The organism is Fibrella forsythiae, from assembly GCF_017353175.1.
GTDB lineage: Bacteria > Bacteroidota > Bacteroidia > Cytophagales > Spirosomataceae > Fibrella > Fibrella forsythiae.
This window is the reverse complement of sequence record NZ_JAFMYW010000001.1, coordinates 624430-682100: the sequence shown is the minus strand read 5'-3', so window position 1 is coordinate 682100 and position 57671 is coordinate 624430. Positions and strand designations below refer to the sequence as shown.

Sequence of the window (57671 nt, the reverse complement as noted above, 5' to 3'; positions counted from 1 at the left end):
ATAGCCGTAGTTTGGTTTCGGCCAGCTGATGGTCAGGGCGTCTTTATCGGCGTTGTCTTTAGTCAGCACAACCGTGGGTGCCGAAACGCTCACAACCGGTACTGCCGAAAAATCGAGCAGGAGCTTTTCCTGTTCTTTCTCACAGGCCGTCAGCGTCAGCAATGCCGACGCAACAACAAGGAAGCTTTTAAGTAACGATTTCATATCAATAGAGTTGATTGTTAAGTTGGTTAATGTTCTGCGTGTTAGACACTAAAATCGCAACACGCAGAACATGACGCTATCTATTAATAGCCACTGCCGTTTTGGCGTAGCGTTGGATTTGCCACCAGGTCTGTTGCCGGAATCGGATATAGATTGAAGCGGACATCTACAGCACGCCCCTCCTTCACGCCACCTTTCCAGGGCCACAGGTACGTTCCTGTAACAAACCGCTCGTAACGAATCAGGTCAGTCCGACGGTACCCTTCCCAATAGAGTTCACGCGCCCGTTCGGCCAGAATGAAATCCAGATTGATCGAACTGACCGCTGCTGCTTTAGCACGGGTACGCAACAGGTTCACGTAGCTAATCGCCGTTGCCTGATCGCCACCGGTTCCGCCGCGCAAAACGGCTTCGGCGTAGGTCAGATACATATCGGCCAGGCGAATCAGCGGGAAATCAGTATCCACAAACTGTTGGTCAGAACCTGGCTTACCGGTAGAGGTTACGTTTTTGTATTTCGTAATGGCGTAACCGTCGGTGAACGTACCCAGATCATTCAGATCGCGTTGCTGCCCGTCGGTGTAAAACACCCCGCGTTTGTCGGCAGCTGCTGTTGCATCCGGAAATACATCGGCCAGTTTCTGGGTTGAGCGGATGCCGGCCCAACCGCCATTGACCCCGTAGCTGCTCACGTTCATGGAACCACCCACCTGCGCATGCACCAGGAAGGTCATTCCACCATATGTCTGGGTACGCGTGCCATCGAAAGTGATCGGGAAAATGATCTCTTTGGATAAGTTATTATCGGCCGTAAACAGGTTCTGGTACGTTGGTTCCAGCTTGTACACACCCGAATCAATTACTTTCTTCGCATAAGTGATGGCTTCACTGTATTTAGCTGTGCTCGTATACACTTGCGCGTTCAGATACAAACGCGCCAGAATGGCCTGGGCGGCAGCCCGGTCGGCCCGGCCATACTCGGCAGCGCCAGGTGCTGCCAGCTCTGTTTCAATGGCTTTCAGTTCACTTTCTACGTATGTAAACAACTCCTGACGAGTTGCCTGACGTGGCAGGAACGAACCCGGCGCATCGGCTTCTGTTACGAACGGAACCGTACCGAACATATCGATAGCGTGGAAATAGGCCATTGCCCGCAGGAAACGCGCCTCAGCCCGATACGTTTTTGCATCCGTTGCTGCCTGACCGGTGATGCTGCGCTCAGCCAGTTTGGCATCCGTTGTCTCGCGGATGAATTCGTTTGAGAGCGAAATCAGATAAAAAATCCGGTTATACATTGCCGTAATGAAACCATCGCTCGACGTCCAGGTAATCTTGTTGATATCCTGAATGGTGGCATCGTTCCAGGCGATTTTGGCTTCATCGGTCGGCAACTCCTGGAGTTTCCAGTACAGACGCATGTAGTTCGACGTACCTTCATCAATGCCCGAAATGTCAGGTTTACCGGCGGGCCCCTGCTGTCCGCTTACGGCCAGGGTAGCGTATAAACGAGCCAGTACAGCTTTGTAATTGGCCGGATCGGCATAGACCGATGCCGAGGTTACTTCATACTTAGGTACGCGGTCGAGGTCATTGACACACGACGTAGCCACCGCCATTGCGGCAACCAGCATACCAACTCTTAGTGTTACTTTAAACATGGTTCGATTTGTCGTTTAGAAGTCAAGATTCAGACCCAGTGTGCCTACGCGGGGGCGAGGGTAGAAGTTGTTGTCGATACCCCCAGAAATTTCCGGATCGAGGCCCGAATATTTAGTAATGACGAACAGGTTCTGGAAGGTGGCGTTCAGGCGCAGGTTAGCCCGGCTGCCAATTACCCGACCGAAGTTGTAGCCGAAGTTCAGGTTGTCGAGACGCAGGAATGAAGCGTTCTCTACGTAGTAATCAGAGAAGAACTGTTGCGTACGGAAACGGGTATCAAGCACGTTTGTCGATGCATTGGACAGGAAGCCCAGTGAGTTGACCATACTCTGCGTGGTTCCATTACCCGCCCGAACGTTGTTATACACGTAGTTGCCGGCCGTTCCGCGCAATACGAAGCTGGCCGTGAACTGACCAACCGCCAGGCTTGAGGTAAACCCGAAGAGCTGTACCGGGTTAGCCGTTTTATACCGGTACCGGTCGTTAACGGTGATGCTGCCGTCGGCGTTCATATCCTGATATACCCCCTCAATTGGCTGACCATTGGCATTGTATATCTGACGGTTTACGTAGAATGTATTGGTTGGGTAACCAACCGTCTGAATCTGGATGGTGTTACCCGTTCCGCCCGAAATGCCGCCTACCAGAATGCCCGGATCGTTTGGCGTTGGCACTTTAGTCAAATTCGTGATCTTATTCTCATTGTAGGTATAGTTGAAACCTACTTCGAGTTTCAACCCTTCGCGCTGGATGGGCGTCGTGTTGATCAAAAATTCGACGCCACGGTTCTGCAGATTACCAACGTTGGTCAGAATCTGGTTGGTCAGGTTTGAGCCAGCTGCTACCGGAATAACAGCCAGCAGGTCCTTGGTTTTCTTATCGTAGAAATCGATGCTACCCGAAATACGGCCATCAAACAGGGCGTAGTCAACGGCGGCGTTGATCGACTCGGTTTGTTCCCACTTAATGTTGGCATCATATCCACCAGCCCGCAGCGTGTTGTAGAACGTGTTTCCGAACTGGTATTGCGCCGTTGGGTCAGAGATCAGGTACGTTGGCAGATACGGATAGTTGCTCACCCCTGCCGGCAGATCCTGCTGGCCCGTTACCCCGTAACCTAACCGCAATTTAAGCGCTGAAACAGTCTTCGAGTCTTTCAGGAAATTCTCGTCTTTTACACTCCATGAAGCCCCCAGTGATGGGAACCAACCCCAGCGCGCATTCGGACTAAACCGGGAAGTACCGTCGCGACGAATTGTTCCCGTGAGCACGTACTTATCATTGAACGTGTAATTGAGGCGACCAAAGAACGCCAGCAGGGTGTACTGTGTGCGGAATGGGTTACCCGCCGGATTGTACTGGGCACCCGATGCAATGTTATCGGCGTAGCTTGGTTCATCACGGATAAAATCCTGGTACGAATACCCACCCGTCAGATCAACTCGACTTCTAATGCTTTTCAGATCCTTTGCGTAGTTCAGGTAGAATTCCAGCGTCTTGTTGGTCCGGGTCTGCGTGTAAATCCGGTCAATGCCTCCGGTAGTGGCATAGTCACCCGTGATGCCCGGACGACCCTGCCCACGGCCAAAACTCGAGGCTGCGTAGGCTGGCACAAGAACACGGCCATCCGTCGATGAAGCGTCAAGACCGAGGTTCAGGTTAGCCCGCAGTTCACGCAGGAACGGCATGCGGTAGTCGAGTTGTACGTTACCAACCAGGCGGTTGATCTGGTTACGATCCTGTTTTTCCAGCAGTAAACCCAGCGGATTGCGGGTAGCCTGCCCGTTTGGCCGCCCGGTTGTCGGGTCGAGCCATTCGAAGAAACCGCCGTAGTTATCATTGCCACTATAGACGGGCTTAGTTGGATCGAAGCTGATTGCTGAACCAATGGCACCCTGATCGGCAAAGCGGTTGTAGACAATTGACCCTTTAGCGCTGATATCTACCCGGAGGTCGTTATTCAAAAACTTAGGTGACAGGTTCAGGGCCACTGAGTGACGCTGGAAGTTTGACGTTTTCAGAATACCATTCTGTGTCGTGTAGCCGTAGGATACACGGTAGGGGATGTTCCTGTATGCACCCGAGATGGCCAGGTTGTTATCATTACTGATACCTGTTTGATAAATCTGGTCCTGCCAGTCGGTGCTGGTGGTTCCGCTTGTTAGCGAACGCTGCTCTGGTGTTGTGAAGCCTGTGGCAGGTGTTACGTCGTTAATCAATGACCGGAACTGATCTGAATTCAGGACCGATACTTTCTTGGCAATGCGCGAAAGCGATAACTGCGTTGAAAATGTGATTTTAGGAGCGCCTGTGGCTCCTTTCTTTGTCGTAATCAGAATGACACCATTAGCTGCGCGAGCCCCGTAAATGGCCGCCGCCGAGGCATCTTTCAGGACTGTGAACGTTTCGATGTCATTCGGGTTAATCAGGCTCAACGGGTTGGCCGCTCCGGAAATTCCCTGGTTATCGACAGGTACGTTGTCAATCACAACCAACGGATCATTGCTGGCGTTGAGCGATGATCCGCCCCGAATACGAATAGTGCTACCACCGCCAGGCTGACCACTCGGGGGGGTAATAGATACACCGGCCAGCTTACCGGCAATGAGTTGTTCAGGAGCAATAATATTTCCTTTCTGAAACTCATCCGAGGAGATAGAGGCAATTGAACCGGTCAGGTCTTTGCGGCGCTGCGTACCGTAGCCCGTTACAACAACCTCCTGTAATGATTTTGAATCATCGGCAAGGGCTACGTTTACAGTAGTTTTATTGCCGATGGCAACTTCCTGTGAAATTTTACCGACAAAGCTGAAAACCAGTATACCCGAAGCTGGAGCCTGAATGCGGAACGAGCCGGTAGCGTCCGTGTTGGCGCCCTTCGTTGTTCCTTTTAGGGCAACCGTAACACCGGGTAGTGGAGAGCCGTTTACTTCAGTGACGGTTCCGGTAATTGTTTGGTCCTGCGCCAGCACCGGATAAGATCCGAGCAGCATCAACACCATAAACGCCTTTAGCGAACTGTTACAAGTCGCCGCTGCCGTTTGGAAAAACCTTCTGACAGAGAGGTAATTCATAGGTTAACGTATTGAATGTTAGAAGAAAAAACGCGAAGGCCCTGTTGAGTATTTTGAGCCAACTTTATCTTGCAAAAATAATATATTCAGTTTGTCCATGTCGTTCCAGTTTCCTCACGAAGTTATATAGCTGCCAAAATGGTATTTATTAGTATGATTGTTTGATATTCAGTGAGTTATAATATAAAAAGCGTGCCATTTTATGAAAATGGCACGCGTCGATCTGTCTTACTGTCTAAAAAAATGGATTTATTCTATCAATTCCACGGCCGTTGGGTGTACACTTAGATACTGGCTGGGCGTTTGGCTGGTTAATTTTTTAAACGACCGGTTGAACGCCGTTTTTGAGTTGAAACCTACTTCGTATGCCATACTCAGTACCGTATATGAACGAAATTGCGGATCGTTCAACCGTTGTTTCAGTTCTTCTATCCGGTGGTAATTTATAAAATCGAAGAAATTCTTCTGATATTCCTCGTTGATCAGTTTTGAGAGAACATGCGGTTGAATTCGAAGGCGAATGGCAAGTTCCGCAAGGGTTAGATTTGGATTTGTATACGGCTTCTGACGTTTCATGTATGTGTCTAACTGCTGTCGAAGCGCTATAACTGATTCGGTCGATTCTGTAGGTGTAGGAGCCACTACCATTGCTGGGGCAACCTCTTTCGCTGGTTCAAGACGCTCTGTTTGTAGAGCCGTTGCCGATGGCTGAGCATGAAGCGAAGCTATTATCTGAACGTCAGCTGGCGGCGCGGTTTCCAGCAGTGGTAGATGTTCAGTGTCCGGTAATTTAAATAACTCGGGTTGATGAATAGCATAATACCCCAGTAAGTAAATAATAGCAGAAAAGGTCAGCCAGATCAGGTCCACATTTTTCTGCGCAATCGACAGGACGTCTGTGTCTGTGTAGAGGCCAACTGCAACGAGGCCAAAGAAGAAGCACCACAAACCCAGACAAATAGCCTGAATAGTGAGTACAGTATTGAGGTAGTGTACCTGTGGTTCGGTAGACAAACTCATCTCATGGTTATCCTGATAGGTTTTGACAGCTCTTCGGCATAACAGCCAGTATCCGAAGTTATAAACCAGGCCAACCAGACCTGCCACCATAAACAAACCGGAGAGCCAGGGATCTCTGTTGACGATTTTGAGCTGCAATAGTTTATTATCGCTTAGTAGGTAAGGCATGTAAACGACCACCTGTATCAGAGAAGGCATAAAATGCCGCCACCATCCAGATGCCGGGCGCGACGAGTTGAATAACAGCTTCCTAAGATAGATGTAAAAAGTGGGTGCGTACAGGAAGAGAATAAGATCGGGCACCAGAAGTAACTTAGTATACGCCTGGGCTACATCGCGGTACGCTGCCACTGTGCGAACGAATACTAATAGCGAAGTAAGTCCCAACAACAATACCAGCCAACGGTTGGCAGATCGGTTATAGTTCTGAATGCTGGGTATGGCGATTAATAGCAAGACCCCCTGAAATGCCGAAAAGAGCATCAGAAGATCATATATTGAGTAAAAATGGAACGTACCTGAGAGATCCTCCCAACTCCGAATTGCAATGTCTACTTCAACCGGGCTTTTGCTCGCAGAACGGAACAGAATATGATTTGGCCGAGCGTTACCGTTCTCCTGCCCTTCAACAGATTCCCAGGTCCCGCGTGTTACTTTGAATTCCAGACGAGGCAGATCTGTGCGAACAGTAAGTTGATATGAGCCGTCGATCATTCGATTGAACCGAAACGACGGATGAGCAGAGTTCCACTTGTTGAAATTGCCTGACAAAAACAGCTGCGCATCGTGAGGGGTATTCACGGGCAGTTCGGTAATGATAAACTGGTAGGTAGGTACTGGATGCGACCGTACCTGAGCAGACGAACTAAATCCAGCCAGCTGAAATAACAACCATAGTAGTAGCCAATAGGCTTTCATTCCAGGATAGGTTAATGAAAATAAGAAGCAAAAAACATATGACCGTGGCCTAGTTAATCTAGCTAATTAGGATTCTCTGATCGTATTCGACTAACACTTGATGGTCAGTTTACGTTACCAAAGTACGAATCTAACACGCAGCGTAATGAAAATTAATGTAGAAGAAGGGCTGGACAAACCATTCCTGGCTGATGGCCGACACGAGGTTGAAATCACCAATATAGACGAGGGGAAAAGCGAGTATAAGGGTATTCCATTTATTGCCTGTCGTTTTGAGAATGAAGATGGATTTGTGAACCAGCGTTTTTATATCTCGCCAACGGGTATGCCCGTCTTGATGGAGCTATGCCAGGCGGCCGGGGTAGAGGCTGAAGCCAAAAAAGAGCTGGATACGAATCAGTTATTGGGTAAAAAGGTGTCGATCCAGGTTGGTGACTATACATACAATGACCCTGAAACAGGCAGTGAACGCACATTGAAGCAGGCGTCAGCTTTCGAGGCATTGGTATAGTGTATCTTTCTCTTTGCCGCGAAATCAGCCGTATATTTGCGGCGACTACACAACAGTCAGAGGTTGGCCTGCCCGGCCACGGCCTCTGGCTTTATTTATGACTATGAACAAATTACGAATTCTGTTTATCTGTTTTCTGCCGTTAGTATCGGTGGCGCAATCACCCGTTTCAAACCGCTTAAGCGCTGGTGTAGACCTGGGAGCCGGCTTTGCCAAAGAACAGATAAGTCCATCACTTACCTACTATCAGCTGCTTCATGTAACGAAGCAAAAGTTTTTATCTGTTGGCTGGACGGCCACATTTCGCACAAATTATGCCAGCAATGTTGATTACACAACGGCACCAGCAAACCTGACGCGCGGCGGTAAAACAGGTTTTAATGCGTTAGGGGCACCAATAGTACCTGCCAATCTGGATACACTTCGAATGGCTTCTGCATCAGGTACGTCGTTGAATTTTGGGGTTCGGGCGCAGATCCACATCAAATTCCTGGAAATTGGAGCTAGTGCAGATATACTCGGATTAGCACTGGGTAAAAACCGGGTTGGCCAGTACCTTTCTTCAACTGGCAAATTCGTTGCCGGTCAAACGGCGGCTGGCGCAGATTCACTGGCGCGTTTCACCGGAGCGAATGTAAACCAGACGGCGAAGCCTACAATTGCCAACCTTCAGCTACTGGGCGACAATTCGATTGGAACGCTGGCAACAGAAGTGTATGCACGCGTATTACTTGGCCAGCGTCTCGGTGTAAAAGTTGGGTATCAATGGCTAACATCAGAATACACCACATCAGTCAAAAACACGGTTGATGGTAATAACCGGTTCAGAAACCGTGCTGGCCTTACCTACGTTGCGCTGACATTTCCAGTCTATTAGTGAGTATCGGCCAGATGAAAACAGGCATTATTGTACTCGCGGCGGGATCGTCGAAGCGCTTCGGGGGCATTGCCAAGCAGTTGCTCACCATAAACGGGACATCGTTAGTGCGTAACGCTGCCCAACTGGCTCTGGCTGCAGATCTGGGTGGTCCGGTGGTGGTGGTCCTGGGAGATCGCCGTGAACAGGTGGCACCAGAATTAGACGGCCTGGGGGTCACACTGATCGATAATCCTACTTATACTGATGGCATTGCAACGTCGGTACGTATTGGTTTGGCCGGACTTTTTCTGATGCAGCCAACCATCGAGTCGTTTATTGTGATGCCTTGCGATCAGCCATTTGTCACACCTGCATTATTGAAGCAACTGGTGGCAACACAACTGGAATCGGGTAAAGGCATGGTGGCCACACGGTATGCAGATCAGGTGCACATGCCAGCGCTCTTCAAACGGGAGTATGCCGAACCACTATCGAAGCTAACGGAAGATAAAGCGCCCAAATGGGTGATCATCAGGCATAAAGCAGACCTTGCCGAAGTGCGGTTCGAACCGGCTGCAATTGATCTTGATTTCTGGGCGCAGGTTGAAGAGCTGAACAAATAGCGTACAAAAAGTCGTAGGTCTGGAGTATGGTGGTCAAGTATGCATACTCGATCACCATACTCCAGACCTACGACTTTTTGTACGCTATTCGTAAGGCAAGAACCTTACATCATCTTTTTGATCAGTTGTTCAACCGTAATACCTTCCGCTTCTGCTTTGAAGTTGCGCACTACACGGTGGCGCAGAATTGGCATAGCCACTGCCCGAACATCTTCAATATCGGGTGAATATTTACCAGCCAGCAGGGCGTTGCATTTTGCCGCCAGAATCAGGGCCTGTGAGGCGCGCGGACCAGCTCCCCATTCCAGATACTGGTTGGCCTCTGTTGCAGCCATTTCAGTATTTGGGCGGGTTTTGTGTACCAGTTTAACGGCATACTCGACCACATTGTCGGCTACCGGTACCCGACGGACAAGGTGCTGGAATTCAGAGATTTGCTCACCAGTGATCACTTGTTGCACCTGATACCGCTGGTCGTTGGTCGTACTCTTTACGATCGCCACCTCCGATTGATAGGACGGGTAATCCAGGTAGATGTTGAACATGAACCGGTCGAGCTGGGCTTCTGGAAGCGGGTAAGTCCCTTCCTGCTCAATCGGGTTTTGTGTGGCCAGTACAAAAAACGGACGGCCCAGGGCGTAGTTCTGGCCTGCAATCGTCACTTTATACTCCTGCATCGCCTCCAGCAGTGCTGACTGCGTCTTGGGTGGCGTCCGGTTAATTTCATCGGCCAGAATGATATTGGCAAAAATGGGGCCTTTAATGAACTTGAAATTACGATCCTGATCCAGCGTTTCTGAGCCCAAAATATCGGAAGGCATCAAATCCGGTGTGAACTGGATCCGGTTGAAATTCAGATCAAGTGCACCGGCAATAGTCTGGATCAACAGGGTTTTGGCCAATCCCGGTACGCCTACCAGCAGACAATGCCCCTGACAGAATATGGCTGTCAGCAGCAACCTCACGGTTTCGTCCTGACCAATAATGACTTTACCAATTTCGGTACTTAATTTCTTGTAAGCGTCTTTCAGGGCTTCTGCAGCCTCCACGTCGGATGTATAAGGCATTAGGGAATAATGAATTATAAATTGAGAATGATGAATTGAGGATTATGAATCAAGAATGGCTAAGCTAGTTAATTAATCCATCATTCTTAATTCATCATTCCTAATTACTAGCCTGCGCTCCAGTTGTCTGGGTAGTACCAAAAATACGGCAGCTCGTATACTCGGGATCAACCGTAATGTACACGTCGCCCACCGATTTGCGGAACCATTCGTCGATTGCTTTATTCTTCTTGTTCTGCAGCACTATGTTCTGTAGCTTTTCGAAGTCGAGCTTGTAATCTGCCGTGTGGGGGGCGATTTTGGTTTTGTAGTACAAAATCCGTACCCCAGTTTTACCGTCGTCGGAGCGATAGGGCAAAACTGGAGTGATTTTGCCTACGGTCATCGTGTCCAGAATGGAGAACATGGCGTAATCCATGGTGCCGTCCATAGCCATCCGTGAGCTACCCGACTGAGCGTCACGTAATAAACCGCCGGCATCGGCCGTAGCTTTGTCTTCTGAAAAATCTTTAGCGGCTTTTTCGAATTTCAGACTATCCAGCTGAATCAGGTTGCGCAGGCTGTCGAGGAAGCGCGTGGGCTCGGTTACCTCAAGCCGGTTGTATTCTGGGCGCAGCAGAATGTGGCGGGCGTGGTACTCTGCACCACGGGTTTCGATGAGTTGGATCAGGTGAAAGCCGAAATCAGATTCCACGATGTCCGACATTTCGCCGGGTTTCAACTTCAGGGCAGCTCCTTCAAAAGGCGCCACCATCATGCCGCGCTTAGCATAACCAAGGTCGCCTCCTTTCTCGCCCGAACCCACGTCTTCTGAGTTGGCTTTGGCCAGAACGGCAAAATCGGCCCCATGCAATACGCTGTCTCTCAACGCAAGGAGTCGCTGACGTAAGGTTTCTTTCTGTGCTTTCGTGACGACCGCATACCGAACAATCTGCCCAACTTCTACCTCAGCAGGCATGTATGGCAGGCTGTCTTTCGGGATGGTGTTGTAAAATTTGAGCACATCGCGAGGCGTGACTTTGGTCTTCTGCGTGATCGTCTCCTGCATCTTGCGGGTAAGCATCTGATCACGTACCTGAACGCGCACTTCACCTTTCAGCATTTCCAGACTTTTGCCAAACTGCTCAATGATGTTCTTCTCTGACCCATATTGTTGAACCATGTATGACATCCGGCTATCCAACTGGCTATCAATCTGCTTATCTTCAACCACAACGGAGTCAATTTCGGCTTTGGCCAGCATCATTTTGTTGATAACCAGGCTTTCCAGTAACTGACATTTCTGAGGGGCTGGCTGCCCGTTGGCAGCATACGACTGCAAGGCTTCTTCCAGGTCTGACTTCAGCACATAATAATTGTCAACCTTGGCGATAATCTTATTCAGCAAAACGGTTTCAGGCTCGCCAACAGTATCTGGTCTGGCGATAGCCAGTTCGGCAGCTGTCTGAACGGGTTGTGGTAAGGCCGACGTTCGAGTGGCGAATCCTCCCGTGCTAAACGCCTGAGCTAACGTCAGTGTAGCGCCCAGTATGCTCAGCGATGCGGTTTGTAGTTTGTTCATATCTATGGTAAGGAAGTTTACTGAAGCCAGTAAACTCATTTCAATAATCGTTTCAACTCTTCCTCGTTCACCTGAACGGGATATTTCTGACGCAGATCAGCTAAAAACCGCTGTTCCAGGTACGCCTGGTAATCATTTATCACGGCACCACGCGCCTCCGCGAACGTGCGTGGACGGGGCTGGTCAATCCGGCTGATCGTGACCTGCACCACCTTGTTTCCCTTCGCAAATGACTTGGAACCTGTCTGCCAGGGAAGTTCGTCAACATAGGCGTTTTGTCCTTTAGCGAAAATGCCCTCCGTTATCGTTACAGCGTCTGTTACGGTACCGCTCAGAACGCGGGCTACATCCTGCTTCGAGGTTGTCAGGTAGGTAAATGATACCCGTCGGGCTGCATCGCCGTTTGAACGAGCACCTTGTAAGTCTTTCTCGTTAATTCGAGCCAGTTGAACTCCGTTACTGGTCAGGTACGTTACAACCGACCGCAACCGGCCTGCCGACGTGCTGTCTTTCTCGTTCGCATCACGCGAGGCCGTTACATCGAGCACATACGCTGGGTTCTTTACCATGGTTACCAGTACCTCAAACAGTGCATCGCGTCTGGCAGGCGAAAGTGCGGTTTGGTTTGCTTCAAACAGAAGATCCGGCGCAGACCGTTTCAACGCGTACGGACTCGTTGCCAGCCTGACCTTCGTTTCGGCTAGTAGTTTGTCGTCGTTTGCTTCGATAATGGTAGCTACGGCTCTGGCTGGGTACGTATACTTAGATTTATTTTGCTCAAAATATTGCTTCTGCCCGGTCGAATCGCTCAGTGATCGTTCCCAGACTTTCTCTTCCATCATCTGCGACAACAATACCCCGTCGCGAACCTCAGCCAGTAGCGCTCGAAACTCCGGGTATTTTTTTTCCAGATTTGCCTCTTCAGCGGCGAATAGCTGATCGCCTACGAATCGCGAATACATGCGCTGTATAATGCCCTGACCAGTAAGACCCGTTTCTGTGCGCGGCAGTTGCTTTTGCTGGACGTAGGTAAAGAATTTTGACGCTGGTACGTTCAGGCTGAACCCGCCAGCACCGCTCACAGTCAGCAAAGTCGACGGGTCCGGGTTGACCGGCATACGCCAGCGCCCCTGAATCAGGCTTGAATCAGCTTTGGCCAAGACGGCCTGCTTCACAGCTTCGTTTTCTTTTACATTGTAGTCGCGGCTGAAGCGTTGAAGCATGGTTTGGCGGATCGCCTCAGAGCGGCTGTCAGTTGCTACTTTCTGCCGGAGCGCCGGAGCTAACTCGGCAAATGTTTCGATCGGTTTGCGCTCAATGAGCTTGAGCACATGCCAGCCGTAGTTGGTTCGGATGGGCGGGCTGTAACTACCGGGCGTGGTCAGGTCAAACGCGGCTTCTTCCAGGGCCGGAACGTTTTGGCCAGTAGCAAAAGGAGGGAGCTTACCACCCGCGTTTTTGCTTTGCGCATCGTCAGAATAAGTCCGGGCCAGCGTCTCGAACAACTCACCCGCCTTCAACTTGGCATAAACCTCGTCGATACGGGCTTTGGCCGCCGCAACGCCAGCTGGCTCGGCCGATGGCGACAGGCGAACCAGAATATGGGCAACCTGTACTTTCCCACGCGATGGGCGACGGTCATTCACCTGAATGAGGTGATAGCCAAACCGGGTACGTACCGGCGCTGACAAGCTACCGACGGGCAGTTGATACGCCGCGTTTTCGAAGGGGTAAATCGTTTGGAAAACGGAGAAATAGCCCAGGTCGCCCCCATTTCTCGACACGGTCGGATCTTTCGATACCTGTTTCGCTACAGTAGCAAAGGGCTCTCCATCCTGCAGGCGTTTACGGGTGGCCAGTGCCAGTTGATAGGCGGCTAGCGTATCGGCGGGAATGGCCTCTTCGGCAACTGGAATCAGGATATGTGAGGCACGTACTTCCTGTTGCATCCGTTGATACGCTTCGGTGGCCAGTTGTTCAACCAGCGTTTTGTCGGTCAGGTACGTCTGCGCCAGCTGCTTCCGGTACGTTGCCATCTCTTCCCGGAAGGCCTCAGTAGTATCGCGACCTGACTGTTCAGCAGCCAGAACCTTCAGTTTCAGGTTCGTATACAGATCCAGATAGCTGCGGATGTCGGTCCGTTGCGATGAGTCAGCCGAAAGCTGGTTCTTCGTAAATGAATCGAAAAACTCATCGCTGGAAAAGGCTTTATTGCTACCGATAGACAGCACAACCGGTTTTGGAGCAGCCTCAGGAGCTGACGTTACGACGGGAGCCGACGTTTTACAGGCGGTGACGAACCACAGCAGCAGGGCTGAACCAGTGAGCCGGCAGACCGCCGGGGTGCCGAAAGAGGAAGGAGATAACCGCAAAAACAATGAATTTGAAGCCGGTAAACGCATGTACGATTTGCTACGTTCAGAACAGTCAAACACCGATAAATAGTGCCGACTGCGAACTAACAAAGATAGGACTTATTGGCCAGACGGCTCTATTTTAACGTTTTTTAGAGTCAGATCGTACGTCAGATCATAGTCGAACGAATCGCGGAGGTGCTGCCCCGTAAAGTGAGCCGAAATCTGCATCCGTCGCTTGCCAGACTTCTTCACGGAGGCGTCGGTCAGTTCAACGCTGCTCTGGCCCAGTACGTCGTCATCGTCGAGTTGATTGGCGAATTGCAGGCCCATCCCCGCAGCGGCTAGCCCGGCAGCTACGTACTTGAGTGGCGTGAGCGCTTCAGCACCGGCCAAAAGAATACCGGCGGGCACACTGATAACGGTGTTTACCTTTTGAATTTTTCCGAGTAATTCCGATGCCTGGTTGTAATCGTCTACTTCGATTAGCACCACTGAGGCGACGATTCGCCCGTTTTTTGGCATCGGTAACCGAACCGGAGTAGCAGCCTGACTCAAGTTGGCGGAAGCTCCTTTGGTCATAACCTGAACACCCCAACCTCCATTCGCTACACCCACCGCTTTATTGTTGGCATCGTAGCTCACCAGTGAATAAGCCAGCATGACCTCATCGCGACGGCTAAGGGTCTCCTCCAGGTTGTTGGCTTTGAGTAAGTTGGGTTTCAGCTCGGCCGTCAACGGGCGCGGAGCCGCACAGGAAGCAAGCAAAAAAAGCGCAAGGCCGCTAAGCGGAAGTTTCATAGAGTGGGGGAGAAGCTTTTCGTAACAACGGATTTGAGGCTAAAAAAAGTCTTTTCTTTGCACCATGCGCTTAGTTACCTATAACGTGAATGGCATTCGGGCGGCCATTAAAAACGGCCTGATCGACTGGCTGCGTGAGAATCCGGTCGATGTGCTTTGTCTCCAGGAAGTGAAAGCCACCCACGATGTAGTTGATCTGACCCTGCTCGATGAGCTTGGCTACACGTACCACTGGCATGCCGCCGAGAAGAAAGGCTACTCGGGCGTAGCCACCTTCGCTAAAATACCTGCTGATAAGGCCGTACTGGGTTGTGGGCTAGCGCATTACGATTGCGAGGGCCGTGTTCTCCGCACCGATTTCGGCGATCTGACGATCCTGAACTGCTATTTCCCCTCAGGCACGTCGGGCGACCTTCGTCAGGGCTTCAAGATGCAGTTTCTGGACGAGTTCTTCGAGTACGCGCAGAACCTGCGGCAGTCACGACCAAACCTGATCGTGGTGGGCGACTATAACATTGCCCATACCGAAATCGATATTCACGACCCTGTTCGGAACAAAAATTCGACGGGTTTTCTGCCCGAAGAACGTACCTGGATGACAAAGTGGTTTGCCAGTGGCTTTATCGACGCTTTTCGCGAAAAGAACCCCGATTTGGTCGAATACAGCTGGTGGAGCTACCGGGCCGGGGCCAGAGCCAACAACAAAGGTTGGCGTATCGACTATATTTCACTGGCAGAGCCCCTCCGCGATCGCCTGCTGGCTGCCGGTCATCATCCCACCGCCGTCCATTCCGACCATGGCCCGGTATGGGCGGAGATAGAACAGGTTTAAACCCAGAAAACCTATGTTTAAACCTTATTATAGTACAATCTCTTATGCATTATCTAATTTATAAACCCTTCGGCATGTTGTCGCAGTTTTCGCCGGAAGGGGGGAAACAGACGCTGGCTGAGCTGTCGTTTGCGTTTGATCGGGACGTTTACCCGGTAGGGCGATTGGATGCTGATAGCGAGGGGTTGTTACTACTGACGAACGATAAATCGATTAATCACCGGCTGCTCGACCCGCGTTTTGCGCATGAACGTACCTACTTCGTGCAGGTCGACGGGGCCATTACGGATGAGGCATTGCAGCAACTGGCAGAAGGAGTCACGATTACCGTCGACGGAAAGCCGCACCATACGTACCCAGCCGTGGCCCGTCGTATCGATGAACCAAATCTGCCGCCCCGTACTCCGCCGATTCGGTTTCGGGCAGCCATTCCTACCTCATGGATTTCGTTGACACTGACGGAGGGTAAAAACCGTCAGGTGCGTAAAATGACCGCTGCCGTTGGCTTTCCTACGCTCCGGCTGGTGCGTTGGGCCATCGGGCAATTAACCGCTGAAGGCATGCAACCCGCCGATGTGCGGACCATCGCTGAATCAGACATCACTCAACTTCTGAACTCGAATGGCTCAGCCTCTCCTCGTGTGCCTGTACGGCCCCGAAAGCGTCGGTAAAACTACGATGGCCCAGCAACTGGCCCATCATTACCAGACCGTATACGTACCTGAAGTGGCGCGCGATCTGATCACGTCAAACGATCTGACAGCTGACGACTATGCTCGAATTGCCGTAGCGCAGACAGCGGCCGTAGAACAGGCAATACCGAAGGCGAACCGGGTGTTGATCTGCGATACCGACCTGATTACGACGCAATTATACGCCACCATATACGGCGTGACCCACCCGGCAATCTTGACCGAACTAGCGGCCAGTGAGAGATTTGATGCCTATTTTCTGCTTAATCCGGATGTTCCCTGGGTTGCCGATGGTCTTCGTGATCTGGGTCACCGCAGGGCCGAGATGTACGCTCTCTTTGAGCAGGCACTAACTGAGCGAGGCATTAGATATATTGTGATTGCTGGCGTTGATTACGCCGCGCGCGTGGCAACAGTGATTGCGGAGATTGATCGTCTGTTGGCTGACAAACTGTTGTGGGCAGCTTGATACTTTTCAGCGTGAATCAACTGTATTACCGCCATAAAAAAGGTCAATGCATAACCAGCATTGACCTTCCTGTATTGAACTACCTGTCTAATTTGACGGCGTGTTGCAATTATCGGGCTTCATTTCCGGAAGCTTCTTTTTGGCTGTAGACTCAGTTACTTCCGTCAGAACGAGTTTATCACTCATGAATCGAACCTTCACATCGCCCTGAATATAATAGACCTTGTTGGCTTCCATATCCAGGCTTAAGCCGTCTTTGTCTGGAATATTCAAGCCACCAGCATTCGATGTAAACTCGACTTTGCCTGGCTTTAGTTGAGCGGAGAAGTAACGTTTATTACTCAAACGACACAATTCAGTGCCATTGGCACGAATCGTGAAATTGACCGCTGCCCGCGCAAATTGAGCTGGCCGATAGAAGACCACAGTGGCCATATCTTTAGATGGTTCTGGAGTCTGGGCCATACAGACACTAACCGAGGCAATAAGGCAGAAAGCGAAATTTAGTGGTTTATACATGTTCGGGACGGAGATAAAATTAAAGCAACAAGTTATTCTGTTACAGTTAATTTAAAACAACTCTTTCGCGATTTTCTGTACGTTATCGCCCTTACCCATTGTGTAGAAATGGAGTACGGGAGCACCAGCTGCTATCAGTTCACGGCCCTGCTGAACGCTCCACTCAACACCCACCTGCCGGGCCTCGGCGTCGTTCTCGCAGGCACTAATTGCATTAACCAGGTCGTCGGGCATATGGAGGTGGAACAGACGCGGTAGAATGTCGAGCTGCTTCCGGGTGCTGATCGGTTTCAGACCAGGAATAATGGGAATGTTGATGTCATGTTCACGACATCGCTTCACAAAGTCGAAGTAGCGGGCATTATCGAAGAACATTTGGGTAACGATGTAATCAGCCCCTTTGGCAATTTTCTGCTTTAGGAAATCGAAGTCGATATCGTGGTTTTCAGCTTCGAAATGTTTTTCGGGATAGGCCGCTACGCCGATGCAGAAGTTGGTGGGTGTCATAGCCGTATCTTCTTCGTGCAGATACTGACCCTGATTCATGTTAGCTACCTGCTCCACCAGTTCACTGGCGTATGAATAGCCGTTTTCCTTTGCCTTGAAGGTCTTGAACGGTTTGGCCGGATCGCCCCGCAATACCAGCACGTTATCAATACCCAGGTAATTCAGGTCGATAAGGAAGTCTTCTGTTTCGTCGCGCGAAAAACCGCCGCACAGTACGTGCGGCACGGCATCGACGTTATATCGGTGCATGATGGCCGAACAGATGCCCACCGTACCAGGCCGTTTCCGCGTAACGATCTTCCGAATGGTGCCGTCGGGCTGGGGTTGCTCGATGTACTCTTCGCGGTGGTAAGTAACGTCAATAAACGGTGGGTTGAACTCCATCAGGGGTTCAATGTTGTTGAGCAGATTTTTCAGATTATCGCCCTTGATGGGGGGGATCACCTCAATCGAAAAAATGGGTTTGCCGTTAGCCCGGCGAATGTGTTCGGTAATCTTTGTCATCAGGTGGGTATCCTGTAAAAAAGGTAACTTTATTCGGTAACAACGCTGGAACTCGAAATGCTCCAGCGAATAGATAAGCCGCTGGCAAAACCGCTACTCCAGGGGTTAACCGACACGTTGGCGCGACCTGCTGGCTGGCCGTTATGGCGGCGGGTCTCGTGAAGTCTGGGAATTCCCCAGCCAGCCAATGAGCCGATGGCGGCACCTGCCAGCAGATCGGTGGGGAAGTGCTGTCCAGCTTCGTACCGCAGATACGCCGTGCCCGTAGCCAGCCCCAGAGAGCCAACCCATACCCACGGTTTTGCCTTAGAATCAGGGTGATAGTGCCGAAATATCTCGGCGGCGAATACCGCCGTAGCGAATGCATTGGAGGCGTGGCCCGAATAGAACGACCGCTGCGTATCCTTATCCAGCTTGTCGGCGAGGGGCGCTGCCGGGTTGTAGGCAAAGGGCCGGGTACGTTCTACCGCGTTTTTTACGGTACTTTTTACGCCGTTGGTGAGCAACATCGTTTCTACGTACATCACGCCAACAGTAAACAGGTCACTCTTGAAAAAAGAATAGGAAACGGGTTGCTTAGGCTCGCCAGGAACCATCTGGGTACGTCCGGGGGTAGCGTTAGCCGGGGCTTTTGCCGACAGAATAACTAAGCCCGTCAGCCCAATACCGGCGCCCAGGGTCAGATCGCTAAGGTGAGCAGCATCGGGCGAGTAATGATTGGCGGCCGACCGATCATAGGCCGGAATAGTGGCTTTATTTAATTGGGAAACACTAATGACCGTGAGTGGGTCCAGGTTTTTGTTGAAAACGTACGCAGCACCATATGAAACGACGCCAGCCCCCAGTAGGGCAGCTTCACGGCCTATTTTTAACGAGTACGGCGACTGATGAACTGGTTGAGTTGTGCGGGAAACAGTATCAACCTGGCCCTGTGCGGTTAATGAAACAGCGAGTAATAAACCCAGAAACGGTTTTTTCATAAACGATCAACGCTGGGTACGTTCCCGAGCCAGACAATCCGGCCTTCAACGGTCGAGTAACCCATTTCTTTGTATAAGTCGATAAAGGTAGGCAGGTATGATTCGGTTTGCTCGCCAATGCTTTCGTATTGCACCAGAATAACGCCGCCGTTTGGCAGGTGAACGACCCGATGCGGAGCGCCCTTCGCCTGGTTGCGGGTAAGGATACTGCGGTCTGTGTCGATGCGCCGATCGTAGCCAAACACATCGGTAAGAGCTACGTGGTTGACAATGGCCAACAGACCCTCGTGAAGATCTGCCACCTCAACAGAACGAATCACGCCTTCCCGAACGAGCCTGCCCAGCGTTTTGTCGATGCAATCAATTCCTTTGATCAGGCTCAGGGCCGCACACAGTTTACGGTCGCGTTCGCGGTTCTGTTCAAACGTGCGCGTATCGAAAACGCGTTCGGCCATTCTGCGTAATTGCATATTCTGACCACGTGAGCCGCTTCGGATCAGTTGCAGATCGATCGACCCCCGTTCAGTATCGGTCTCGCTTTGCGATTGGACGCTGGTGCTCCGTGGCCCAACACCATTGATGAGCGTGTACTGGCGGCGACCTTCTTCCCAACAGCAACCCGCTTCCTGGGCTATCTCACTGTCGCGCAGAAAACTGTGAAGCCAGTAGGCCGCCGTTGCCTGCCCACGTACGTTGCCAAATTCTTTCCGTTCAGCGATGATATACAGGCGATCGGTTGGCCGGGTAAACGCCACGTAGAGCAGGTTCATGTTTTCGATGAACGTGCGACTTTTCTCGTTGGCATACTGTTCGCGGACCTCATCGGGTGTAGCATCAAGTTGTTGTGTCAGCGTTACCTGTGCGTTCATCAGGCGACTCAGGCTACCGTCGGGCATGGTTACGGCCAGCGGAGCCGTATCGACACTGGCGAGGTCAACCCAGATCGTATCGCGCGGATTGGGGTCAACCGTCCAGTCGGCGAAGGGAATAATAACGACGGGATACTCCAGTCCTTTTGCTTTGTGGATCGTCTGAATCGTCACCGCGTCGGTGGTAAGTCCCTCACTGACGGAGACTTTCAGTCTTGCCGTTTCCCAGTGCGTCAGGAAATCGGCCAGGTGACCACTTTCGCGGCCGGCGAAGGTCAGTATTTCGTCCAGGAAACGGAACAGAAATGGCTGATCGTGCGGCCGGTCGAACAGGTGGAAACAGTGCGCCAGCTTTTCGGCCAGTTCATACACATTCAACTGCGCCAATCCGGCCGGCTTCAGGTCATAGCCGTCTTTGGCAAGGTAGTCGTAAATAGGCGATTCGTCAGGAGCACTGGCCACGTCCCGAAGCCGCTCCGTTTGCTCATCGTCGGGTACACGGTTGTGTACGACGCTGTGGTAGAGATACAGCATTTCATAACGCACCTGCGGCTGGCCGGGGCGGCTGATCATCGTCAGCAGCGCAATCAGCAGGCGAACGGGTTCGGAGAACTGCAGCGAAAGAGAATCTGCCGACGAGAGGGGAATACCCAACCGGTTCAACTCATTGGCAACAAGCTGGGCGCTTTTCCGACTGCGGGTAAGTACGGCCATGTCGCCAAATGAATAACCATCGGCCTGTGCCTGCCGGATGTGCTCAATGGTCAGTTTCACCATTTCGGTGGCCACCTTACTGTCGGAGCCAAGATCGTCGGCATTGATAAAGTCGAGCTGGATATGGGCCTTATCCGGCGCTTTCAGGGATGGTTCCTGACAAAATAATTTCAACTCATCATACACCTCGTCGATGCGCTGATTCATGTGCGCATATTTACGGGCAACGAAATCGAAGAAGTCGTTATTGAATTTGACAATGGGCCGGGCCGACCGCCAGTTGATGCCGAGCGTCTGGGGAATGATCTGGCCGTTAAGGGCGTCGATGCGTTCGGCGGTCCAGGTATGTTGGCCGTGGAGGCGCTGTAAGTTGTGGAGGTTCCCCCGGTGCAGGGCCACAATCTGATCCATATCGCCGCCCCGGAACCGGTAAATTGCCTGCTTACCGTCGCCCACAGCCAGGTTGAAATGCCCGCTGCCCAGTGCGTTTTCAATCAGCGGCATCAGGTTGGCAAACTGAAGCTGCGACGTATCCTGAAATTCATCGATCAGAATATGGTTGTATTTACTGCCCAGCCGCTCGAACAGAAAGGGTACGGGTTCGGTCTCTACGATGGCCTTGATGCGCTTGTTAAATTCCGAAATATGCACGCGGTTGTCTTTCCGGAGCAGGTCGACAAACTCGTCGCGAATCTGTTTCAGTAAGGCCATTTTCTGCAAATGCGGGTCAATGGCTTTGTAAAGGGTTAGCAGTTTTTCGTTGGCTTCGCGCTCTTCCCGGATGGCGTAGAAACAATCGCAGAGGGCATTGGCAATGGAATCGATGGCCGCACGGGTACTGGCCGTGGTTGTTTTCGTACACCACTCACCGTCGGTAACGGCCTTCGTAGCCGTTGCATTGGCAGCTTTCTGCGTGTCTCCTTCGGCTATGGCCCGGAAGAAACCGCCAATGCCTTTTTCTCCCAGTTTGAAATCAGATGCACTTAATCCTGCTCCGGCAATCAGCCCCCAGGCGGTTTTACCATGGTCCTGAATGCGGTCGGCCACATCGGCACTGAACGTAAGCAGTTGCTTTCTGATCGTCCTGATCTGGCCGGGTGTGAGGTCGGCAATGCGGCCAACGGCTTCGTAATGCTGATCGGACGTGAGTACGTTACCAAACTCGCGCAGGGCTTCGGCAATCTGGTTCCAGCTTTTTCCTTCGCGGGCCGTTTCTTCAAAAATCTGGTGGAGGATCGTCGTGATATCGGCCATTTCGTCGGTGCCAACCCGTTCGATCAGGTTATCGACGGCCACTTCCAGCACGCGGTCAGTATCCATTTCCACCTCAAACGAATAGGGGAGGCCCAGTTCATCGGTAAACGCCATCACGAGCCGTTGCGTGAAGGAGTCGATGGTGGTAACGGAGAAATCGGAATAGCGGTGCAGAATTGACTGGAAAAGCCGCCGACAACGTCCGCGAATGACCTCAGTCAACGCGGAAAAATCGGGATGATCTGCCGTTTTACCGGTCAATTCAACCGTCAGTTCGGTCAGGAAGCGGTTTGAATCCGGGTTATTCTGCGCAATGCCCGAAACTTCGCGTAGAATCCGTTCCTTCATCTCATTGGCCGCCGCATTGGTAAACGTGATGGCCAGAATATTCCGGAAGTAAGTGCCTTTGAACGTGTCAGTTTCCTTCACCATTCGGCCTTCCCCAAGGGCTAATGTGAGGTAGGCTTTGGTCAGGGTGTACGTTTTTCCTGACCCGGCAGAGGCACTATATACGTTGAACATGGATTTCTTTAGTGTCAAGTCTCAGAGTTCATGTGTCAAAAGCTGTGGTGCGTTTGACACATGAACTCTGAGACTTGACACGCATTTCCTGACATTTTTTCAAAGATTAAACCGTACTCCAACTCCCGAACTGACACTCAAAAACAGGGGAGCTGGCACCACTTCGGCGTAAAGCCCTAATTCGGCGAAAATGGAGTACTGCTTGTTGGGTACGAAATATTCGAGGCCCGCAACCGCTGACCCACCCAGGGCAATAGCGCTTTCGTAGTCATTGGTTGCCGCAAACCGATCCGGGTAATACCGGCGGCTATTGATCTGACCACCAAAGCCGTAATACCCCCGAAAGTTATCGTTGCCCAGCACACGGTCGTGCCAGAGGTAATGTCCCTGAATACTCAGACCAACTGTTTTATAATAGCCACTCCGGTAGGCACGGGTGTTGCCATAGAGGCCACCATACGTACCTACGTTGAGGTCAAAAGCGTGATTTTCGCCAAAATATTTTCTGATGTTGACGCCTGCAGGCTCGCCAATGCGGAAACCAAAGGCCCAGTTATTGTACTGTGCAAGTGCCTGTCTGGGTGTAGCCAGACAGGCTGTGAGCAGAGCGATAAGTAAAAGGATACGGCGCATAAAGAAGATACGGAAGACGTTTGGTATAGAAAAGCACCCCTATAAGCCGAACTGCCAGCTTATAGGGATTGAACTAAATGGGTACGGCAATAGCGTGCAGAACCGCCAGTAACCGGGCGTTTTCGGCCTCGGTGCCAACGGTAATCCGCAGACAGTCTTCACAACGCGTCACGCTCGATCGGTCGCGAACAATGACTTTACTGTCAATGAGTTGCTCGAAAACGGCATGGGCTTCGTCGAAGCGGACGAGCAGGAAGTTGGCGTCAGACGGGAAAATATGCTGCACGTTTGGCAACGTACCCAGCTGATGGGCCAGCCGGTTACGTTCTGTTACGGTTTGCATCACCATCCGCTCTTTTTCGGCCACGTTGTCGAGGGCGTCAAGTGCCAGCGCCTGCGAAGGGGCCGATATATTGTAGGGCGGTTTGATCACGTTCATGATGCGGATCAGTTCCGCAGAGGCAAAGCACATGCCCAGCCGCAAGGCCGCCAGCCCCCATGCTTTCGAGAAGGTTTGCAGAATTACCAGATTCGGGTACGTTTCCAGGTACGTTGTCCACGAGGCGTAGTCTGGCCCGGCAAAGTCGATATAGGCTTCATCAACCACCACCAGTGCTGTTTTTGCCGCGTCAAGTACGGCGCTGATGGCCGCCGGATCAATCAGATTGCCCGACGGATTATTGGGCGAGCAAATCCAGATGATCTTCGTTTCAGCATCGATAGCAGCCAGAACAGCGGGTAAATCCAGTTGATACTCGGTGGTGAGCGGCACCTTTTTCACCAGCACGTCATTCAGCCGCGCCGACACTTCGTACATGCCGTAGGTAGGCGGAAGCAGCAGCACGTTATCGATCCCCGGCCGGCAAGTGGCCCGTACCAGCAGATCGATCGGCTCGTCGGAACCGTTGCCCAGAAACAATTGAGTTGGTTGTACGCCTTTCAATGGGGCCAGACGGGCCTTAATAGCCGTCTGATGCGGGTCGGGGTAGCGATTATAATGCCCGGTATGGGTAGTTGACCCAAGGGCATTTTCGTTGGCATCCAGGAATACGCCTTCCGTTCCCGTGTATTCGTCGCGGGCCGACGAGTAAGGCGTTAATGAGGCAATATGTGGCCGAAGAACGGCGGCTAAATCAAACATGATAATAAGAGACGAGTCACCTGACAAAGGTAACGCCATAGCCCCAAAGTTTAGTAGACGAAAAGCTCTCCCCAGGCTCGGGAAAGACAGTAAAACGGGATGCATCGCCCCGCACTCATCCGTACCAGGTAAGATCAACCGTCATGCCCGCCTGCAGCAGGCTCCAGTCTGCATTGACTGATCGCAACTGGATGGTATCGGTGTCGATCACCCACTGCTGTTGCGCCTGATCAAACCAGATTTGCCGGATCACTTGCGAGGGCGTGGTTAATGTGGCCTGATTCAGCTGGCTCTGATCGGTCAGAATGCGGCCCTGCGATAGTTGAATGACCCGATCGGCCAGTGCCTGCACATCGGCTTTATGATGGCTTACAAGTATCGTTGTTGTGCCCCAGGTGCGGTGTAACGAGCGCAGTAATTGCCGCAGCTGATCGGTAGCGTCATCATCCAGCGCCGAGAACGGCTCATCAAGTAACAACAACTTTGGCCGACGCACCAGTGCACGTGCTAATGCTACGCGTTGGCGCTGTCCGCCCGAAAGTTGGGCTGGCCTGATTGAGGCGAAGGAGGCCAGTCCGGCAGACTCCAGCAGTTCGTCAACTTGGGTACGTTGCCCGCGTGTGGTTGCATAGGCGATGTTCTCGCGAACGGTCAGATTCGGAAACAGTGCTGTATCCTGAAAAACGTAGCCAATCGAACGCTGTTGAGGGGGCAGGTTGATCCGTTGTTCGTGATCGAGCCATACCTGGTCGTCTACCACGATACGGCCCTGCGAGGGTGTTTCCAGCCCGGCCAATACGCGCAGAATAGTTGTCTTTCCGGAACCAGACGGACCCACAACGGCCGTTAAGCTGCCGCTGGTGAGCGATACGGCCAGTTGCAAATTGCCTGGTCCTTCCGTGAACAGGCGCGGAAACGTAACGGTTAGGTCAATCATACCGTCGTTACCCGTTTATTGAAACTATACACGAGCAACAGAATCGCCAGTGACAGTCCAAGTAGAAGGGCGGCATAGGCGTGTGCGGTCTCGAAATGGAGCAATTCCACTTCGTTGTAAATGGCAATGGAGGCCACCCGCGTCTGTCCGGGCAGGTTGCCTCCAATCATCAGAACCAGCCCAAATTCGCCGATAGTGTGCGCGAAAGTCAGTATGATACCAGTGAGCAGGGCAGGTTTGCAATTGGGCAGCAGCACGCGCCAGAGTGTCTGAGTGGGCGATTTTCCCAGTGTGTAGGAGGCCTCGCGCCACGAGACGGGCAGGTTTTCAAGCCCTGCCTGAATGGGATGAACCATGAACGGCAGGCTGTATAGCAACGATGCCACGACCAATCCGCTAAATGAAAAAACCAGTTGCAGATCGAGTGTTCGCAGTAACCAGCCACCGAACGCACTCGTCGGGCTGAATGCAAGAAGCAGGTAAAACCCCACCACCGAGGGAGGCAAGACAAGCGGCAGGCTGATCAACGATTCGACCAGTGGCTTGAGCCGAAAGTTGCTCAGCGCCAGCCAGCCAGCCAGCGGCACGCCAATGATCAGTAACAGCAAGGTAGTGACACTGGCCAGGCGAAGCGTAAGCCAGATGGGTTCCCAATCGATGGGCATAGAAAAAATGAATCAGGAAGCGGAAGTTCGGTAACCAAATTGTTGCAAGATACGACGTGCCGCCGCTGACTGTAAAAACTGTACGAATTGTGCAGCCGCTTTGGGTTGAGAGGTGCGCTTCAACACCACCACACCCTGCGCAATGGGCGAATAGCCTGGCGGCGGCAGGTCAACCCAGTGGCCGCGGTGCTGTAAAGCGGGGTCAAGCACAACCGATTTCGCCGTAATACCTACTTCGGCTGCCCCAGACAAAACATACTGGTTTACCTGCGAAATGCTTTCTCCGTACACAATTCGAGACTGAACGGGCACCAGCAGTTTGTGGTATTTCAGGAGAGAAACTGCCGCTTCGCCATACGGAGCTGTTTCCGGATTGGCAAGGGCAATGTGCCGCACCGCCGGATTACGGAGTATTTTCAAATCGGCCGATAGGGGTAACGTACCCAGCGTCCAGAGCACCAGCGAACCATAGGCGTAAATGACTGGCGCAGCCGTGGTCAACTGCTGGTTGTGCAGCGTGCGGGGGTAATCCAGGTCGGCCGACAGAAAGACATCGTAGGGCGCGCCCTGCTGAATCTGCGTGGTTAGCTTACCCGACGAGTTGACAATCGATTCGATCTTGATGCCGGTTTGTTTCCGGAACGCCACCCCCAGCGACTCCATCACAAACTGTGCATTGGCGGAAACGGCCACACGCAGCGATTGCGCCTGTATCGCTGACGACCAGGCCAGGAGCAGAACAAGTAATTTCTTCATCAATACGGGAATCTAATTGGCCGTACGTACCTCGATTGACTTCACCTGCCGAACCCACCGCGCCTGTTTTTTCTCATCAGGCACCACAATCCGGTACGGTCCGGTCGCAGGGGGCAGGGCGATACCATCTGCGGCATCGGCTAGAATGATGGAGCGGGTTGCAAATTCAGGGTCAAGTTCGGGAAGGGCAAAAACCGCTTCGTAGCCGTCAGTGGCTTTGACAACCACGTATTTTGCCAAGTTTTTGCCCCGCAGTTCACTACCCGTTGTGGTGCCAGCCTGCTTCAGCAGGTCAATTAGTGCAACGCCCGAATAGCGATGCTCTTTCCCATCATGCTCTTTACCAGATACCTCAGTGTGTGGCATTCCCTTCAGCGCATCGGCATTCAGGGTTAATGGGTTGGTCACCAGACCAGAAACTGACAAGGTTTGGGCCTGGCTCGTGTTGAGTAATAAAAGTAGGCCCAGCAGTAATCCAGGTAGTCTTTTCATTGTGTAAAGTGGAGGGATAGCCAGGAAGGATCCATCAAGATTATACTAGCGTTATTTTCAGTCAAATATAACGAAGTGCTCGTTTTTAGTCCTACTCAATGTGAGGTTGGCTGCCTGGTTCCAGCGTACGGCCTCTGATCAGTTTGAATAGTAGGGCCGGACAGCGCAAAAGTTTAGCCGTTAATTTCCAGAGGGCAGGGTAAGATTGCGGTTGTTTCTTTCTTTCCTGTTTCGGTTAATACTACTTCAACATTTGACATGCAACGACCTTCTAAAATCAGTACATCAGCGTTTTCAAGCCTATTTCTGGCCTTACTTTTTATTTCAAATCTGGCCGTTGGCTTTGCGCCAAAGCGGGAATATTACCAGTTGAAAGTGTACCACCTGGCCGATAACAGTCAGAAAGAGCGGCTGGAAACGTACCTGAAACAGGCGTACCTGCCAGCGCTGCACCGCGCCGGTATCGAAAAAGTGGGCGTGTTCAAGCCGGGTGCCGAGGCCGATTCGCTGGTATACGTGCTCATCCCCTTCAAGTCGATCGACCAGTTTACGGGGCTGTCTGACAAGCTGGCGAAAGACAAAGAGTACGCATTGGCCGGGCAGGATTATGTGAACGCGGAATTCAATAAACCGACGTTCAAGAAGTTTGAATCAGTACTGATGGAGGCCTTTGCCGGTATGCCCAAACTGGTTCAGCCAAAGCTGACGGGCGTTGCCGCCCAGCGCATTTACGAACTTCGGCTCTACGAAGCGGCTACTGAGAAACTGCACGAGAACAAGATCAGCCAGTTCAATAATGGCGAACTGGATATTTTCAGCCGGCTTGGGTTCAACACCGTGTTTTGTGGACAGGTGAAAGCGGGAGCCAAACTGCCCAGCATGATGTACATGACCTCGTTCGAGAATAAAACCGAGCGCGATGCCCACTGGAAAGCATTCAGCGCCGATCCCGCTTGGAAAACCCTGAACGCGCTACCCGAATACGCGCATAACTTCCTCCGCGCCGATATCTATCTGCTGCACCCAACCAATTATTCAGATATTTGAACCGAGGGTTTCCACACAAAAAAGGGCTCAGGTACGTACCTGAGCCCTTTTTTGTGTGGAAACGTACCTACGCCAATCAGTTGACCAAACTAAATAAATGACTCCAGCGGATTTTTTGCCACCCGTTGGCAGGAACGGGGTCGACCGACATCCAGACAAAGGTGGCCTTGCCTACCACATGATCTTCGGGGACAAACCCCCAAAATCGGGAATCTTCCGAATTGTGCCGATTGTCGCCCATCATGAAATAGTAGTTCTGTTTGAATGTGTAGGTAGCCATTGCCTTTCCATTGATAGAAACCGCTGTTGGTGTGATCACAACCTGAGCGTTGTCTTCGTAGCGCTGAATGACAGGACCATAAACGGCAATGGTCTGTTTATTTATGGGAACGGTCATCCCGGTTTTAGGAACCTTGAGTGGGCCAAAATTGTCCAGATTCCAATTGTATGCTGATCCGCCATAAATGCCTTCCTGCTTCTTGCCAGGTTGTTCCAGCATGGGCTCAATACCCTTTACCCAGGTTAATTGCCTGATTTTTTCGATCGTCGATTCTGTGGTTAATACCCGATAACCAACCAGCACTGGCGCTTTTGTTGGGTCAGGCGTGGCTTCAAGTGGTTGCCAGTTTATGAAAGGACCTTCAGACGACACAAAATCATTGACAATGCCGTATTGCCTGAAAAATCGATCATCGAGCGCCTCCGTAGTCTGGATAAAATAGCTGGATTGCGCGTTTGGCGGTACGGGAACGGGTTTGTTGTTGACAAACACGTTTCCGTACCGAATCGCCACGACATCGCCCGGAATACCAATGCACCGTTTGATAAAGTTGGTTTTAAGATCCGACGGATAATCGGGTTCGCCCGCTTTTCGTGGTGGATAATTGAAGACCACCACATCGTTGTTTTTCACCGGCGAAAATCCGGGAAGCCGGAACGTGGGGAGTTGAATGGCCGTGCTGTATGACGGAATAGTAGTGCCCCAGATTTTCTGATGCGTGAGTGGTACCTGAAGTGGTGTTTTGGGCGTTTGTGCCCCGTAATGAAGCTTGCTGACAAACAGATAGTCACCAACCATCAGGGTGCCTTCCATGGATGGTGTTGGAATGGCAAAGGCTTGAAACGTCAGAAAACGGATGATCGTTGCGGCTATTACGGCAAAGAGTAGCGAGTCGCCCCATTCTCTGAGAATTGACTTTTTGGGTTTACGGCTGGTTGACTTTCTGGAAAACATGCTGGTAGCTGTTTAAAAGGAATGATAATCAGTCGCCAATGGCTCAAAAATAGCTGGCTTGGCAAAAGGTAATCAGGAGGCTAACTGGCCGTGGGCACTTTTACACCAACGGTCTGAATTCGGTAAGGAGTTGGCTGGATAAGGCAGCCATATGCCAGTCTGAGGGGCAGGAGCGCATTTCCGGATGAATTACCTTCGTGGATGGATTACTTTAAAAAGCTACAGGAGTTACTTAAGCTGGAACGGGAAGAAGACCGCTACCAATACCAGCAACTGACCCAATCGACGAGTGTGGCCGAACGCAGGGCCAACGGCCTGACCTGGTACCCAATCGCAATTCGTGGCACAGAACTGGGGCATGCAGACTACCTGAGTGTTGAGGTTGAGCGAACTACGCATCAAGACCTGACCCATCAGCTTCGGGCGGGGGTTCCGGCCATTCTATTCAGCAATCACGATCCTAAGGTTGACCGGGTAGAGGGAACCATTTCATACCAGAATGGCAACCGGTTGAAGATAACGCTACTGACGGATGAATTGCCCGAGTGGTCGCGCAACGGGAAGCTGGGTATCGAAATGCTGTTCGATGATTCCAGCTACGATGAGATGCAAAACGCTCTCAAACAGGCCAATACCCTCGCTGAAGCCGGTACGAATCGCCTGATAAACATCCTGATTGGCGAGGCAGACGCTACGTTCCACCCGCATAGTTTGACCGTATCCATTCCGCGTTTGAATGAGAGTCAACAGCGTGCTGTTTGTTCTGGTTTGTCTGCTAATGAGCTAGCTATCGTACACGGCCCGCCGGGTACGGGCAAGACAACTACGCTGGTGCAGTTGATCAAATCGATGATCGGTCTTGAGCACAAGCAGATTCTGGTAGTGGCACCCAGCAATGCGGCTGTTGATTTGCTTAGCGAAAAGCTTCACGACGAGGGCCTGAACGTACTTCGGATTGGCAACCCAAGCCGGGTTTCTGATCGACTAACTGCCCTGACGCTGGATAGTAAGATGGCTGAACATAGCCAGATGAAGGAAGCTAAAAAGCTGAAGAAGCAGGCGGGGGAATTCAAGAATATGGCGCATAAATACAAGCGAAGCTTTGGTAAAGCGGAACGTGAGCAACGGAAGGCGCTCTTCGATGAAGCGCACCGGATCATGAAAGACGTGGCTACCACTGAGCAGTATATCATTGACGATGTGGTGGGCAAGTCGCAGGTAATTACGGCCACGCTGGTGGGAGCCAATCAGTACACCATTCGTAACCTGAGCTTCCATACGGTCGTTATCGACGAAGCCGGACAAGCCCTTGAACCAGCCTGCTGGATACCCATCCTAAAGGCTCAGAGAGTGATCCTGGCGGGCGACCATAATCAGCTGTCGCCGACTATCAAATCGGCTGAAGCCGCCCGCAATGGATTAAGCAATACCCTGCTCGAAAAATGCGTTGTGCTGCATCCTGAAGCCGTTACGTTGCTGGATGAGCAGTACCGAATGCACGAACAGATTATGGGCTACTCGAGTCGGGTGTTCTATGGTAATCAGTTACGGGCGCACGCATCGGTGGCAAGTCATGACCTGTTTCAGGGCGACAGTGCCTTACAGTTTGTTGATACGGCGGGGTGTGGATTTGACGAAAAGCTGGAAGGTACCAGTTCAACAAACCCGGAAGAGGCGGCCTTGCTGATCAAGCACTTAACACAAGTAGTTGCCCAGTTAAGCCAATTCTATCAGCCAGCCACTTTTCCGAGCATCGCCATTATCTCACCCTACAAGCAACAGCTGGTGGTACTGAATGAGTTACTTAGTCATGCGCCCGATCTGCAACCATACCGGCACGCTATCTCGGTCAATACCATCGACAGCTTTCAGGGACAGGAACGTGATATTGTCTACATCTCCATGACCCGCAGTAACGACCGGGCCGAGATTGGGTTTCTGGCAGATATCCGTCGGATGAACGTTGCCATGACCCGAGCCCGGAAGAAGCTCGTCGTCATCGGCGACAGTGGTACGCTGGCGAGTAATCCGTTCTACGCCGATTTCGTTACCTATGCAGAGCAACTGAATGCGTACCAGAGTGCCTGGGAATGGTTGTGAAGTGATGTTGTGGTAGGTACGTTCCTGAATAAAAAAACGCCCCCGATAGTCAATGACCACCGGGGGCGTTTTTTATTTATACTGAATCAGCACTCAGGCCTTACGCCTGAACCTGCATTTTGATCAGGTTAAGTGCTGAACCCGCTTTGAACCACTCGATCTGGCCCTGATTGTAGGTATGATTCACCGGGAACTCATCCGTAGACCCGTCGGCGTGATGAAGCACAACCGTCAATTGCTGACCGGGGGCAAACGTGGTCAGGCCTTTGATGTCGATAGTGTCGTCTTCCTGAACTTTGTCGTAGTCGGCGGGGTTGGCGAACGTTAAGGCCAGCATACCCTGCTTTTTCAGGTTAGTTTCGTGAATACGGGCGAACGACCGGACCAGAATGGCCCGAACACCCAGGAAGCGAGGCTCCATGGCCGCGTGCTCCCGTGATGAACCCTCTCCGTAGTTCTCGTCGCCAACCACTACCGAACCGATACCGGCTGCTTTGTAGGCACGTTGTACGGCCGGTACTTCGCCATATTCGCCCGTTAGCTGGTTTTTAACGGCGTTGGTTTTCTCCGTGTAGAAGTTCACCGCGCCGATCAGCATGTTGTTCGAGATATTGTCGAGGTGACCACGGAATTTCAGCCATGGACCAGCCATCGAAATGTGGTCGGTCGTACACTTACCTTTCGCTTTGATCAGCAGTTTCAGGCCGCTCAGGTCGGTGCCTTCCCAAACCGGGAACGACTCCAGCAGTTGTAGCCGATCAGAGGTTGGCGATACGGCGATCTGAACCGTTGAACCATCTTCGGCCGGGGCCTGATAGCCCGCGTCATCAACGGCATAGCCATTCACTGGCTGCTCAATGCCTTGTGGCTCGTCGAGCATAACCTGCTCACCAGCTTCGTTGGTCAGCGTGTCGGTCATTGGGTTGAACGTGATATCACCGGCAATGGCCATTGCCGTCACGATTTCGGGCGAGGCCACGAATGCGTGTGTGCTGGCGTTGCCGTCGTTCCGCTTGGCGAAGTTCCGGTTAAACGACGTGATGATCGAGTTCTTACGGGTAGGATCGTCCATATGACGGGCCCACTGCCCGATGCAGGGACCACAGGCATTGGCCAACACTACACCGCCGATACTTTCAAACGTAGTCAGCAGGCCGTCGCGCTGAGCCGTGAACCGAACCAGTTCAGAGCCGGGCGTAACGGTATATTCCGATTTCGCTTTCAGGTTTTTTGTTGCCGCCTGAGCCGCAATGGATGCGGCGCGGGTCATGTCTTCGTAGCTTGAGTTGGTGCATGAGCCAATCAGGCCCACATCCAGCTTCTCGGGCCAGTTGTTTTCTTTTACCGCTTTGGCGAAATTCGACAGGGGCCAGGCGAGGTCTGGCGTGAACGGGCCGTTGATGTGTGGCTCCAGCGTGTTCAGGTCGATTTCGATCAGTTGATCGTAGTATGAAGCCGGATCAGCGTAAACTTCATCATCGGCCCGCAGGTGTTGCTTCACGGCGTCGGCAGCGTCGGCAATGTCGGCGCGGCTGGTAGCACGGAGGTAATCGGCCATTTTCTCATCATACGTGAAAATTGACGTTGTTGCGCCAATTTCAGCACCCATGTTGCAGATCGTGCCTTTACCGGTTGCCGACAGGCTCTCGGCGCCATCGCCAAAATATTCAACGATGCAACCCGTTCCGCCCTTTACGGTCAGGATACCTGCCACACGAAGGATAACGTCTTTGGCCGATGCCCAGCCCGACAGTTTACCCGTCAGTTTAACACCGATCAGTTTCGGCATTTTCAACTCCCAGGCAAGACCCGCCATCACGTCGCAGGCGTCAGCGCCACCCACACCAATGGCGATCATGCCCAGACCACCTGCATTTGGTGTGTGCGAATCGGTACCGATCATCATGCCACCGGGAAACGCGTAGTTCTCGATCACCACCTGATGAATGATACCCGCCCCCGGCTTCCAGAAACCGATGCCGTATTTGTTGGAAATCGACGACAGGAAATCGTATACCTCTTTGTTTTTACTGTTGGCAGTGGCTAAGTCAGCGGTAGCACCTACTTCGGCCTGAATCAGGTGATCGCAGTGTACCGTTGATGGAACGGCAACCTGTGGCCGGCCAGCCTGCATGAACTGCAACAGGGCCATCTGTGCGGTGGCATCCTGCATGGCAACGCGGTCAGGGGCGAAGTCAACGTAGGCTTTCCCCCGCTCAAAAGCTTCGGTTGCCGGACCTGACGACAGGTGCGTGTATAAAATCTTCTCCGACAACGTCAGTGGTTTGCCGACAGCCTGCCGGGCTGCTTCGACACGTTCGCCCAGTTGAGCGTACACGTGCTGAATCATATCTAAGTCAAAAGCCATAATAAAAAGGGATAACGATTACTGAATAAGGGGATATAACAGAATAACCAACGAGTTGCCGGCATTCATTCCAATTGATGCGCCAAAATTAGGGGATTCTGGTTCGTCTTGGAAATATTCTCGCCGCTAGTCTGTACAAGTGGCTTTCTTGGCCGATCTACGGGGCCCGTTGGCTCAAATTCAACTTTTTTTTAACACCATATCTTGGGTAAAGGCCGTTGAACAAGTGATTGGTTACCGCAGTTAATCTGTGGAACAGATAATTTATTGTCCAACTAACTCATATTGACGTATGAAAAACAAGACAGCTCTCCTGTCCATGTCGGCCTTGCTTGCATTAGGACTCACCTTCACATCGTGCAAAAAAGACGATCCTGTAGTGACAACACCAACTACAACCCGTTTTACAGCGACGCTGAATGGGATAAATGAAAAACCAACCTCAACCACTTCGCCAGCCACAGGTACGTTCGTTGGTAACCTGGATGAGGCCAGTCGGGTCCTGAGCTATACCGTTACGTATTCCGGGTTTCCAACGTCGTCGACAGTAACGATGGGACACTTGCATCGGGTAGCAACCGGTGACGCTGCTGGTGTGAATGGAGTTGGTTCGCCCGAGATTTTCTTTCCCAGTCTGACTTCACCCATCATCGGTACGTCATCGACGTTGACACAGGCGAAGGTCGATAGTATGAAAAATGGCTTCTATTACGCCAATATTCATACAAATAATTATCCAAATGGTGCAATTCGTGGCAATGTAACCAGGCAGTAATCGGGCAGAACGCTGATACTGTATATTATGGCGACCTCAGAGATGAGGTCGCCATTTTTTATGAACTAACCTCATTAACAACTGAGTAAAAATAATTAGTAGGAAAGTAGCCTGACGAAGCATCCTTTATTCGGATTACTACGTACACACTTATGTTCTTGTTCTGATAAACATACTCTCACGTACATTATGATCCTGAATTCTCCGTTTGCCAAGCTCGTTGCTTTCTCTGCGCTAGCCATTCTATCCATTGCCTGTAAGAATACAGACAACAATACCGTGGTTGTTACGCCAGATCCGCCAATTCAATTAGTATCTACCTTATCGGGCGCTGGCGAAAAACCAACCTCGGCCACATCAGCGGCTACAGGTACGTTTGTCGGAAAACTCGACCGGGCCTCACGGGTGCTGAGTTATACTCTGACTTATTCGGGTCTCACGCCAACGGCCGGTCACCTGCACCGGGTTACGGCGGCCAATGGTACGGGTGGCGTTGATGTTCCGTTTGCCAGCTTAGCCTCGCCGATCATCGGAACAACCACCATCAGTACGGTCGGGAAAGTCGATAGTCTGATCAACGGCTTTTATTATGCCAACCTGCACACCACGGCCTATCCGGGTGGCGAAATTCGGGGAAATCTTCGGGTGAGCGGACCGGTCAGGTTGAACGCAACGATTAACGGGACCAGCGAAAAGCCAACGTCGAACACGTCGGCCGCCGCAGGTACGTTCGCTGGAGTTATTGACCCGGCCACGCGGGTGCTGAGCTATACCGTTACCTACTCAGGCCTGACACCAACGGCCGGTCACCTGCACCGCGTAACCGCAGCTAATGGTACGGGTGGGGTTGAGATTCCGTTCGCCAGTCTGGTATCGCCGATCATCGGCACGGCCACGCTAGCTACAGACCGCCGGGTCGACAGCCTGTTTAATGGGTTTTACTACGCTAACCTGCACACAACAGCGTTCCCGGCTGGTGAGATCCGCGGCGATATTAAATAGCCTATTGATGAAATTCAGTTCAATTAACAAGAAGGGGCTCTCGGATTCGAGAGCCCCTTCTTGTTAATTGAACTGAATTCGGCTAGTCAGCGCCTGACCTGAATTGAAGGCTGGTGAAGACCGATAATGAGAACGAATCGGGTGGATTGTAACATTTTCGGCAGAATTCTGCTTATTTAGCCGTGATTAACCAAATCAATACGACCATGTTTACGACGCGACAACGCTTTACATTAACGGCTGCACTGCTAATTGGCTCTGTGCTGGGCCTGAGTGGCTGTTATGAAAACACAATTGCCACTAATACTGCGCCGATTCCTCAGGCGCCAATCGCGTTGACGGCAACGCTGAATGGAACCAGCGAAAAGCCGACTTCGACTACTTCAGCGGCTACGGGTACGTTCACCGGGAGTATCGATCGCACGTCGCGGGTGTTGAGCTATACCGTCACGTTTGCTGGTATTACACCTAACGCCGGGCACTTGCACCGCATCACCAACGCCGACGGTACGGGTGGGGTAGCTATTCCATTCGCCTCGCTGACGTCACCCATTATCGGTTCGACCAGTACGCTGCGTCAGACACAGATCGATAGTATGACCAATGGCTTCTTCTACGCAAACCTGCATACGGCTGCCTACCCAGCCGGCGAAATCCGGGGGGATATTAAGGTGAAATAGGTATCGGATATGGGATTTATTGCTGACGCGTCAGCCTGCTTTTGCGTAAGATGACGCGTCAGCAATAAATCCCATATTCCCAATCCGAAATCAAAGTACTCCCTTCGTGCTTGGGAGGCTATCCAATGCTTTACTATCGCGCTTAACGGCCATTTTGATGGCTTTGGCAAACGCCTTGAAGATCGCCTCGATCTTGTGGTGTTCATTATCCCCTTCCACTTTGATGTTTACGTTTGCCTGAGCGGTATCGGCAAATGATTTGAAGAAGTGGAAGAACATTTCTGTAGGCATCTCGCCAATTTTTTCCCGCTTGAATTCAGCGTCCCACACGAGCCAGGGGCGGCCCGAAAAATCGATGGCCACCTGCGCCAGGGCTTCGTCCATGGGCAGCAGGAACCCGTAGCGGCTTATACCGCGCTTGTTACCCAGTGCCTGCCGGTAAGCTTCACCGAGGGCAAGTGCGGTGTCTTCTATGGTATGGTGCTCGTCGATGTGCAGATCGCCGTTGACGTGAATGGCCAGATCGGCTCCCGAGTGTTTGGCCAGCTGATCGAGCATATGATCGAAAAAGCCAAGGCCGGTGTGCATGTCGGCTTTGCCCGTACCATCGAGGTTTAGTTCGATCTTGATCTTCGTTTCGTTGGTGTTCCGCTCAACTGAAGCCGTGCGGGCCGGTAGCCGAAGGAACGTATAAATCTCGTTCCAGTCGTTCGTCGTCAAGGCGATGGCCTGTTTCATCTCGTCGGTCATGCCTTCGGTATCAGCCGCCTGCGTTTCCGGGTTGATGTTGGGCGGGATGAACAGAATGGCTTTCGCGCCCAGATTTAAGGCCAGTTTCACGTCGGTCAGCCGGTCGCCGATGACGTAACTGTTGGGCAGGTCGTAGGCATCTGTGAAGTAGCCCGTCAGCATGCCGGTGCCGGGCTTGCGCGTAGGTACGTTGTCGGCCGGGAACGTACGGTCGATGTGCTGTGCGGCAAACTGGATGGCCTCGTTTTCGAGCGTCCGCAACATTTTGTTGTGAGCGGGCCAGAAGGTGTCTTCGGGAAAAGCAGCCGTGCCAAGTCCGTCCTGATTGGTGACCATCACCAATTCGTAGGATGTTTCTTCAGCGATTTTCCGGAGTGCTGTGAGCACGTTGGGAATAAATTCGAGCTTTTCGAGCGAATCGATTTGAAAGTCAGACTGCGGTTCGATAATCAGCGTTCCGTCGCGGTCAATGAATAATACTGGTTGCATGGGTGCAAGTTAGTGCCTCAACAAGAAACAATTGGCTAAAACAGCGCTGAAGCCGCTTTTTGCTCTATATTTGGGCCGTAGAAACTAGTAAATGAGCCGTTAGATCGGCCTATAATTACCTCCGTATCTGTTTAGTGTAAAAAAGTAGCGTAAAGGCATTAGAGTAGGTATTTGATAGCGATACAATTAATTAGGGTGACTGCTTTCTGACTAGATATTAGTTCATATGCTTCCCCGTTTTGGTAGTAATAAAGCTCAATAGCCATACTTTCTCAGAGTGTACTTGTTCCCTGATTTTCATATATAATTAATCGTTTTTCGTACAAAAAATGCAACAGTCAAGACGTACTAAACTTACCCGTATTGGGGTGTTCTATGACGGAAATTATTTTCTCCATGTAAGTAACTACTACAATTATTCACACGAGCGCCGTAGCCGGATCAGCATTTCGGGGCTGCACGCGTTTATACGTAGCCAGGTAGCCGATGCTGAAAATACCGATAAACATCTTTGCCAAATTGTTGATGCCCACTACTTCCGCGGCCGCCTGAACGCCCACGAAGCCAGCCAGCGGGGTAATCAGCTTTTTTATGATCGCCTGTTCGATGATATCCTGATGTCGGAAGGCGTAGTGACCCATTACCTGCCCGTTAAAACATACCAGGGGTATCGTCAGGAAAAAGGTATAGATGTATGGTTAGCATTAGAAACATACGAATTAGCAACGTATAAAGAGTTTGATGTTGTAGTTCTGATCACTGCCGATGGCGACTACGTGCCGCTAATCCGGAAACTCAATACACTGGGAACGCGGGTAATGGTATTGAGCTGGGACTTTGAATACCTGAATGATGAGGGCGAAAAAATGGTAACCCGTACTTCGCAGGACTTACTCGAAGAGGTTTCATATCCGGTGCCAATGCATGAGATTATTGATAATCGCCTGAAAAAGAACGATTCGCTGATCCGTGATTTATTCGTGAAACAGCAGCCTCGTACCGATGCACCGGCCCGGCAATTCTACCAGAATGGATCAGCCACGGCAAATGGGAATGGCAACGGGACCTATCAGAACCAGAATTTTACGGATGAGAACGTGGAGCTGATGCCCGGTGAAAGCGAAGGTGATGACGATATGCAGCCCGATTTTGAGAACTCAGACGAGCGGCTCATCAGCACGGTGCGTAGTCTGAAAACTGGCTATGGCTTCATCAACTGGCCACCCAACAACCTGTTCTTCCACTACACCAGTGTGACAGCCGGCGACTTCAACGACTTCCAGATCGATGATGAGGTATCATTCCGGCTGGGTAAAAATAACGAAGGCAAAGATATTGCCATTGATGTGCAAGTGGTTGAATACCAGCCATGAACCAATTTCGCTTCAGGGTAACTAAGCTGATTCAAGCCGGACATATAAACTGGCGCTTGGCGTTGCTGGCTGCTGCTGAAGCGACATTTAACGAGGTTGTTTTCCTGAACAATAACAACTTGACATACCCTAACGACCCGTTTCCTAACCGGCTTTATGCCGGTGCGAAACGGGTCGTTCCGTTTATCGGCGAACATGACCTGCAGACGCTCTCCGATTATCACCGGGAGCATCGCTGCCATCTGGTCGGGTACGTTGGTTATGACCTGAAAAACCAACTCGAAAACCTGCAGAGCAATCACGCCGATCACCTTGATTTCCCGGATAACTGGTTCATCGAACCAGCGTACATCGTTGATTTCGAAGCCGAGGCGGTAACTGTACAAACCGAATTGCCCGATGCAGGACCTTGGTCTGACTGGATTACTTCGCCAGGTACGTTGCCTGTATCTGATCAGGTTGCTAACGTACCTGGAAAAGTGCAGGCGCGGGTCAGCAAAGCGGAGTATGTCCAGATTGTTCAGCAGATAAGAACGTTGATCGAGGCAGGCGATATTTACGAGTTGAACTACTGTATCGAATTCTTCGCCCATCACCTGAAATTGGACCCGGTTGAAGTGTACAGGGAGCTCTGCGGGCGTTCGGCAATGCCCTTTTCTGCCTTTCTGAAACAGGCTGACCGGTACGTAATCGGCGCTTCGCCCGAGCGTTTTCTGAAGCGAACCGGAAGTCGGCTCGTATCGCAACCAATCAAAGGAACAATTCGAAGGGGGCAGACGCCCGATGAAGACGAACAATTGAAACGGCAGCTTCGCAACAGCGAAAAAGAGCAGGCCGAAAATCTGATGATTGTTGATCTGGTCCGTAATGATCTGGCGCGTTCGGCCAAAACGGGGTCGGTACGGGTTGACGAATTGTTTGGTATCTACACGTTTCAGCAGGTGCATCAGATGATCTCCACCGTTTCGGCAACGGTGCGCGATAATGTGTCGTTGGCGGAGGTACTGGGCAACGCGTTTCCAATGGGGAGTATGACAGGAGCCCCCAAGATTCGCGCCATGCAACGCATTGACGAGCTGGAGGCCAGTCGACGGGGGGTGTATTCGGGCGCTATCGGCTACGTCATGCCCAACGGCGATTTCGATTTCAACGTGGTCATTCGCAGCATTCTGTACAACGCAGAAACCCAGTATGCCAGCTTTTCAGTGGGCAGCGCCATAACGTATGATGCTGATCCTGAGCAGGAATATGCTGAATGTCTACTAAAAGCTAGTGCCATGCGGATAGTGCTGGAGGGCGCATAAGCGGAGTTCAGTAACTTGCCGGTACGATTCGTTTAAACTCTAATTCGTATGGCGGTTTATTTCATGGCGGCAATCTACATGCTGGCCGGTATCTGGCACTTTGTGCGCCCCAAATTTTACCTGCAGATCATGCCGCCGTACCTACCCGCTCATGATGCGCTGGTTTTCTGGAGCGGTGTTGCTGAGGTATTGGTGGGGGTTGGCCTGCTCTTTCCGGCAACACGGGTATGGGCCGCCTGGGGCCTGATTGCCCTGCTGATTGCTGTATTTCCAGCCAATTATTACATGGCTGTCGGCGAAAAATTCCGGCAATTATCGCCCTGGATTCGTTGGGGGAGATTACCCCTACAGGGTGTTCTTATCTGGTGGGCCTATCAATACACGAAGTAGGGGCACAGCTCATTAACTTGCTGAGGGGCTATCAGTTCTGATGTTGTTTCCTGTAAAACAATACGGGGCTGAAGCTGCTTTCTATTGGTGATAGCACACCGTGCAGAGTCACAACACGTATGAGCCGTATCTCTTCCATACTCTACACGCTCAGCGCCACGCTGATCGGTCAGTTATGCCAGTCGCAAGCCTTGCCTGTGTCTCCGGCTGAGAGGCTGCAATTCAGTCAGGAGCGCTACAATCATACCCGTACGCTTGGGCTTTCGCTGGGTGGGTATGCACTGGCCAATCTGGCCGTCAGTGGCATTGCGATTGGGCAATCAACCGGCGAGACGAAATACATCCACCAGATGAATCTCTACTGGAACGCCGTTAATCTGGGTATTGCCGGTCTTGGTTTGTTAGGTTTGCGGAAACAGCATCCCGAGACAGAAACATTGGGTGAGGCCGTTCAGAAGCACAATTCCATGAAACAGACGCTTCTTTTCAACGCGGGCCTGGATGTTGCCTATATAGCGGGTGGCCTGTACCTGACCGAACGGGCGAATTCACATCCCGATCAGGCTGACAAGCTGCGCGGTTACGGGAAAGCCGTGATGGCGCAGGGAGCGTTTTTACTCGCGTTCGACGTCGTTAACTACCTTGTTTTCAGAAGGAGAGGGGATCCGCAGCAGGTTCAGCTCATTGGCCAGGCGCCAATGGGTGTGGGCGTATCGATCCCGATTCGTTAGTAATCGCGCTTAGTCTGCTAATTTCGCGGCCTGGAGAAGCAGTTCTCCGTGTACATTCCATCAACCAGTAGACGTTGACCGTCAACCCCATTAATGCCGCAACCCAAACGCGCTAGTGAATCGCATACCATCATGACCGAGATGGTCTTGCCCAATGATACCAACACACTGAATAACCTGATGGGAGGGCGTCTGCTCCACTTCATGGATATTGCCGCCGCCATCGCCGCCCAAAAGCACTCGAACAGGGTTGTCGTGACCGCCTCCGTTGATAATGTGTCGTTTGCCGAACCGATCAAACTGGGCAATATCGTTACCATGAAAGCGCAGGTAACACGGGCGTTCAGCTCGTCGATGGAGGTGTTTATCGAAGTGTGGGCCGAGGATATTCCGGCGGGAGTACGGGTTAGCACGAACAGTGCCTACTACACCTTTGTTGCGGTTGATCAGAGTGGCCGCCCTATCGAAGTGCCGCCCGTTATCGCTGAGACTGACGACGAAAAAGCGCGATTCGAATCAGCCCTCCGTCGACGTCAACTTCGCCTGGTACTGGCTGGCCGCATGAAACCACAGGAAGCCACTGAACTTCGGGCTTTGTTTGAGATGTAGAGCGGATGTGGGGTGGCGGCAACAAATCCGCCACCCCACATCCGCTCTACACGCTATGCCATTCTGAATCCGTCGCCAAGGGCGAAAATCGTTTTCAGGCATTGTGCCGTCAGGATGGCATCTTCGAGTGCATTATGAAACGAGTCTTCGCGCTCAAAACCGAAGTGAGCAGCAATAGCGGTCAGGCTTAAACTCTTCGGAGTAGGCTTTCCATTCTTCTGCAAGATTCGGAACACAAAATAACTCAGCGTATGCAGGTCAACGAGCGTGCGCGAGAATGGCCATTTCAATTTCTCATCGATATAGGCCTGTTTCAAAAAATTAATATCGTGCATAACGCTTTGGCCGCAAATAACCACATTGCGCAGAAACGGCGTTTTGTCGATCTGATTGGGCGGTACCCGGATGTTCAGTTTCTCGCAGATCCAGCTCTCAAACTCGGGAATGACGTCGTAAATCATAGGCGCATCATCCAGGTCGGCCAGAGACAGGTTATGCACTTTTTCGGCCGAGGCCGTGAAGGCTTCCGCGTTTTCGGGATACACATTCGTGAGGTACTGACCTTTTTCGATCCAGTTGTCATCGAACAGCACAGCACCCAGCTGAATAATTTCGTTGTATCCGGGCTCAGGGCCAGACATTTCTAAATCGAGAACTAAAAAAGGCATCGTTGATAAGTGAGTGAAAAGGCTGAACGTAAGTAGGGTCTACAAACAAAAGTAAAGAAGCAAGTTGGATTCGATGAACTATTTGAGATCAAATGAGTTTCATTTGTATGTACAAATATCAAGTTTAACTAAACTACTTTAGCATCATGCATTACGTCATTACCGGTTCGCTTGGGCACACAGGAAAGCCCATTACTGAAGGACTACTTAAGGCTGGGCACACGGTTACCGTGCTAACCAGCAAGGCTGAAAATGCCGCCAAAATTGAGGCATTGGGCGCTATAGCTGCTGTTGGCGATTTGAGCGACGGCGATTTTGTGACTAAGGCATTTGCGGATGCCGACGCCGTATACCTGCTGATTCCACCCAACATGCACGTGACTGACTGGCGCGGTTATCAAAACCACATCAGCGACAACTTCGTGGCTGCAATCAAGGCAAATGATATACGTTTTGCCGTGATGCTCAGCAGTATTGGTGCTCATAAAGGGCAAGGCACAGGCCCCATAGATGGGCTATATGATCTGGAGCAAAAACTGACATTGGTGGAGGGACTGAACGTGAAAGCGTTGCGCCCCTCATATTTCATGCAGAATCTATTCGCAATGGTTGGTATGGTGAAAGGGATGGGGATTATGGGCAGCAACTTCGGCGACGATAAGGTTATACTGGTTCACACCAACGATATTGCGGAAGCAGCACTCGACGAACTCCTTCGTCTCGACTTCACCCGTTTCCAGGTACGTTACGTTGCTGGCGACGAAAAAACGGGGGCTGAAATCGCTCAGATTTTAGGTGGCGCCATCGGCAGGCCCGAAACACCGTGGATTGTTTTTTCAGACGAACAAAATACACAGGGTATGTTACAGGCTGGCCTGAACAACGAAATTGCAACAAAGTATACGGAGATGGGTGTAGCTCTGCGCGACGGGTCAATGCAGGCTGATTATATGGCCAATCGCCCAACGTTGAGTAAAACCAAGCTTGCTGATTTCGCGAAAAACGAGTTCGCCCCGGCGTTTAACGCATAGGAATGCAGAGAGCGGGGCGGTATCCCTGTGAGTAGGCTGGCAACTATCTTTTGCCACTGCCAACCGCCACTATTTCCTTACCTTTGCCGGGCGTTACAGCGACCCGGGTCGTCTTATCGCCTCGCTTTCTGGCGGGGAGGAAAGTCCGGACAGCATAGAGCACCCTACTTCCTAACGGGAAGGCGGACGGCGGGTAACCACCGTTCGACAGCCAGTGTCACAGAAAATATACCGCTTTCCAGCGTGGGGCATTGGGTTGGGGGCTTGGGGTGCGCTGCTATATCGCATAACGGTGATAAGGCAGAAATCCCTCAGCCCAGAGCTCTATGCCCCACGCCCGGAAAGTAAGGGTGAAAAGGGGGTGTAAGAGACCACCGCGCGCTGGGCGACCAGCGGGGCATGATAAACCTTAGGGGCTGAAAGATCAAATATGTGTTGGACGAGGGGCTGCTCGTCTCCACGTCACTTTCGGGTGGCTGCCAACACGGGTAGATCGATAGAGGGAGCCGGTGACGGCTCTCCCAGATAAATGATAAGACGGTTCGGTGCGCCTACGGGTACGGTCGGGCCGACAGAATCCGGCTTATAGATCCGGGTCGATGTAGCGTTTTTTTTGCCGTCTGCAGTTTGCTGTTCACTGTTTTCAGTTGCTCCGTTTATTCAGAACGTACCTGAGCGGAGCAACTGAAAACAGTGAACAGCAAACTGTAAACTTTTTAGTACCTTTGCGGCCATGTTTCACCCGGGGGACGAGCTCCCCCCATGGAAAGACGAGTTCTTTCCGGGTTTTAAAACTCCAGACAATGGCAGTTAAAATTCGCTTAGCGCGTCGTGGACGCAAACGTATGGCTATCTATGATATCGTAGTAGCCGAGTCTAAATCACCACGTGACGGTAAGTACATCGAGAAAATCGGTTCGTACAACCCAAACATTGACCCTGCCCGCATCGTATTGCAAGCCGACCGTGCTGTGCACTGGTTGATGGTAGGTGCCCAACCATCAGACACTACCCGTTCGATCTTCTCACACGAAGGAATTATGCTGAAAAAGCACCTTCAGGTGGGTGTTGTAAAAGGCGCGATCACGCAGGAAGCGGCTGATGCTAAATTTGCTGACTGGAAAGAAGGCAAAGCAAGTCGCGTTGCTGGTACCGCTGATACGAAAGATCAGGCGAAAGACAAAGCTCGTCAGGAGCGTCTGGCTGCCGAACAGAAAGTATCTGCTGCCCGTGCTGAAGCCATTGCGGCCAAGTACAAAGTAGAAGAGCCTGTTGCTGAAGCGCCTGCTGAAGAAGCACCAGCTGCAGAAACAGCCGCTGAAGAAACTCCGGTTGCTGAAGCACCAGCTGCTGCCGACGTACCATCAACTGATGAAACGGCTGCTTAATCAGCATTCACGTCAATGCGAAAAGCCTGTTCAACCGAGCAGGCTTTTTTTGTAGAAAAATCTGTTTACACACAAACAGTTTACCGTTTACTGTCTTCTGTTTTCAATGGCGCTGCTACATAGACCTTGTCTTGCAGCAGCCCATTGAAAACAGAAGACAGTAAACGGTAAACTTCTTATAGCATGACTAAAGACGATTGCTTTCAACTGGGCCACATTACCAAAACCCACGGGCTCAACGGAGAGGTAGTTTTGTTTCTGGATGTAGATGATCCATCTGAGTATGAAGAACTTGACTCAGTGCTAATCGAAGTGCGGGGCGAGCTAACCCCCTATTTTATTGAATCTTCGTCGATCAATCGGGACCGGGCTATTCTGGCACTGGAAGACGTAGAAACCCTGGAAGAAGCAAAAAAACTGATCAATTGTCCGGTTTGGCTTCCCCTCGATAATCTGGAACAGATCACCGATCCAGACCGGTTTTATTACCATGAAATCATCGGTTACCGCATCATCGACAAAACCGAGGGGCCACTAGGTACAGTAACATCGGTGATGGCTATGCCCACGCAGGATCTGATTGCGATGGACTACCGGGGGCAGGAGATGCTTATTCCGATTAATAGCGCTATCGTAAAAACGGTCGACCGGGCTGCTAAAACCCTGAACGTAGAACTTCCAGACGGATTACTGGAAGTTTACCTGACGGATGCTGGCCTGCCCGACGATGCCGTAGATGGCGATGCCGATTACGACAACGACGACAAAGCCTGATTCTCTTATGCGTATTGATATAATCACCTGCCTGCCCCGGTTGCTCGACAGCTTTTTTGGTCATTCGATTTTACAACGGGCGCAACAGGGGGGGCAGGCCGAGGTGCACGTGCACGACCTGCGCGACTATACGGCTGATAAACACCGCCGGATCGACGATTATCCGTTTGGGGGTGGGGCAGGGATGGTTATGCAGATCGAGCCCATTGCCAAGTGTATCCGCAGCCTGCAGGCCGAACGTACCTACGACGATGTGATCTACATGACCCCCGACGGTGAGCGCCTGGCGCAACCGCTGGTGAATCGACTGTCGCTGGCCCAGAATCTGATCATCCTCTGCGGGCACTACAAGGGCGTTGATGAGCGGGTTCGCGAGCACTTTATCACCCGCGAAATCAGCATTGGGGATTATGTCTTGTCGGGTGGCGAGCTGGCGGCGGCGGTATTGTCTGACGCGCTTATTCGACTGATTCCCGGTGTGTTGGGCGATGAAACGTCGGCCCTTACCGACTCCTTTCAGGATGACCTCCTGGCACCACCGATCTATACCCGACCAGCCAGCTTTGAGGGCTGGAACGTACCTGATATTCTACTGTCGGGCCACGAAGCCATGATCGATAACTGGCGCTATGAACAGGCACTGGCACGTACCCAGGCCCGTAGACCCGATTTATTAAACGAGTAATTCGTTTACTGTTTACCGTCTACAGTCTTCTGTTGTTTCGCCAACGCACGTTATTCAAGCCCAGCATAGCAACAGAAAGCTGTAGACGGTAAACAGTAAATTTAACGATATGAACGTACAACAACGAATTGATGCCTTCGTAACGCTTGGAGATGTGCTTCGTGATCCCGCCCGTCGGGCCGATCGCGAAGAGGCCGCCTACCGGGCCAACTCGAAAAATAACTGGTTCAACCCGGAGAACGTACAACGTGCGCTCGATGCTATTGCCGACCGGATGCTGACCAGGGAGGCCCTGACGGAGTGGACAAGCCACTACCCAACCGAGCCCGCAAACCCGCGTTGGATCGGGGTAGTCATGGCAGGAAATATTCCGGCTGTGGGTTTTCACGACATGCTGTGTGTGCTGATCAGCGGTCATTATTTGCTGGCCAAGCTGAGTAGCCTTGACGAACTGCTGATGCGCTACCTGATTCATACGTTGAAGGAAGTGGAACCTGCTTTTGCAGAACGAGTCAAGATCGTTGACCGCCTGAACGACGCTGATGCCTACATTGCTACCGGCAGCGACAACACAGCACGGTACTTCACCTATTATTTCGCGAAAAAGCCGAACATAATCCGGCACAACCGGTCGTCGGTAGGGGTGCTGACGGGCGATGAAACGACCGATCAACTGGCGTTATTGGGCGATGATATCCTGACCTATTTCGGACTGGGTTGCCGCAACGTATCCACCCTGTTCGTGCCCGATGACTATGATGGTTTGCCTTATAGTTTTACGCCCTTACTTAAGACGCTGGAGCCCCGGTCAACCGAGTTCCTGAGCCAGCACAAGTACTCCAATAACTACGATTATAACCGGTCTATCTACCTGGTTAACCGGGTTGATCACCTTGATAACGGCTTTCTGATGATCACCGAGCAGCCTGGTCTGGTATCACCTATATCGGTGGTGTTTTACCAGAAATATCATGATCTGGCGCATCTGAAAGCACTACTGGCAGCTTATGCCGATAAAATTCAGGTAGTTGCATCGGCCAATGGCTGGTATAGTGGATCTGTCCCGTTTGGCCAAACCCAGTTTCCCGGCCTGATGGATTACGCTGATGGCGTGGATACGATGGCGTTTCTGACTTCTCTGGATTAATTAGCTAGTACTTAACTGGTTGATTATCCGAGTAACAAACAAAACGTGTAGATTTATGGCTGCGCTAGCCTAACCTGTCTGCACAATGCCCGCCTGGTCTGTCTCCTATCTGACATTACGTCTTTTTCTGGATGGAATGCTGGTTATGATGGCGCTCTACGGGCTGTTGTCATACGCTCAGCACAGGAAAGAGATATACTGGCAATATGCCTTGTATATTGTTTGCATGGTGATCACTTTCCGCATCGACGATCAGTCGTATACGAAAGCAGATTACCTTCCAGGCGTGAACTATACAGTTACGCTGCTGGAATCGCTTGCGTTTTTCCTCTATATCCGTTTTGCTATTTTATTGATGGACATGCCCGTCAACGACCCGTGGAGTCACCGGTTATTGACGGGCATGATCTGGTTACTGGCTGCCCACTTACTGCTCGACACCGAACTTTGGCTGGTTGGAACCCCGGCTGGTATACGGTCTGGTTTGTATGTGGCCGATCGAACCCTGCTGGCGGTTGGTGCTCTACTGGTAGTACCGCGCATTATCCGGTTACGGCAGGCCGTTATGGTTTATTTCATTATTGGTTCGTTCTGTTTTGTGATGGGTTGTCTGGTGGCACTTGGCGTCAACTACGTACCTCAACTCTTCACAAAGCAGCTGACAAATGCCCTGACATTTCCGGTAACCTATATGGAGGTAGGGGTTGTGCTCGAGGTTCTGTGTTTCACCATGGGTATGTCATTGGTTAATCGGCAGATAGAATCAGAGCGACTGGCCGTTCAGGCTGAGCTGATCAGACAGTTGCAGGAAAATCAGCGGCGACAGCAGCAGCTCGATCGCATCCGGGCAGATATTGCCCGGGATTTACATGACGATATCGGTGCCGATCTAAGTAGCATCAGTATGCTGAGCCAGGCAGCAGAACGCCAGGTGCATAAGCAACCGGATCAGGCGTCGGCAACGATGAAATTGATCGGGGGCTCGGCTCGGCAGGTATTGAAAAAGATGCGGCAGATTGTCTGGAGCCTCACCGAAACGCCAGCCACGAGCGACGTATTTGCCCACCGGTTCAGCGAAGTGGCCCATACGCTCTTCGAGCATCAGGACGTAGAACTGACGCTCGACCTACTGCCATTGTCTGTTAGCGACATCATATCGGCCGATGTTAAGCGGGAGGTTTTTCTTGTCTACAAAGAATTGTTACACAATGCTTTACGGCATGCAAAGGCTCGCACTATCGACGTTAAGCTGGCTGTAACAGACGGTACCCTGACCCTTACTATCAGTGATGATGGCGTTGGATTTGTAACGGACAACCAACGACTGGCAGGGAACGGCCTGACGAGCCTTCATCAACGTGCTCGGGACCTGAACGGCACATTGGTCATCCGTTCGGCGCCAGGCAGCGGAACCAGCGTGACACTTTCCTGCCCGGTACTGACTCCCGTTCAGGAGGGGACACGCGTTACATCGCCAGCGTAGAAAAGTGGGTGCCAGTGTGTGTGGGTTGCCGTAGTAAGATGCATGAATAACGTACCCAGCGTCTACGGGCGATACTTGGCCAGTGCTTCGGTGACGGAATGAACGTGCAGCTTTTCGTATATGCGCTTTATATGCGTGCGTACCGTTTCAATACTGATAGCTAGCTCTGCCGCTACAAGCTTGTAGCTCATGCCCTGGGCTAGGTAATGTATCACCTGGCTTTCGCGGCCAGTCAGAAGATCCAGGTCGGCCGACTGCGTTGATTTTGAGGGAAACGTCTGAATGACGCGCCGAGCAATACTCGGGGTCATTGGCGCTCCGCCTGCATACACAGATTTTATGGCATCGGTGATATTATCCGGAGTGGTTTGTTTGAGCAGATACCCCGATGCGCCAGCGCACAACGACCGAAACACGCGATCGTCGTCGTCGAATACGGTGAGCATGAGCACCTCCACCGTTGGAAAGTTGCGGTGAAGACCCGTGACGGCCTGAATACCATCGCGACCCGGCAGGTCGATGTCCATAAGTACCACATCGGGCTGATGCCGGTAGGTGTTGTCATTGGCATGCAGACAGTCGCCGTAAGCACCTACCAGAGTTAGCTCGTCTGTCTCGGTAACGAGCGTACTAAGTGCTTCGCGCAGGGAGCGATTGTCTTCGTAGATAGCAACGCGGATGGCCATAATAAAAACGATAAATGCTAGGTCAAAACTAGGCAAAGTAGGAGGAGCAGGCTATACCATGAATAGGTGATGCTGTTGCGGGAATAGTTACTTAATGGAATTAGACTAAACGAGTAACCGCACTGTGGTGCCCTCGCCAATACGTGATATGACTGTGAGTTCGCCGCCGAGCGTAGTAGCTCGTTTCTGCATATTGATAAGCCCATTGCCGCCACCTGGATTCTGATAAGCAGGCTGCTGAGGATCAAAGCCCCGCCCGTCATCCTGAATCTGGAGGAGCAAACCCGTCTGGGTACGTTGTAGCGAAGCCCTGACCCGGCTGGCCTGGGCATAACGCGCCGCATTCGTAATGGCTTCTTTAAAAATCAGAAACAGGTCGCGCCGAGCCTCGGCTGAAATCGGGAACGTACCCAGATCATCGCCAACCTGAATGTTGAAATCGACAGGCGTATCATTGAAAAGGCTGTTGCCTGCGTCGGTCATTCGGGTCACTACTTGCGTCATTGAATCGTTGGAGGGATTAATGCTCCATACCATATCGTTCATTGATTCCATCACCCGCCTCGCCGTTTGACCTATACGATCGAGGGCTAGCTGGGTTTTCTCCGGATCGCGAATGGTATTTCTATGGGCGGTCTGACTCAAAATGCTTATGCTGCTCAGGTAACTGCCCATATCATCGTGTAGGTCGCGGGCTATTCGATCACGAGCCTGTAATACGCGAAGCTTTTGACGGAATCTGTACTGCATAAATAGATAAACGACCAAGCCAATCACACCAATCAGGTAGGCAAAAATGGTGGGAACAAACCACCATTTCCGCCAGATGGGAGCTTTTACCTGGATGGTGACCGATTCAGTATGGTCGGAAAATTGGCTCTTCAACTGGAACTTATACGAGCCTCCCGGCAGGTTTGAATAATGGATATGGTCGGTGCTCAATCCGTCGATCCATTCGTTATCGAGCCCATCCAGCCGATACTGAATGCGCGTTGGTACTGCCGCTTTTAGTCTGAACGATATATAGTTCTGACGTCCTTCCAGGTTCAGCGCAAAAGGAGGATACTTTACAATTGCCTGCCCATATTCGTCAGGAATAGTAACACTAGCTACCCGGGTCTCCGGCGCACTCTGCTGACCCAACGTCGTTACAGCCAGTAATAAACAGGACACTGTACTTCCTGCCAAGTAGCAAACCCGTTTAGCGCGACATATTTTTTGTTTTATAGAAGCCCACGCCATATAGCAAATTACAAAAAATGGTGATGCCTAGCTGAAAGCAAAGCCAGACCATATATAGCTCCAGTGAGGAGGCCAGCATCATTGGTCGGAATGCATCATATATCGTACCCAGTACCGAACTGATAAGGTGTGCAATGCTTATCCAGAAAAAAGGAATTTGCAGAAGGTTTATTTTTGTTTGGCGGAGTATGTAATGCAGATAGAGCAGCACTGTAGCGGTGGTCAGTACCGTTTCCAAGGGTACTGACCACAGACTAGTTTCCCGATAATGAGCCTGAACGATGGCTTCAAAAAACAATCCTGCTAAACCCGCTACGCCTAATCCCGCAATTAGCTGTTTACGCCAACCTGTGGGCACAGCGAACCAGTAAGCTGCGGCGAAAAAGCTGCCAAATGCCCCCGATATTAGATACTGAAACAGTAGCGTATTTGATCTCTCGGCTAAAAGACCGATAGAAAACGAGGTCACGAAGAGCAGCAGGTAAGATAGGATTGCCCACCAGCTTAACCGAAGTGCCACAGATAGCGAGTTCCAAAACCATATGCCAATGACAACGGGTATCAAAAGTGTAGCGCTGTTTAGATAGCTTAAGGCGATAACAAGTTGCTTCAGCATGGCTGGTGGAGTCGCTCGTTACTCAACGGTAGTTACCTCGGAAGAAAGTGGGGGCGAGCCAACATCGGGTGGGTTGGTTGCGCCATCGACAGGTTTCGACGAGTAGTACGTGGCCGCTGTGCGGGCCGTATTCAGTGACGCAGCGCCTGCCAGTTCGATAGGTAAGCCAACCAATTCGTAGGTTGAAGGAGACCCACCGCTTGCCTTGGATATCCCATATTTGATTAAGATGCCATCGAAAGACTCTTTTTTCAGTTCCTTTACCAGGTCATCCAGAAAATCAACACCTAAAAACAGGCCTAGTTTTGCTCGTCGGTCTTTTGCTTTGTAGAACTGGTTCGTGAGCTTTTTAGCGTCATCCACGGGTACGTTTTTGTGAAGTCCGTACTTCTTATAATTAGAATCAGACATAAATTGAGAGGTTAAAAATTACGTAAAAGACCAAAAAAGAATAAGCTTGCAATTGCATTCCTACCTGACCACCTTGTTAAACTATGACTAGCCTGGTATTTAAATTTAGAGACGATTTGTTGCTGGATAGTAATACATTCCAGCCAATTTTACCGAAGTTAACAGCCAGTTTTTACACTAAAGCAGCCCACTATTTCGTAAAAACACAGGCTCAGGAGCCACTTACTTATCAGCAGTTACTAAAAAGTAAGCTATCGGCGCAATTAACTGATTTTAAGCAGATAATTAATGAATTGATTGATCACCAACCCGTATTTCTATTTGAAGGAGTTGACCTAAACTCATTTCATCAGTTATGCGAGAAACAGGTGGCCTATCTAGAGACCAAAGTAGGCAATGTGAAGTCTGGTTTCCCTGATGTGGTTGCAGGTATGCCAAATTTCTTTAACTATTTTCAAATCGAATTTTCGGATTATATTAATGACTTCATACTTCAGGATTTGCTCAGTAAACTGGAGCCCCTTCTTCCTCACAAGCAGAAGACAAATTACCATCTGTTGCAGTATGCTTATCTGAAAGATGATCCGGTACCACTTTCCAGCTACCCAACAGCACGAGAGGCAAGGTTGATAACAGGCACAACGCAGACTTATTTCGGCGATATGGGTATACCTTCCGTAGCACTGGCTGCTCATGTACCCAACGTAGCGCTAACGGTAGTGGAAGCAGGTGGTTGGGATCTCACTCATCCACAATTTTCGACTATCACCACAGAAGCCGTACTCATGAGCAGTACTGCCCTGAATGTACTGACTGACGTATTGCCAGCGCCAATTAACCAGGCTCATGGTACACAGATCCTTGGAATAATAGGTGCAAGTCGGGGCGATCGGGACGATGATGCTGGTAATGACCTTTGTCGGGGAATTGTATCCAATGTAACCGTGCGGTTGGCGTCGTGCATAAAACAGGTAACTGCCCGATCTGTACTTTATGCCGAAGAAATCGCCGTTTTAGTAGCTGTATTGGCAACGCAGTCTGGCGAAACGATACTGATCGAAGTAGGTACGGCCGGTGGTTTGTTTCCATTAGATATACAACCCGCTGTTTATGAGTTAATTAATGTTGCTTTTAGTCGTGGTATAACCGTTGTTCAGGCAGCTGGAAACGGTCAGAACGGAATAGGGGCTGTGCTGAATACTTTACCAGCTGATGTAGTTGATCCCTTGATGCCGCGCGATCTCCGGGCCAGTAAATTACGGTACACGCTAGCCGGACATAGCCAGTCTCATTGGAATGCGTATACGGCAACTTTCCCTCGTATCGCCGATATAGCCGCTCGGAATGGGGTATCTATTGGTCCCCTTTTCAAGGGAATCGATGATTTTCTGGGGCGTTATCAGGAAACGCCCAGCAAGTCTATTTTAGTGGGCTCCACGTTCCGTTCAAATTCACCAACAAATAGATTCACTGTTATGCCTGCTTCGAGTCGCGGTAACCGTGTTCGGGTATTTGCTCAAGGAAATAACATACTAACAACTACGGAATTGTGCAGGTTTACTGACGATATGGGCAGTACTTCGGGCGCAGCAGCCATAGTAGCCGGTATTGTGTTGTTGGCGCAACAGACGGCAATTGCCAAGGGGCGGCGACCCATTTCACCCGGTACTATGGGTAGTTGGTTAGCTACAGGGCCGGGAGTGGCTATGGTTTCTTCCGGTGTTGTTCCATCATGTGCTGATTTACTGAGACGAATTTGACTACCATGGGGCGTCGTATTAAACAGGCTCCTGTTCACGTGTCGCTTAATGGTAAAACAAAGGTCAGTTAACTGTCGCCGCTGCACTATCCCATAAATGGGGGATATAGTAAAACAAATGTTCCTGGCCAGATTCACGGTTGAGCCTGGCTAGGAACAGATACTGAAAAACTAAGTTTAGGAATTAGCCAGGAATGTTGTAGTACGCTTTAACAGCCTGGTAGTTAGTGCGATCTAGGCCATCATTAGCGATACGGCCCGAGGCTACTCCGCCCGGAATGATCACGTACCTGAACTGTTGTGTGCCAAGGGCGTAACTGGCCCTGAGCTCAATCCGACCCACGTAAAAGCGCTAGTGAACAGTGTAGGTGGTGGTACCAACCACTTCGGCGTAAGGCAGAGAGAGTACCCGGCCCCCTTCATTCCAATACACACGAATATCTGCTTTGTCGAGCACGTCCTGCGTAATTTTAGGGGCAGTAACATTGCCGGTGTAGGATGAGCCACTGCCTGTAAAGGGTGTACTGATCCAGGCCGAATAGATAACGTTGGCCGAGCCGGGATCTCCCTTGGGGCCCTGCGGGCCAGTAGCGCCCGTTGCTCCGGTAGCTCCCTGTGGACCTACCTCGCCATCTTTGGCTTTTTGGCAAGCCGTAACCGAGAGGGCAAACGTGGTGATCAGAATGAGTGTGTGGCGGATAAGAAGATGGTTTGTCATGGCGTGTGGCAACATTGATTGGTTATGTTTTGGGGTGTCGGTTGCCAGCTCAAATCTGCCTTCTTCCCGCCGTTATTTGTCTGCCATTCCAATAAGTCAGGTAGCAATACCTATTGGTGCGTAGTTAGCCTGCATCAGACAAGTTTATGCCATAAAAAATGCCTTACAGCATATTGCAAGGCATTTTTTATGGCATGACCGTACGCAGTACGATGGTGATAATGAAGCCGAATCACCGTGTAGCCCAGCGATAAACCCAGTAGTTCTACGTTTAGTCGGCATTACGGTTTTCTGCCGGAAACGTACCTGAACTACGTGCCGACAATCCAGTGATAACATACCTGGAAAACAGTCTGTTACTGGTATACCCGAACGTAGTCGACCTCCATGCGGCGCGGCCAGATTGTTTCATCGACGCCTTTCTGCCCGCCCCAGCCTCCGCCAACGGCCACGTTGAGCAGCAGATGGAATGGCTGCGTAAATGGCCACTGCTGCTGAGTAGTACCCAGCTCCGCACTGTTCACACTGTAGTATTTCTGGTTGTCTACGAAGAAATCGATCCGGGTGGCCGTCCAATCAATTGCGTAAACGTGGAACGCTGTCGTGGCGGTTGGAATCGTGATGGGGGCGCCTTTCTGGGTGCCAATTTTGTGGTTATACGCCTCAGAATGGATCGTGCCGTGAATAACGTTCTCATCCCATCCCACGTGCTCCATGATGTCAATTTCGCCGCCGAGGGGCCAGCCTACTTTGGCCACTTGCTGGCCAAGCATCCAGATGGCTGGCCAGGTTCCTCGCCCAGCCGGGATGTGGGCCCGGACTTCAATACGGCCATATGTCCAGCTTTGGGTATCTTTTGTCAGCAGCCTGGCCGAGGTGTAGTTGCGGCCCTGGAAGGGCTCTTTGCGGGCCTCTATGATCAGATGACCGTTTTCGACACGGGCATTGTCAGAGCGGCTTTTCGTGTAAAACTGTAACTCGTTATTGCCCCATCCGTTTCCGCCAACATCGTATCGCCACTTTGTCGAATCGGGTAGGCCGGCCCGGCTGAATTCGTCTGACCAGACCAGTTTACGGTTCGTAGGCGCGTCAACGGTTGTCACCGCCATCGGCTTTGAGGTGGTAGACGGCTGCGCAACGGATTGGCTATAAGTGAACAAAGCGCTAGCGAAAAAGGTCAGGAAGAGTTTCATGCGTGTTGTCTGTGACTGCGTTAACCAGTAAGGCGGGGTCGGTATAATCCTACCTGCCAAACGCCCAGGTCAGGAAATCGGGCATGATTTCGCTCCAGGTACGTTGGTTGTGCTCGCCACCAACCACTTCAACGTACCTGATCTCGTGCCGAGAGCCATTTTCGTCGCGGCGGAATCCTTTCTTTTCCAGCTCCTTAATGATGTCGAGCGTGTCGTCGATCGAGTCGATCACACCATTATTGTTCCGGTCGCTGGTTTCATCGTTGGTGCCCGTCTGTAACCAGAAACGGACGGCTGGTTTGTGGGTACTTTCGCGAATGAGGCTGTGCATGATCCGGTCAGTATCATCGTCGTAGGCGCTGCTGAATGCTTTCTTCCGCCACCAGAACGAACCCGAGAACACACCAACCCGGCTGAACCGATCGGGGTGATGAAAGCCAATGTCGAACGCTGAGAGGCCACCCAGTGAGAATCCCGCAATAGCGCATTGCGACGGCTCTGACGACACGTGGTAGTGTTTCTGTATGTAAGGAAGTAACTCGGTCAGCACAAAATCGGAGTAAGCGCCGGCCTTGCTGCCTCGTTTCATGTAGTCGGCCTGCGACGCCGTGCCGTATTCCTGAATACGGTCTACATTAGCGTGCATGGCAACCAATACAAACGGCCTGATTGACTGTGCGTTGTACAATGTGTTAAGTACATCGCTCATATTCAGGCGCGGTAGGTCCTGGCCGTCGTTCAGATACAGTACGGGTAAACGTTGACCCGTTTCTGAATAGCCGGGGGGAAGTATAATGGTGAGATGCACAGCCCGGTTCAGCGGAACAGATACGACCGAATCGTCGGGTAATACCGTCACAGAAGCCGACGGCTGGGCTGCTGCAGAGGTAAGCATAAGCACAAGCAGAGAGATAAATAGATGTTTCACAGGCGGTAAAGTTCCCACATTTTAGCCAATAGTCCGTTCTGGCTGGCATGCTTTCGTACTTTTGCCCTATGAAAGAGTCGTACATCAAGTATTATTCACACCATCTGGGTCGCGACATCGAGATGCTCGTATACGGCGACTGGGGTTACCCGGTACTCCTGTTCCCAACAACCATGGGGCGTTTCTACGAAGCCCGTGACTTTCAACTGACCGAAGCGGTTCGTGGCCATGTAGAAGCAGGCCGGATCAAATTGTACTGCATCGATAGCATCGATAAAGACAGCTGGTACGCTAAACACCTCCATCCCGGAACCCGCATCTGGAACCATGTGCTATATGATAGATTCCTGTGCGAAGAACTGGTACCTTATATTCAGCGCGAGTGCAACGTTGGTAAAATTGGCGTAGCCGGTTGCAGTTTTGGCGGTTTCCAGGCGTTAAACTTCGCTTTCCGGCACCCCGATCAGGTCGCTCACCTGATGTCGATGGGCGCTAAGTTCGATATACGGTCATTCATGGGTGGCTATTACGACGAGAACGTATACTTCAATAATCCGCCCGATTACGTACCTGGCTTGCAGAACGAGCACCTGTATCAGATGCGGATTGTGCTGGGTACGTCGGAGTATGACTTCTGCAAGGAATCAAACATTCAGATGTCTCAACTGTTAGGGGCAAAGGGTGTCTCGCACTGGCTCGACATCAAACCCTGGGGCGATCACGACTGGCCTGTCTGGCGTGATCAGTTTCCACATTACCTAAACGGAATCTAATTGTAACCGAATTGGTACCCCGATCAGACAGGTCAGTCAGTTTTTCTGACAGCATAGGTGGATTCAGGTTGTATCCTCTTTACTTCGTGTCGTCTGCGTACCATTATTAAACCAACAAACAACTCATATGAAAAAAATAGGTATCCTTTTCGGCATAAGGCATACGTTGTGATAGTCAGT

The 57671-nt window shown here is 51.4% G+C and carries 53 protein-coding genes and 1 other RNA gene (1 of these 54 running past the window's edge); 25 read left to right on the top strand and 29 right to left on the bottom strand.

The genetic code is table 11. The features are described from left to right. From J2I46_RS03430 to J2I46_RS03415, 4 genes are all read right to left on the bottom strand, one after another. Positions 1-204: the 5' portion of a SusE domain-containing protein gene (locus tag J2I46_RS03430; protein WP_207327524.1), read on the bottom strand. The gene continues 1104 nt to the left of window position 1, outside the view; the window shows 204 of its 1308 coding nt (coding positions 1-204); the start codon lies at positions 202-204; its stop codon lies beyond the left edge, outside the window. Between the two features lie 83 nt (positions 205-287). Next, positions 288-1862: a RagB/SusD family nutrient uptake outer membrane protein gene (locus J2I46_RS03425; RefSeq protein ID WP_207327523.1), complete on the bottom strand. Its 1575-nt coding sequence runs from the start codon at positions 1860-1862 to the stop codon at positions 288-290. A 15-nt stretch (positions 1863-1877) separates the two neighbouring features. After that, positions 1878-4937, bottom strand: a complete 3060-nt coding sequence (locus tag J2I46_RS03420; protein WP_207327522.1) for a SusC/RagA family TonB-linked outer membrane protein — start codon at positions 4935-4937, stop codon at positions 1878-1880. A 249-nt stretch (positions 4938-5186) separates the two neighbouring features. Continuing rightward, a complete protein-coding gene (locus J2I46_RS03415) occupies positions 5187-6875 on the bottom strand; it encodes a helix-turn-helix domain-containing protein (protein WP_207327521.1) in 1689 nt (562 codons plus the stop codon). Between the two features lie 145 nt (positions 6876-7020). Between J2I46_RS03415 and J2I46_RS03410 the strand changes: the two genes are divergently transcribed. From J2I46_RS03410 to J2I46_RS03400, 3 genes are all read left to right on the top strand, one after another. Beyond that, complete coding sequence (locus J2I46_RS03410; RefSeq protein WP_207327520.1) at positions 7021-7386, top strand: hypothetical protein; 366 nt, start codon at positions 7021-7023, stop codon at positions 7384-7386. A 103-nt stretch (positions 7387-7489) separates the two neighbouring features. After that, positions 7490-8263: a hypothetical protein gene (locus J2I46_RS03405; RefSeq protein ID WP_229379467.1), complete on the top strand. Its 774-nt coding sequence runs from the start codon at positions 7490-7492 to the stop codon at positions 8261-8263. Positions 8264-8277: 14 nt separating this feature from the next. Then, positions 8278-8868 (top strand): nucleotidyltransferase family protein, encoded by a 591-nt coding sequence (locus J2I46_RS03400; protein WP_207327518.1) that lies wholly within the window; start codon positions 8278-8280, stop codon positions 8866-8868. Positions 8869-8972: 104 nt separating this feature from the next. On the opposite strand, the gene J2I46_RS03395 is transcribed toward J2I46_RS03400, so the two are convergent. The 4 genes from J2I46_RS03395 to J2I46_RS03380 form a co-directional block, all read right to left on the bottom strand. Beyond that, entirely contained in the window at positions 8973-9935 is a 963-nt protein-coding gene (locus J2I46_RS03395) for an AAA family ATPase (RefSeq protein ID WP_207327517.1), read from the bottom strand. A gap of 100 nt (positions 9936-10035) precedes the next feature. After that, the gene (locus tag J2I46_RS03390; protein ID WP_207327516.1) at positions 10036-11496 is read right to left on the bottom strand and encodes a peptidylprolyl isomerase; all 1461 of its coding nucleotides are present in this window, start codon (positions 11494-11496) and stop codon (positions 10036-10038) included. A 35-nt stretch (positions 11497-11531) separates the two neighbouring features. Next, positions 11532-13868 (bottom strand): peptidylprolyl isomerase, encoded by a 2337-nt coding sequence (locus J2I46_RS03385; protein ID WP_229379465.1) that lies wholly within the window; start codon positions 13866-13868, stop codon positions 11532-11534. Between the two features lie 102 nt (positions 13869-13970). Beyond that, the gene (locus J2I46_RS03380) at positions 13971-14651 is read right to left on the bottom strand and encodes a hypothetical protein (protein WP_207327514.1); all 681 of its coding nucleotides are present in this window, start codon (positions 14649-14651) and stop codon (positions 13971-13973) included. Between the two features lie 64 nt (positions 14652-14715). Between J2I46_RS03380 and J2I46_RS03375 the strand changes: the two genes are divergently transcribed. The 3 genes from J2I46_RS03375 to J2I46_RS03365 are packed head-to-tail and all read left to right on the top strand — an operon-like array spanning position 14716 to position 16644. Continuing rightward, positions 14716-15483, top strand: a complete 768-nt coding sequence (locus J2I46_RS03375; protein ID WP_207327513.1) for an exodeoxyribonuclease III — start codon at positions 14716-14718, stop codon at positions 15481-15483. Between the two features lie 44 nt (positions 15484-15527). After that, positions 15528-16154, top strand: a complete 627-nt coding sequence (locus J2I46_RS03370) for a pseudouridine synthase (protein WP_207327512.1) — start codon at positions 15528-15530, stop codon at positions 16152-16154. After that, positions 16105-16644 (top strand): AAA family ATPase, encoded by a 540-nt coding sequence (locus tag J2I46_RS03365; protein WP_207327511.1) that lies wholly within the window; start codon positions 16105-16107, stop codon positions 16642-16644. Before J2I46_RS03370 ends, J2I46_RS03365 begins: the two co-directional genes overlap by 50 nt. Before the next feature lie 87 nt (positions 16645-16731). Here the strand turns inward: J2I46_RS03365 and J2I46_RS03360 are convergent, their stop codons facing one another. From J2I46_RS03360 to J2I46_RS03315, 10 genes are all read right to left on the bottom strand, one after another. Further along, positions 16732-17109, bottom strand: a complete 378-nt coding sequence (locus J2I46_RS03360; RefSeq protein ID WP_207327510.1) for a DUF2846 domain-containing protein — start codon at positions 17107-17109, stop codon at positions 16732-16734. Between the two features lie 105 nt (positions 17110-17214). Then, positions 17215-18174, bottom strand: coding sequence for a methylenetetrahydrofolate reductase [NAD(P)H] (gene metF, locus J2I46_RS03355; protein ID WP_207327509.1), 960 nt, complete (start codon positions 18172-18174; stop codon positions 17215-17217). Positions 18175-18203: 29 nt separating this feature from the next. Next, a complete protein-coding gene (locus J2I46_RS03350) occupies positions 18204-19154 on the bottom strand; it encodes a phosphatase PAP2 family protein (RefSeq protein ID WP_207327508.1) in 951 nt (316 codons plus the stop codon). Next, a complete protein-coding gene (locus J2I46_RS03345) occupies positions 19151-22513 on the bottom strand; it encodes a UvrD-helicase domain-containing protein (RefSeq protein ID WP_207327507.1) in 3363 nt (1120 codons plus the stop codon). The genes J2I46_RS03350 and J2I46_RS03345 overlap by 4 nt, the downstream gene beginning before the upstream one ends. A 99-nt stretch (positions 22514-22612) precedes the next feature. Continuing rightward, positions 22613-23146 (bottom strand): hypothetical protein, encoded by a 534-nt coding sequence (locus J2I46_RS03340; protein ID WP_207327506.1) that lies wholly within the window; start codon positions 23144-23146, stop codon positions 22613-22615. Between the two features lie 73 nt (positions 23147-23219). Continuing rightward, complete coding sequence (hisC, locus tag J2I46_RS03335; protein WP_207327505.1) at positions 23220-24287, bottom strand: histidinol-phosphate transaminase; 1068 nt, start codon at positions 24285-24287, stop codon at positions 23220-23222. A gap of 115 nt (positions 24288-24402) precedes the next feature. Next, on the bottom strand, positions 24403-25224 hold the full coding sequence (locus J2I46_RS03330; RefSeq protein ID WP_207327504.1) for a sulfate/molybdate ABC transporter ATP-binding protein: 822 nt from the start codon (positions 25222-25224) through the stop codon (positions 24403-24405). Next, a complete protein-coding gene (modB, locus tag J2I46_RS03325; RefSeq protein WP_207327503.1) occupies positions 25221-25889 on the bottom strand; it encodes a molybdate ABC transporter permease subunit in 669 nt (222 codons plus the stop codon). The genes J2I46_RS03330 and modB overlap by 4 nt, the downstream gene beginning before the upstream one ends. A gap of 12 nt (positions 25890-25901) precedes the next feature. Beyond that, positions 25902-26645 (bottom strand): molybdate ABC transporter substrate-binding protein, encoded by a 744-nt coding sequence (gene modA, locus J2I46_RS03320; protein ID WP_207327502.1) that lies wholly within the window; start codon positions 26643-26645, stop codon positions 25902-25904. 12 nt (positions 26646-26657) lie between these two features. Next, a complete protein-coding gene (locus J2I46_RS03315) occupies positions 26658-27137 on the bottom strand; it encodes a molybdopterin-dependent oxidoreductase (protein WP_207327501.1) in 480 nt (159 codons plus the stop codon). Positions 27138-27395: 258 nt separating this feature from the next. Here J2I46_RS03315 and J2I46_RS03310 point away from each other — a divergent pair, with 258 nt between their 5' ends. Next, positions 27396-28184 (top strand): NIPSNAP family protein, encoded by a 789-nt coding sequence (locus tag J2I46_RS03310; RefSeq protein ID WP_207327500.1) that lies wholly within the window; start codon positions 27396-27398, stop codon positions 28182-28184. Positions 28185-28260: 76 nt separating this feature from the next. On the opposite strand, the gene lepB is transcribed toward J2I46_RS03310, so the two are convergent. Next, positions 28261-29418 (bottom strand): signal peptidase I, encoded by a 1158-nt coding sequence (gene lepB, locus J2I46_RS03305; protein ID WP_207327499.1) that lies wholly within the window; start codon positions 29416-29418, stop codon positions 28261-28263. A gap of 201 nt (positions 29419-29619) precedes the next feature. Here lepB and J2I46_RS03300 point away from each other — a divergent pair, with 201 nt between their 5' ends. Then, positions 29620-31518, top strand: a complete 1899-nt coding sequence (locus J2I46_RS03300) for an AAA domain-containing protein (protein ID WP_207327498.1) — start codon at positions 29620-29622, stop codon at positions 31516-31518. 100 nt (positions 31519-31618) lie between these two features. Here the strand turns inward: J2I46_RS03300 and J2I46_RS03295 are convergent, their stop codons facing one another. Then, entirely contained in the window at positions 31619-33886 is a 2268-nt protein-coding gene (locus J2I46_RS03295) for an aconitate hydratase (protein WP_207327497.1), read from the bottom strand. Between the two features lie 292 nt (positions 33887-34178). Here J2I46_RS03295 and J2I46_RS03290 point away from each other — a divergent pair, with 292 nt between their 5' ends. The 3 genes from J2I46_RS03290 to J2I46_RS03280 all read left to right on the top strand — a co-directional run bounded on the left by J2I46_RS03290 (position 34179) and on the right by J2I46_RS03280 (position 36343). Beyond that, entirely contained in the window at positions 34179-34661 is a 483-nt protein-coding gene (locus J2I46_RS03290; RefSeq protein WP_207327496.1) for a CHRD domain-containing protein, read from the top strand. A gap of 189 nt (positions 34662-34850) precedes the next feature. Then, the gene (locus J2I46_RS33310) at positions 34851-35663 is read left to right on the top strand and encodes a CHRD domain-containing protein (RefSeq protein WP_207327495.1); all 813 of its coding nucleotides are present in this window, start codon (positions 34851-34853) and stop codon (positions 35661-35663) included. Positions 35664-35869: 206 nt separating this feature from the next. After that, on the top strand, positions 35870-36343 hold the full coding sequence (locus J2I46_RS03280; protein ID WP_207327494.1) for a CHRD domain-containing protein: 474 nt from the start codon (positions 35870-35872) through the stop codon (positions 36341-36343). 90 nt (positions 36344-36433) lie between these two features. On the opposite strand, the gene hisB is transcribed toward J2I46_RS03280, so the two are convergent. Further along, positions 36434-37582, bottom strand: a complete 1149-nt coding sequence (gene hisB, locus J2I46_RS03275) for a bifunctional histidinol-phosphatase/imidazoleglycerol-phosphate dehydratase HisB (protein ID WP_207327493.1) — start codon at positions 37580-37582, stop codon at positions 36434-36436. 329 nt (positions 37583-37911) lie between these two features. Here hisB and J2I46_RS03270 point away from each other — a divergent pair, with 329 nt between their 5' ends. The 5 genes from J2I46_RS03270 to J2I46_RS03250 all read left to right on the top strand — a co-directional run bounded on the left by J2I46_RS03270 (position 37912) and on the right by J2I46_RS03250 (position 41989). Next, entirely contained in the window at positions 37912-38955 is a 1044-nt protein-coding gene (locus tag J2I46_RS03270; RefSeq protein WP_207327492.1) for an NYN domain-containing protein, read from the top strand. After that, the gene (gene pabB / locus J2I46_RS03265) at positions 38952-40259 is read left to right on the top strand and encodes an aminodeoxychorismate synthase component I (RefSeq protein ID WP_207327491.1); all 1308 of its coding nucleotides are present in this window, start codon (positions 38952-38954) and stop codon (positions 40257-40259) included. The genes J2I46_RS03270 and pabB overlap by 4 nt, the downstream gene beginning before the upstream one ends. A 48-nt stretch (positions 40260-40307) precedes the next feature. Beyond that, complete coding sequence (locus tag J2I46_RS03260) at positions 40308-40649, top strand: DoxX family protein (RefSeq protein ID WP_207327490.1); 342 nt, start codon at positions 40308-40310, stop codon at positions 40647-40649. A 119-nt stretch (positions 40650-40768) separates the two neighbouring features. Further along, positions 40769-41380, top strand: a complete 612-nt coding sequence (locus J2I46_RS03255; RefSeq protein WP_207327489.1) for a DUF6992 family protein — start codon at positions 40769-40771, stop codon at positions 41378-41380. A 93-nt stretch (positions 41381-41473) separates the two neighbouring features. Further along, positions 41474-41989, top strand: coding sequence for an acyl-CoA thioesterase (locus tag J2I46_RS03250; protein WP_207327488.1), 516 nt, complete (start codon positions 41474-41476; stop codon positions 41987-41989). Between the two features lie 53 nt (positions 41990-42042). On the opposite strand, the gene J2I46_RS03245 is transcribed toward J2I46_RS03250, so the two are convergent. Continuing rightward, positions 42043-42657 (bottom strand): 3'-5' exonuclease, encoded by a 615-nt coding sequence (locus tag J2I46_RS03245; RefSeq protein ID WP_207327487.1) that lies wholly within the window; start codon positions 42655-42657, stop codon positions 42043-42045. A 146-nt stretch (positions 42658-42803) separates the two neighbouring features. Between J2I46_RS03245 and J2I46_RS03240 the strand changes: the two genes are divergently transcribed. The 7 genes from J2I46_RS03240 (at position 42804) to J2I46_RS03210 (ending at position 49165) form a co-directional block, all read left to right on the top strand. Next, complete coding sequence (locus J2I46_RS03240; protein WP_207327486.1) at positions 42804-43688, top strand: NAD(P)H-binding protein; 885 nt, start codon at positions 42804-42806, stop codon at positions 43686-43688. A 100-nt stretch (positions 43689-43788) separates the two neighbouring features. Further along, positions 43789-44290: RNase P RNA component class A (gene rnpB, locus J2I46_RS03235), an RNA gene on the top strand. A gap of 201 nt (positions 44291-44491) precedes the next feature. Next, a complete protein-coding gene (locus J2I46_RS03230) occupies positions 44492-45076 on the top strand; it encodes a 30S ribosomal protein S16 (RefSeq protein ID WP_207327485.1) in 585 nt (194 codons plus the stop codon). 183 nt (positions 45077-45259) lie between these two features. After that, complete coding sequence (rimM, locus tag J2I46_RS03225) at positions 45260-45850, top strand: ribosome maturation factor RimM (protein WP_207327484.1); 591 nt, start codon at positions 45260-45262, stop codon at positions 45848-45850. Between the two features lie 7 nt (positions 45851-45857). Further along, positions 45858-46535: a tRNA (guanosine(37)-N1)-methyltransferase TrmD gene (trmD, locus tag J2I46_RS03220; protein WP_207327483.1), complete on the top strand. Its 678-nt coding sequence runs from the start codon at positions 45858-45860 to the stop codon at positions 46533-46535. A 109-nt stretch (positions 46536-46644) separates the two neighbouring features. Beyond that, a complete protein-coding gene (locus J2I46_RS03215) occupies positions 46645-47682 on the top strand; it encodes an acyl-CoA reductase (protein ID WP_207327482.1) in 1038 nt (345 codons plus the stop codon). An 85-nt stretch (positions 47683-47767) separates the two neighbouring features. Next, the gene (locus J2I46_RS03210; protein ID WP_207327481.1) at positions 47768-49165 is read left to right on the top strand and encodes a sensor histidine kinase; all 1398 of its coding nucleotides are present in this window, start codon (positions 47768-47770) and stop codon (positions 49163-49165) included. A gap of 62 nt (positions 49166-49227) precedes the next feature. Here J2I46_RS03210 and J2I46_RS03205 read toward each other — a convergent pair whose 3' ends face one another. The 4 genes from J2I46_RS03205 to J2I46_RS03190 form a co-directional block, all read right to left on the bottom strand. Next, positions 49228-49851, bottom strand: a complete 624-nt coding sequence (locus J2I46_RS03205) for a response regulator (RefSeq protein ID WP_207327480.1) — start codon at positions 49849-49851, stop codon at positions 49228-49230. 105 nt (positions 49852-49956) lie between these two features. Further along, the gene (locus tag J2I46_RS03200; RefSeq protein WP_207327479.1) at positions 49957-51024 is read right to left on the bottom strand and encodes an ATP-binding protein; all 1068 of its coding nucleotides are present in this window, start codon (positions 51022-51024) and stop codon (positions 49957-49959) included. Between the two features lie 28 nt (positions 51025-51052). Then, positions 51053-51709 (bottom strand): hypothetical protein, encoded by a 657-nt coding sequence (locus J2I46_RS03195; RefSeq protein ID WP_207327478.1) that lies wholly within the window; start codon positions 51707-51709, stop codon positions 51053-51055. Positions 51710-51727: 18 nt separating this feature from the next. Further along, positions 51728-52120, bottom strand: a complete 393-nt coding sequence (locus J2I46_RS03190; RefSeq protein ID WP_207327477.1) for a hypothetical protein — start codon at positions 52118-52120, stop codon at positions 51728-51730. A gap of 83 nt (positions 52121-52203) precedes the next feature. Between J2I46_RS03190 and J2I46_RS03185 the strand changes: the two genes are divergently transcribed. Continuing rightward, positions 52204-53880: a S8 family serine peptidase gene (locus tag J2I46_RS03185; RefSeq protein ID WP_207327476.1), complete on the top strand. Its 1677-nt coding sequence runs from the start codon at positions 52204-52206 to the stop codon at positions 53878-53880. Positions 53881-54231: 351 nt separating this feature from the next. Here J2I46_RS03185 and J2I46_RS03180 read toward each other — a convergent pair whose 3' ends face one another. From J2I46_RS03180 to J2I46_RS03170, 3 genes are all read right to left on the bottom strand, one after another. Next, entirely contained in the window at positions 54232-54597 is a 366-nt protein-coding gene (locus J2I46_RS03180) for a hypothetical protein (RefSeq protein ID WP_229379462.1), read from the bottom strand. 356 nt (positions 54598-54953) lie between these two features. Continuing rightward, the gene (locus J2I46_RS03175; protein ID WP_207327475.1) at positions 54954-55790 is read right to left on the bottom strand and encodes a glycoside hydrolase family 16 protein; all 837 of its coding nucleotides are present in this window, start codon (positions 55788-55790) and stop codon (positions 54954-54956) included. Positions 55791-55839: 49 nt separating this feature from the next. After that, on the bottom strand, positions 55840-56685 hold the full coding sequence (locus J2I46_RS03170) for an alpha/beta hydrolase (RefSeq protein WP_207327474.1): 846 nt from the start codon (positions 56683-56685) through the stop codon (positions 55840-55842). 101 nt (positions 56686-56786) lie between these two features. Here J2I46_RS03170 and J2I46_RS03165 point away from each other — a divergent pair, with 101 nt between their 5' ends. Then, on the top strand, positions 56787-57491 hold the full coding sequence (locus tag J2I46_RS03165; RefSeq protein ID WP_207327473.1) for an esterase family protein: 705 nt from the start codon (positions 56787-56789) through the stop codon (positions 57489-57491). Positions 57492-57671 lie beyond the last annotated feature (180 nt).

Bases quoted from the DNA above. Each gene is read 5' to 3' on its own strand.
- J2I46_RS03425 (WP_207327523.1), bottom strand. From the start codon at position 1,862: ATGTTTAAAGTAACACTAAGAGTTGGTATGCTGGTTGCCGCAATGGCG.
- J2I46_RS03420 (WP_207327522.1), bottom strand. From the start codon at position 4,937: ATGAATTACCTCTCTGTCAGAAGGTTTTTCCAAACGGCAGCGGCGACT.
- J2I46_RS03415 (WP_207327521.1), bottom strand. From the start codon at position 6,875: ATGAAAGCCTATTGGCTACTACTATGGTTGTTATTTCAGCTGGCTGGA.
- J2I46_RS03410 (WP_207327520.1), top strand. From the start codon at position 7,021: ATGAAAATTAATGTAGAAGAAGGGCTGGACAAACCATTCCTGGCTGAT.
- J2I46_RS03405 (WP_229379467.1), top strand. From the start codon at position 7,490: ATGAACAAATTACGAATTCTGTTTATCTGTTTTCTGCCGTTAGTATCG.
- J2I46_RS03400 (WP_207327518.1), top strand. From the start codon at position 8,278: ATGAAAACAGGCATTATTGTACTCGCGGCGGGATCGTCGAAGCGCTTC.
- J2I46_RS03395 (WP_207327517.1), bottom strand. From the start codon at position 9,935: ATGCCTTATACATCCGACGTGGAGGCTGCAGAAGCCCTGAAAGACGCT.
- J2I46_RS03390 (WP_207327516.1), bottom strand. From the start codon at position 11,496: ATGAACAAACTACAAACCGCATCGCTGAGCATACTGGGCGCTACACTG.
- J2I46_RS03380 (WP_207327514.1), bottom strand. From the start codon at position 14,651: ATGAAACTTCCGCTTAGCGGCCTTGCGCTTTTTTTGCTTGCTTCCTGT.
- J2I46_RS03375 (WP_207327513.1), top strand. From the start codon at position 14,716: ATGCGCTTAGTTACCTATAACGTGAATGGCATTCGGGCGGCCATTAAA.
- J2I46_RS03370 (WP_207327512.1), top strand. From the start codon at position 15,528: ATGCATTATCTAATTTATAAACCCTTCGGCATGTTGTCGCAGTTTTCG.
- J2I46_RS03365 (WP_207327511.1), top strand. From the start codon at position 16,105: ATGGCTCAGCCTCTCCTCGTGTGCCTGTACGGCCCCGAAAGCGTCGGT.
- J2I46_RS03360 (WP_207327510.1), bottom strand. From the start codon at position 17,109: ATGGCCCAGACTCCAGAACCATCTAAAGATATGGCCACTGTGGTCTTC.
- metF (WP_207327509.1), bottom strand. From the start codon at position 18,174: ATGACAAAGATTACCGAACACATTCGCCGGGCTAACGGCAAACCCATT.
- J2I46_RS03350 (WP_207327508.1), bottom strand. From the start codon at position 19,154: ATGAAAAAACCGTTTCTGGGTTTATTACTCGCTGTTTCATTAACCGCA.
- J2I46_RS03345 (WP_207327507.1), bottom strand. From the start codon at position 22,513: ATGTTCAACGTATATAGTGCCTCTGCCGGGTCAGGAAAAACGTACACC.
- J2I46_RS03340 (WP_207327506.1), bottom strand. From the start codon at position 23,146: ATGCGCCGTATCCTTTTACTTATCGCTCTGCTCACAGCCTGTCTGGCT.
- hisC (WP_207327505.1), bottom strand. From the start codon at position 24,287: ATGTTTGATTTAGCCGCCGTTCTTCGGCCACATATTGCCTCATTAACG.
- J2I46_RS03330 (WP_207327504.1), bottom strand. From the start codon at position 25,224: ATGATTGACCTAACCGTTACGTTTCCGCGCCTGTTCACGGAAGGACCA.
- modB (WP_207327503.1), bottom strand. From the start codon at position 25,889: ATGCCCATCGATTGGGAACCCATCTGGCTTACGCTTCGCCTGGCCAGT.
- modA (WP_207327502.1), bottom strand. From the start codon at position 26,645: ATGAAGAAATTACTTGTTCTGCTCCTGGCCTGGTCGTCAGCGATACAG.
- J2I46_RS03315 (WP_207327501.1), bottom strand. From the start codon at position 27,137: ATGAAAAGACTACCTGGATTACTGCTGGGCCTACTTTTATTACTCAAC.
- J2I46_RS03310 (WP_207327500.1), top strand. From the start codon at position 27,396: ATGCAACGACCTTCTAAAATCAGTACATCAGCGTTTTCAAGCCTATTT.
- lepB (WP_207327499.1), bottom strand. From the start codon at position 29,418: ATGTTTTCCAGAAAGTCAACCAGCCGTAAACCCAAAAAGTCAATTCTC.
- J2I46_RS03300 (WP_207327498.1), top strand. From the start codon at position 29,620: ATGGATTACTTTAAAAAGCTACAGGAGTTACTTAAGCTGGAACGGGAA.
- J2I46_RS03295 (WP_207327497.1), bottom strand. From the start codon at position 33,886: ATGGCTTTTGACTTAGATATGATTCAGCACGTGTACGCTCAACTGGGC.
- J2I46_RS03290 (WP_207327496.1), top strand. From the start codon at position 34,179: ATGAAAAACAAGACAGCTCTCCTGTCCATGTCGGCCTTGCTTGCATTA.
- J2I46_RS33310 (WP_207327495.1), top strand. From the start codon at position 34,851: ATGATCCTGAATTCTCCGTTTGCCAAGCTCGTTGCTTTCTCTGCGCTA.
- J2I46_RS03280 (WP_207327494.1), top strand. From the start codon at position 35,870: ATGTTTACGACGCGACAACGCTTTACATTAACGGCTGCACTGCTAATT.
- hisB (WP_207327493.1), bottom strand. From the start codon at position 37,582: ATGCAACCAGTATTATTCATTGACCGCGACGGAACGCTGATTATCGAA.
- J2I46_RS03270 (WP_207327492.1), top strand. From the start codon at position 37,912: ATGCAACAGTCAAGACGTACTAAACTTACCCGTATTGGGGTGTTCTAT.
- pabB (WP_207327491.1), top strand. From the start codon at position 38,952: ATGAACCAATTTCGCTTCAGGGTAACTAAGCTGATTCAAGCCGGACAT.
- J2I46_RS03260 (WP_207327490.1), top strand. From the start codon at position 40,308: ATGGCGGTTTATTTCATGGCGGCAATCTACATGCTGGCCGGTATCTGG.
- J2I46_RS03255 (WP_207327489.1), top strand. From the start codon at position 40,769: ATGAGCCGTATCTCTTCCATACTCTACACGCTCAGCGCCACGCTGATC.
- J2I46_RS03250 (WP_207327488.1), top strand. From the start codon at position 41,474: ATGCCGCAACCCAAACGCGCTAGTGAATCGCATACCATCATGACCGAG.
- J2I46_RS03245 (WP_207327487.1), bottom strand. From the start codon at position 42,657: ATGCCTTTTTTAGTTCTCGATTTAGAAATGTCTGGCCCTGAGCCCGGA.
- J2I46_RS03240 (WP_207327486.1), top strand. From the start codon at position 42,804: ATGCATTACGTCATTACCGGTTCGCTTGGGCACACAGGAAAGCCCATT.
- J2I46_RS03230 (WP_207327485.1), top strand. From the start codon at position 44,492: ATGGCAGTTAAAATTCGCTTAGCGCGTCGTGGACGCAAACGTATGGCT.
- rimM (WP_207327484.1), top strand. From the start codon at position 45,260: ATGACTAAAGACGATTGCTTTCAACTGGGCCACATTACCAAAACCCAC.
- trmD (WP_207327483.1), top strand. From the start codon at position 45,858: ATGCGTATTGATATAATCACCTGCCTGCCCCGGTTGCTCGACAGCTTT.
- J2I46_RS03215 (WP_207327482.1), top strand. From the start codon at position 46,645: ATGAACGTACAACAACGAATTGATGCCTTCGTAACGCTTGGAGATGTG.
- J2I46_RS03210 (WP_207327481.1), top strand. From the start codon at position 47,768: ATGCCCGCCTGGTCTGTCTCCTATCTGACATTACGTCTTTTTCTGGAT.
- J2I46_RS03205 (WP_207327480.1), bottom strand. From the start codon at position 49,851: ATGGCCATCCGCGTTGCTATCTACGAAGACAATCGCTCCCTGCGCGAA.
- J2I46_RS03195 (WP_207327478.1), bottom strand. From the start codon at position 51,709: ATGCTGAAGCAACTTGTTATCGCCTTAAGCTATCTAAACAGCGCTACA.
- J2I46_RS03190 (WP_207327477.1), bottom strand. From the start codon at position 52,120: ATGTCTGATTCTAATTATAAGAAGTACGGACTTCACAAAAACGTACCC.
- J2I46_RS03185 (WP_207327476.1), top strand. From the start codon at position 52,204: ATGACTAGCCTGGTATTTAAATTTAGAGACGATTTGTTGCTGGATAGT.
- J2I46_RS03180 (WP_229379462.1), bottom strand. From the start codon at position 54,597: ATGACAAACCATCTTCTTATCCGCCACACACTCATTCTGATCACCACG.
- J2I46_RS03175 (WP_207327475.1), bottom strand. From the start codon at position 55,790: ATGAAACTCTTCCTGACCTTTTTCGCTAGCGCTTTGTTCACTTATAGC.
- J2I46_RS03170 (WP_207327474.1), bottom strand. From the start codon at position 56,685: ATGCTTACCTCTGCAGCAGCCCAGCCGTCGGCTTCTGTGACGGTATTA.
- J2I46_RS03165 (WP_207327473.1), top strand. From the start codon at position 56,787: ATGAAAGAGTCGTACATCAAGTATTATTCACACCATCTGGGTCGCGAC.